The organism is Nocardiopsis mangrovi (assembly GCF_042653925.1).
GTDB classification, from domain to species: Bacteria; Actinomycetota; Actinomycetes; order Streptosporangiales; family Streptosporangiaceae; genus Nocardiopsis_B; species Nocardiopsis_B mangrovi.
Genome location: NZ_JBHSFQ010000007.1, coordinates 57,672 through 115,342 on the forward strand (window position 1 = coordinate 57,672; position 57,671 = coordinate 115,342).

The window sequence follows — 57,671 nt, forward strand, 5'->3', positions numbered from 1 at the left end:
AGCCGGGCCAGGTCTTCGGTGCGGGCGTCGACCAGAAGCAACCGGTCGGGGTGCTCGGCCTGTGCGGAGCGCAGCATCCCCCACAGCGGCGCGGCCTCCAGGTCGGCCGGGTCGTCATCGCGGGCCGTGACGCCGTCTCGCGTGAGGACCAGCAGCCGTGACCGGGCGAGCCGGGGTTCGGACAGCCATCGCTGTGCCAGCGCGAGCGCTTCGGCGAGCCCCGTGCGGACGGCGGCGGCGACGTCCGGCGCCGAGGTGGAGCGGTGCGGCCAGACGACGACGTCCGGCACGGTGCCGGTGCCGAGGGCGGCGAAGAGCGCATCGAGGTCCGTCACCGACTCCGCGTCCACACCGCTGTCACGCAGTGCGGTGCCGATCCGGTCCTCGGGTTCCAGGACGGCCCAGGAGAGCGACCGGTCCGGCCCGCCCGCATCGGCGTGCACCCAGTCCACGGTGAACAGCGAGTCCTGCCGGTCGTGTCCGGCGGCGGTGATCCGCGCGTCGGACAGAGGGCGCAGTGTGAGGGAGTCCACGGTCGCGACCGGCCCGCCCTCGGCATCGAACACCGAGACCGCGACGGTGTCCTCTCCCAGCAGGACGATGCGCGCCCGCACCGCGGTCGCGCCCGCTGCCAGGATCCGCACGCCCGACCAGGAGAACGGCAGCCCGACGGTGAACTCCTCTCCGCCGTCTCCCGCGGCCACCAGGGCGTGCAATGCGGCGTCGAGCAGCGCGGGGTGCAGTAGGAACGCGTCCGCCGCCCGGTGCTGGTCGGCGGAGAGGCCGACTTCGGCGTAGAGCTCCCGTCCTTTGCGCCAGGCCGAGCGCAGCCCCTGGAACACGGGGCCGTAGCGGAGTTCCCGCTCGGCCAGCCGGGCGTAGACGTCGGCGACGTCGATGGGGTGGGCGTCCGTGGGGGGCCAGTGGTCCAGGGCCGTGATCTCGGTGGGCGGGGCGGGGGCCACGACGCCGGCCGCGTGGAGCGTCCAGTCGGTGTGGTGAGCGGGTGTGGCGGGTTCGGGCCGTGAGTGGACCGTCACCTCGCGTTCGCCCTCGGCGGTGGGCGCGCCGAGGGCGACGCGGATGTGGATGGCCTGGTCGTCGGGCAGCACCATGGGCGCTTGGAGGACGAGTTCGCCGAGGTGGTCGCAGCCGTGGTGGTCGCCCGCGTGGATGGCCATTTCGGTGATGGCGGTGCCGGGGATGACGGTGGTTCCGGTGACGGTGTGGTCGGTGAGCCATGGGTGGGTGGTCGGGGAGAGGCGGGCGGTGAAGGTGGTGGTGTCGTCGGGTGCGTCGACCCTGGCGCCCAGGAGCGGGTGGCCGGTGGGGGTGATGCCGGCGCCTGTGACGTCGGCGGTGGCGCCGGGCGCGGGTTCGATCCAGAAGCGTTCGCGGTCGAAGGCGTAGGTGGGCAGCCGCACCGGACGCCCGGAACCGAGCACGGCCGCCCAGTCCACGTCGACACCGGCCACGTGCGCCCGCGCTACGGCTTGGACGAACCGTTCGGCGGCGGGTTCGTCGCGGCGCAGGGTGCCGGTGACGGCGGCGCGGCGGCCGCTGTCGGTGATGGTGTCGGTCATGGCGGGGAGCAGGACGGGGTGCGGGCTGACCTCGATGAAAACGCCGTGACCGCCGGCGAGGGCGGTTTCCTGGGCCTGCTGGAAGCGGACGGGTTCGCGCAGGTTGCGCGACCAGTACTCCGCTGTCAGCTCGGTCGTGTCCAGGAGGTCGCCGGTGAGGGTGGAGAAGAAGCGGATGTGAGAAGAACGGGGCCGGATCGGTCCCAGGTCGGCGAGGACCCGCTCACGTATCCGGTCGATGTGGGGGCTGTGGGAGGCGTAGTCGACCGGGACCATGCGTGAGCGCACGCCCGCCTCGGTCAGCTCCTCGTGCAGCTCGTTCAGCGGTCCGGCGTCGCCGGAGACGACCACGTGGCCCGGGCCGTTGACGGCCGCGATGCCCAGCCCGGGACGGGAATCGAGGTGGGCGGCGATCTCCCTCTCCGGGAGGGGGACCGACAGCATGCCGCCGAGGCCGGAGAGTTCGCGGAGCGCCCGGCTGCGGAGCGCGACGGTGCGTGCGGCGTCGTCGAGGGAGAGGGCTCCGGCGATGTGGGCGGCGGCGATCTCGCCTTGGGAGTGGCCGATGACCGCCGCGGGCTCGACGCCGACCGCGCCCCACAGCCGGGCCAGCGACACCATGACCGCGAACAGCGCGGGTTGCACGACGTCCACCCGGTTCAGGTCCACGTCCCGGTCGCAGACCAGGTCGTGGGGGTTCCAGTCGGTCCAGGACGAGATGGCGGCGGCACAGGCGTCGAACGCCTCGGTGAACGCCGGAGCGGAGGCGTAGAGCTCGCGGGCCATCGCGGGCCATTGGGCGCCTTGGCCGGGGAACACCATCACCACGCGGGGGGAGGGGACGACGGTGCCGGAGACGAGGTGCGCCGGGCGGTCGCCTTCGGCGAGCGCGGCGAGTCCGTCCCTCAACTCGGGCAGGGTGGAGCCGGTCACCACGGCGCGGTGGTCGAAACGGGTGCGGGTCTGCGCCAGCGACCACGCCGTGTCCGCGAGAGGGGCATCCGGCCGCAGTGCCACCGACGCGAGCAGCTTCTCCGCCTGGCCGCGCAACGCCTCTGGCGACTTCGCCGATAGCACCCACGGCACCGGAGCGCCGGGCACGGCGGGCTCCGGGACGGTGCCGTCCTCCTCGGCGGCTTGCGCGGCGGGCGCCTGCTCCAGGATCAGGTGGGCGTTGGTGCCGCTGATGCCGAAGGAGGAGACGCCGGCGCGGCGCGGGCGGTCGCCGTCCGGCCACTCCACCGGACCGGTCAGCAGGGATACCGCGCCTACGGACCAGTCGACGGCCGGTGAGGGCTCGTCGATGTGGAGGGATTTCGGTATCCGGCCGTGGCGCAGGGCCATGACCATTTTGATGACGCCGGCGATGCCGGCGGCGGCCTGGGCGTGGCCGATGTTGGATTTGATGGAGCCCAGGTGCAGTGGCCGGTCGGCGGAGCGGCCCTCGCCGTAGGTGGCGAGGAGGGCTTGGGCTTCAATGGGGTCGCCGAGGGTGGTGCCGGTGCCGTGTGCTTCGACGGCGTCGACGTCGCCGGGGGTCAGGCTTGCGTCGGCCAGCGCGCTGCGGATCACGCGTTGCTGGGAGGGGCCGTTGGGTGCGGTCAGGCCGTTGGAGGCGCCGTCCTGGTTGACCGCCGAGCCGCGTACCACCGCGAGTACGTCGTGGCCGTTGCGCCGGGCGTCGGAGAGCCGCTCGACCAGGACTAGGCCCACGCCCTCACTGAAGCCCGTGCCGTCGGCCGCACCCGCGAACGGCTTGCACCTGCCGTCGGCTGCCAGCCCTTGCTGACGTGAGAATTCGTCGAACACGCCGGGCGTGGACATGAAGGTGACGCCTCCGGCGAGCGCGTAGTCGCACTCGCCCCGCCGCAGCGCCTGCGCCGCGAGGTGGAGGGCGACCAGCGACGACGAGCACGCCGTGTCCACGGTCAGCGCCGGGCCCTCGAAGCCGAGTTCGTAGGAGACCCGGCCGGTGGCGACGCTGCCCGCACTGCCGTTGGCGAGGAAGCCCTTCAGCTCCTCGGGGACCTCCGCGAGCCAGGACCCGTAGTCGTGGTACATCACTCCGGCGAACACACCGGTCCGTGTGCCCTTCAGCGCGTCGGGTGCGATGCCCGCGGATTCGACCGCCTCCCACGCGGTCTCCAGCAGCAGCCGCTGCTGCGGGTCCATCGCCACCGCCTCACGCGGCGAGATGCCGAAGAAGCCGGGGTCGAACGCGAGGCCGTCGTGGAGGAAGCCCCCCTTCCGGGCGAACGCCGGACCGCCGTCCGGAGCCCGCACCGGCCACGCCCGATCGGTGGGGAACCCGCCGATGGCGTCACCGCCCTCGTCCACCAGCCGCCACAGGTCATCCGGCGACGCGACGCCGCCGGGAAACCGGCAGCCGATGCCCACGATGACAACCGGCTCGTCACCGTCGCCGGAGGCAACGGTTTCGACGCGGCGCGCGGTGTCGCCGGTGAGCTGTTCCAGTACCTGCGCGGCCAGCGCGTTCGGCGTCGGGTGGTCGAAGACGGCCGACGCGGGCAGCCGCAGGTCCGCGAGCGCGTTGATCCGGTTGCGCAGCTCGACGGCGGTCAGCGAGTCGAAGCCCAGCTCGCGGAAGGCGCGGTCCCCGGACAACGCGTTCGGGTCGCTATGGCCGAGCACGGCGGTGGCCTCGGCCAGCACCAGCTCCTCCACCGCGCTGCGCCGCTCCGACCCCGACAGCGCGGCCAGCCGGTGTGCCAGGCCCGTCTCGGCGACCCGGGCCGCGGAGCGGCGCGGCCTGTTCCCGGCCTGCGACCGCCACAGGGGCGCAAGCCCGGCCTCTTGGGAGCCGAGCGCGGCGAGGTCCATGCGCACCGGGACGAGCAGGGCGTCGTCACGGGCGAGAGCCGCGTCCAGCAGATCGAGTCCCTGTGCGTCCGGCAGGCCCCGCACCCCGATGCGGCCCACCCGCTCCAGGTCGGCCGAGTCCAGGTGCCCGGTCATGCCGCTGCCGCTTTCCCACAGTCCCCACGCGAGCGACACGGCGGGGAGCGTCCGGGCCCGCCGGTACGGCGCCAGCGCGTCGAGGAACGTGTTGGCCGCGGCGTAGCCCGACTGTCCCGCGACACCGGTGACCCCCGAGAAGGAGGAGAACAGCACGAACGCGTCCAGATCGCGGTCGCGGGTCAGCTCGTGCAGGTTCCACGCCGCGTCGACCTTCGGCCGCAGCACCGCGGCGACGCGCTCGGGAGTCAGCGACTCGACCACGCCGTCGTCGAGCACCCCGGCCGCGTGGACGACCGCCCGCAGGGGGAATTCCTCGGGCAGAGCGTCCAGCGCCGCGGCTACGGCGGTACGGTCCGCGGCGTCGCAGGCGACGACCGTCACGGGGGTCCCGCGCGCGACCAGGTCGGCACCCAACTCATCGGCAGGGCGTCGACTGAGCAGCAGCAGGTGCCCGACGCCCGCTTCGGCGGCGTGCCGGGCCACCAGCCCGCCGAGCCGGCCCGAGGCTCCCGTGACGAGCAGGGTCCCGGACGACCAGTCCCGCCACGGGGAGACCTCCGGCGTGCGCGCGGCCACGCGGGTCGCACGCGGGACGAGAATCCCTTCCTCGCGCACCGCGATCTGGGGCTCGTCGGCGGCGACGGCGGTGGCGTGGGCCGAGAGGACGGCATGGCCGATGCGGTCATCGCGGCGGTCGAGGTCGACCAGGACGAACCTGCCGGGGTGCTCCGACTGCGCGGAGCGCAGCATCCCCCAGAGCGACGCGGCCGCCAGGTCCGGGGTCTCGCCGTCTCGTGCGACCACCCCGCCCCGGGTGAGCACGACCAGCCTCGAACAGGCCGTCCTCGGCTCCGCGAGCCACCGCCGCACCAGTGTGAGCGCGGCCGCGGCGGTTGCGTGGACGGCTGGAACCACGTCCGCCGCAGGGGCCGGAGGGGTCCATACGACGACGTCCGGCGCTGACGCCTCCCCGAGTCCGTCGAGCAGGGCGTCGAGGTCGGCCGCCGAACCGGCGGAGACGCCGTGCTCGCGCAGCGCGGCGTCGATCGCGGGGTCGCCCAGAACGGCCCAGGTCGAGACCGGGACCGGAACGGCGGGCGCGGCCGGCACCCAGTCCACGGTGAACAGCGAGCCCTGCCCCGTGGCCGCCGCAGCGGCGATCGCCGAGGAGGACAGGGGACGCAGCGTCAGCGCGTCCACGCTTGCGACCGGCCCGCCCTCGGCGTCGAACACCGAGACCGCGACGGTGTCCTCGCCCAGCAGGACGATCCGTGCCCGCACCGCCGTCGCCCCCACCGCCGGTACCCGCACGCCGGACCAGAGGAACGGCAGCCCGATCTCGACCCCGTCGGCCGCGGCGAGAGCCTGTAGCGCGGCGTCGAGGAGCGCCGGGTGCAGGAGGAACGCGTCCGCGGCGGCATGGTGGTCGGCGGGGAGTTCGACCTCGGCGAAGATCTCCCGTCCGCGGTGCCACACGGACCGCAGCCCTCGGAACGCCGGTCCGTACACCATCTCCTCTGCGGCCAGGCGCGCATGGACCGTGTCCACGTCGACCGGAGCGGCGCCCAGGGGCGGCCACTGGCCTAGCGCCTCGACCTCGGCGGGCGGCTCGGAGGTCAGCTCGCCGGTGGCGTGGAGGGTCCATTCGGCGGGGCCGGTGTGTGCGGCGGGCTCGGGCCGTGAGTGGACGGTGACGTCGCGTTCGCCCCGGGGGCCGGATGCGCCGATAGCCACGCGGACGTGGATGGCGTGGTGTTCGGGCAGCACCATGGGGGTGTGGAGGACGAGTTCGCCGATGTGGTCGCACTGGAAGTGGTCGCCTGCGCGGCCGGCCATCTCCAGGATGGCGGTGCCCGGGATGACGGTGGTGCCTGAGACGGTGTGGTCCGCCAGCCATGGGTGAGTGCCCAGGGACAGGCGGGCGGTGAACGTGGCGGTGCCGTCGGGCGCCTCCACCATGGCGCCCAGCAGGGGGTGGCCGGTGGGGGTGATGCCCGCGCCCGCCACGTCGGCGGCGGCGCCTGGTGCGGGTTCGATCCAGAACCGTTCGCGGTCGAAGGCGTAGGTGGGGAGCGGTACCGGAGCGCCGGTGCCCAGGATGGTGGACCAGTCGACGTCCGCGCCGTGGGCGTGGGCCTGGCCGACCGCTCGGATGAACCCCGCCGCAGCGGGTTCGTCGCGGCGCAGGGTGCCGGTGACGGCGGAGCGGCCGCTGTCGGTGGTGGTGTCGGTCATGGCGGGGAGCAGGACGGGGTGCGGGCTGACCTCGATGAACAGGGTGTTGCCGGCTGTCAGGGCGGTTTCCTGGGCCTGCTGGAAGCGGACGGGTTCGCGCAGGTTGCGGTACCAGTACTCGGCCGTGAGTTCGGCCGTGTCCAGGGGGTTGCCGGTGAGGGTGGAGTAGAGGGGCACCTCTGACGAGCGCGGGGTGATCGCGGCGAGGTCGGCCAGGATGCGTTCGCGGACGTGTTCGACGTGGGGGCTGTGGGAGGCGTAGTCGACCGGGACCATGCGTGAGCGCACGCCCGCCTCGGTCAGCTCCTCGTGGAGTCGGGCGAGGGGTCCGGCGTCGCCGGAGACGACCACGTGGTTCGGGCCGTTGACGGCCGCGATGCCCAGCCCGGGGTGGCGGTGGAGATGCCGGGTGGCCTCGTGCTCGGGCAGGGGGACCGACAGCATGCCGCCGAGGCCGGAGAGTTCGCGGAGCGCCTGGCTGCGGAGTGCGACGGTGCGTGCGGCGTCGTCGAGGGAGAGGGCGCCGGCGATGTGGGCGGCGGCGATCTCGCCTTGGGAGTGGCCGATGACCGCCGCGGGCTCGACGCCGACCGCGCCCCACAGCCGGGCCAGCGACACCATGACCGCGAACAGCGCGGGTTGCACGACGTCCACCCGGTTCAGATCGAGATCCTCACCGGTCACCAGGTGGCGCGGATCCCATTCCACCCAGGGCGTGATCGCCGCGGCACAGGCGTCGAACGCCTCGGCGAAGGCCGGTGAGCAGGCGTGGAGTTCGCGGGCCATCGCGGGCCACTGGGCGCCTTGGCCGGGGAACACCATCACCACGCGGGGTGAGCCGGGAGCGTGCCCCGAGGTCAGCAGCGACGAGCTCTTCCCTTGGGCGAGGGCGGCGAGGCCGTTCAGCAGTTCGTCGCGGCCGGTGCCGGATATGACGGCGCGGTGGTCGAACCGGGTGCGGGTGTGCGCGAGTGACCAGGCGACGTCCGCGGGGGAGGCGTCCGGCCTCGTCGCTACTGCCGCGAGCAGCTTTTCCGCCTGGCCGTGCAGCGCCGCCGGCGACTTGGCCGAGAGGATCCACGGCACGGTGTCGCCTGAAACGACGGGCTCCAGGTCGGCACCGCCCATTCTGGTGTCCGGTGACGGTCGGCCGCCCGCAGTGGCCGGCACCGGCGCTTGTTCCAGGATCACGTGGGCGTTGGTGCCGCTGATGCCGAAGGAGGAGACGCCGGCGCGGCGCGGGCGGTCGCCGTCCGGCCACTCCACCGGCTCGGTGAGCAGTGACACCGATCCCGCCGACCAGTCGACCTCCGGTGTCGGCTCGTCGACGTGCAATGTGGCGGGCAGCGTGCGGTGGCGCAGGGCCATGACCATTTTGATGACGCCGGCGATGCCGGAGGCGGCCTGGGTGTGGCCGATGTTGGACTTCACCGACCCCAGCCTGAGTGGCCGGTCGCTCGATCGGCCCTTGCCGTAGGTGGCGAGGAGGGCATGGGCTTCGATGGGGTCGCCGAGGGTGGTGCCCGTGCCGTGCGCCTCCACGGCGTCGACGTCGCCTGCGTCGATTCCCGCGTCGGCCAGCGCGGTCCGGATCACCCGCTGCTGGGAGGGGCCGTTGGGCGCGGTCAGGCCGTTGGAGGCACCGTCCTGGTTCACCGCCGAACCCCGCACCACCGCCAGCACCTCGTGCCCGTTGCGCAGGGCATCCGAAAGACGTTCGACCAGGACCAGGCCCACACCTTCGCCCCAGCCCGTGCCGTCCGCCGCACCCGCGAACGGCTTGCATCGGCCATCGGCCGCCAGCCCGCCCTGACGCGAGAACTCGGTGAACACCCCGGGCGTGGACATGAAGGTGACCCCGCCGGCGAGCGCCAGGGAGCATTCGCCGCGCCGGAGCGCCTGGGTCGCGAGGTGCAGCGCCACCAGCGACGACGAGCACGCCGTATCCACGGTGATCGCCGGGCCCTCCAGGCCCAGTGCGTAGGCGATCCGGCCGGAGAGCACGCTGGCCACCGCGCCGGTGAGGCCGTAGCCCGCCGTGGCGGTGGGATTGGTCGTCGCGAGAGTGGCGTAGTCCTGGCTGGTGGTGCCGGCGAAGACGCCGGTCGCCGAGCCCTTCAGGGAGTCCGGGGCGATGCCCGCGGATTCGATCGCCTCCCACGCGGTCTCCAGCAGCAGCCGCTGCTGCGGGTCCATCGCCACCGCCTCACGCGGCGAGATACCGAAGAACGCTGCGTCGAAGTCGGTCCCATCTCTCAGGAATCCGCCTTCGCGGGCGTGGGTGGCCCCGAGGCGGTCCGGGTTCGTGTCGAACAGGGTCGCCATGTCCCAGCCGCGGTCGAGTGGGAACGCGCCGATGGCGTCGTCGCCTTCGAGGACCAGGCGCCAGAGGTCGTCGGCGGAGCCGACGCCTCCGGGGTAACGGCAGCCGAGGCCCACGATCGCGACCGGTTCGTCGATGAGGCCGTGCGACGGCGGCGCCGTTTCCGCCGCCGCGTCGGGCAGGTCCGCGAGCCGCGCCAGGACGTGCCCCGTGAGGGCGAGCACCGTGGGGTGGTCGAAGACGACCGACGACGGTAGTCGCAGACCCGTGGCCGCGTTCACCCGGTTGCGCAGTTCGACGGCGGTCAGCGAGTCGAACCCCTGCTCGCGGAAGGGCCGGTCGTCGGCCAGGGCCAGCGGGTCGGTGTGGCCGAGCACGGCCGCGCTCTCGCTCCGTACCAGTGTCCGCACCGCCTCCTCCCGCTGCGGTACGGGCAGTCGCGCCAGGTCCGAGCCGTGGCTCCCGTCCGGCGCCGCCGGAAGTTCGGGGATCCGGTCGAACAGCCTGCTCGGCCGCGCGACGGTGAACATCGGCGCGAACCGCTCCCAGTCCAGGTCCGCGACGTAGGAGGTGGGTCGGCCCGCGCCCAGGACCTGCCGCAGGGCGACCAACGCCGCGCGCGGGGCCATCGGACGCATACCCTGCGCGGCCAGCGACCGCATGGACTCCGAGCGCACGGCCATGCCCTCATCGGCCCACGCGCCCCATGCCACCGCCGTCGCCGGCAGCCCCAGGGCGCGACGGTACTCGGCGAACGCGTCCAGGAAGGCGTTCGCCGCACCGTAGGCGGCCAGGCCGCCCGCGCCGACGACACCGGCGCCCGAGGAGAACAGGACGAACGCGTCGAGGTCCAGGTGCCGGGTGAGCTCGTGCAGGTTCCACGCCGCCGCCACCTTGGGCCGGGACACCGTCACCCAGTCCGCACGGGACAGCGACGCGACCGGCCCGTCCGCCATGACCCCGGCGGCGTGCACCACCGCCGTCAGCGGGTACGCCTCTGGGACATGCTCCAGCGCGGCGGCCACCTCATCGCGTTCGGCGACGTCGCAGGCCACGAAGCTCAGCCGGTCACCGTGCTCCGTGCGCAGCGCGGCGGCTCCGGCCGAGTCCGGTCCACCCCGGCTCAGGACCAGGACGTGCTCGGCGCCCTGTTCCAGCAGCCACCGGGTCAGGTGGCCGCCCAGACCGCCGGTGCCGCCGGTGAGCAGAACGGTTCCCCGGAACCCGCGGCCCTGCCCGGCCGCCGGAACGTCGGCACGCACCAGGCGGCGCGCGAGCACGCGCGAGCCGCGGATCGCGACCTGGTCCTCGTCACCCGCCAGCACCGCGCAGAGCGCGTCGGCGACGCGCCCGTCGAACGAGGACGGGAGGTCGATCAGACCTCCCCACCGGTCGGGATGCTCCAAGGCGGCCACGCGTCCCGCGCCCCACACCGTCGCCTGCTCGGGAGCGGAGACCGGGGTGCCCGCGGAGACCGCGCCCCAGGTCGCGCACCACAGGGGTGCGTCGATCCCGGCGTCCCCGAGAGCCTGCGTCAGCGTCGGCGTGTGCGCCGGGTCGGAGGGAGCGAGCAGGGACAGCACGCGGTCGACCGGAGCGTCCGCGCACGCGGTTCCGATCGCTGCGGCCAGCGCTTCCCGGGGCGTCTCCGCGCTGTCGACCGCGCATTCGACGACCGTGATCCCGCGCTCTCCGAGCGCGGGCGGGAAGGCGCGCACGTTCGAGGGTGCGTCGGCGGGAACCAGCAGTAGCCACCGCCCGGCGGCGCCGCCCGAAACGGTCACCGGGCTCCAGGACACGTCGTAGTGCCACGAGCGGGCGTCGTTCTCTTCACGTCGGCGGCGCCGCCAGCCGGACAGCATCGGCACGAGGGCGGATACGTCGGATTCACCGACGTCCAGGAGCCGCGCGACATCGTCCGTGCGGTCCCCGTCGACCGCGTCCCAAAGACGCGCCTCGTTCTCGTCGACGCCGTTCGGTGTCGTGACGGGGTCGATCCAGTAGCGCTTGCGGTCGAAGGCGTAGGTGGGCAGGGGCACCGGGCGGCCGGAGCCCAGTACGGCGGTCCAGTCGACGTCGGCTCCGGAGACGTGTGCCCTGGCCAGGGCCTGCGTGAACCGCTCGGGTTCGGGTACCGGGTCCTCGCCGGATCGGGGGCGGCGCATGAGGGGGACGGTGGTCAGGTCGTCGTCGTGGGCGGTGAGGGCGGAGAGCGGGCTGTCGGGGCCGATCTCGATGAGGGTGCGGATGCCGTCTGCGGCGATGGTCTGCACGGCGTCGTGGTAGCGGACGGTGTCGCGGGCGTGGCGGACCCAGTAGTGGGGAGAGGTGATCTCTTCGGTGGTGAGTTTTCGCCCGGTCACGGTGGAGACCAGGGGGATGGCCGGGGGGTGGAGGTCCAGCTCCGCGACGGTGGCGGCGAAGTCGTCGAGTATGGGGTCCATCAGCGGGGAGTGGAAGCCCTGCCCCACACGCAGCCTGGTCGCCCTGATCCCGGCTTCATGGGCGCGGGCCTCCACCTCCTCGACGCCCGCAACGGCACCCGATACGACCACCGAGGCGGGTCCGTTGACCGCCCCGATCCCGATGTCCGCTATGCCGTCGAGCAGGCGCAGTCCGCCGGGCTCGTCGGTCTCCAGGGAGAGCATCGCCCCTGTGCTGGGCAGTCGTGCCATGAGCCGACCGCGGGCGGCGACGAGGGTACAGGCGTCCTGGAGGGAGAGCACACCGGCGATGTGGGCGGCGGTGATCTCCCCGATGGAGTGCCCGGCCAGGACATCGGGACGCACCCCGCACGCCTGAACCAGGGCGTGCAGGGCGACCCCGACGGCGAACAGGGCGGGCTGGGTGAAGTCCGTCCGGTCCAGCAGGGCCGCCTGAGGCGTGCCGTCTGCGGAGAGCACCACCTCTGCCAGCGGCTCGGGCAGAAGTCCGTCGAAGGCGGCGCACACCTCGTCGAACGCTTCGGCGAAGACGGGGGATGACTCGTACAACCCGCGGGCCATGCCCGGCCACTGGGCACCCTGACCCGAGAACACCAGCGCCACGCCGCTTGCGGCGGCCCGCCCCGCCACCACCCGGGCAGAGGTACGGCCCTCCGCCACCGCCGAGAGCGCCCCCAGTAGTTCGTCACGGTCGGCGCCGGACACCACGGCGCGGTGGTCGAACCGGGTCCGCGTGGTGGCCAACGACCACCCGACGTCCACCGGCGACACGTCCTCGCGCTCACGCACGACAGTGAGCAGATGCTCCGCCTGCCTCCGCAACGACGCGGCGGACTTCGCGGACAGGACCCACGGCACGGCGCCGGCGTCCAGCGCCGACCGGGTCGTCTCCACGATGGCGGGAGCCTTTTCGGGCGCCTGTTCGAGAACGAGGTGGGCATTGGTCCCGCTGATCCCGAACGACGACACCGCCGCACGACGCGGCCGACCGGTCTCCGGCCACCCCGCCGCATCCGTCAGCAGCGACAGCGTGCCGGCCGACCAGTCCATCCGCGACGACGGCGCATCGACGTGCAGGGTCTGCGGCAGTCGCCCGTGCCGGAGCGCCATCACCATCTTGATGACGCCCGCGACTCCCGCTGCGGCCTGTGTATGTCCGATGTTGGACTTCACCGAGCCCAGCAACAGAGGCCGGTCCGTCGGCCGGTCGTGTCCGTAGGTGGCGAGGAGGGCTTGCGCCTCGATCGGATCGCCGAGCCTCGTACCGGTGCCGTGTGCCTCGACCGCGTCGACATCGGTCGTGGTCAGGCCCGCGTCGGCCAGCGCGGTGCGGATCACTCGTTGTTGCGACGCGCCGTTGGGTGCGGTCAGGCCGTTGGAGGCGCCGTCCTGGTTGACCGCGGAACCGCGCACCACCGCCAGCACCTCGTGCCCGTTGCGCAAGGCGTCGGACAACCGCTCCACCAGGACCAGGCCCACACCTTCGCTCCAACCGGTGCCGTCGGCGCCTTCCGCGAAGGACTTGCACCGCCCGTCGGCCGCCAGCCCGCCCTGCCGGGAGAAGGAGGCGAAGATGCCGGGTGTGGACATGAAGGTGACGCCGCCCGCGAGCGCGAGCGTGCATTCGCCGCGCCGCAGCGCCTGCACCGCCAGGTGAATGGCCACCAGCGACGAGGAGCACGCCGTGTCCACCGTCATGGCCGGTCCCTGCAGGCCGAGGGCGTACGACACCCGGCCCGACATGACGCTCGCGACCGCACCGGTCAGGCCGAAGTCGGCGACCGCGTCGGGGTCGCCCGCCGCCACCGTGGTGTAGTCCTGGCCCGAGGTCCCGGCGAAGACGCCGGTCGCCGAGCCCTTCAGGGAGTCCGGAGCGATGCCGGCGGACTCGACGGCCTCCCACGCGGTCTCCAGCAGCAGCCGCTGCTGCGGGTCCATGGCCGCGGCCTCGCGCGGGGAGATGCCGAAGAACTCCGCGTCGAACCCGTGGCCGTCGTGCAGGAACCCGCCCACACGGGCGTAGGCCCCCTCGGTCGAGCCTCGGCCGGACCACCCTCGGTCCGCCGGGAACGCTCCGACGGCGTCCGCGCCGTCGGCGACCAGCCGCCACAGGTCCTCGGCCGATGCCACCCCGCCGGGGAACCGGCAGCCGATGCCGACGATCGCCACCGGTTCGTCGGAGGCTTCCGCCGAGGCGGCACCCTCCACACCGGCCTTTCCGGTGGCTTCGTCCAGCACATGCCCCGCCAAGGCGGAGACCGTGGGGTGGGCGAACACGGCCGAGGGCGGCAGCCGCAGCCCGGACGCCCGGTTCAGGCGGTCGATCAGCTCAACGGCGGTCAGCGAGTCGAAGCCCAGGTCGCGGAACGGCCGGTCGTCGGTCAGTGCGCGGGGATCACCGTGCCCGAGCACCGCGGCGGCCGCCTCCCGTACCAGGCCCCGCGCCAAGCGCGGACGTTCGGCCGCGGGCACCGTGCCCAGCCGGTGCGCCAGTCCGGTGACCGGCGGCTCCACGGCCGCGGCCGCGGCGGGTTCCGCTCCGTCGCGCACGTCGTCGGCGGAGGCACCCCCGATGGGGAACCGCTGGCGGTCGAAGGCGTAGGTGGGAAGGGGCAGGCGATGCCCGGAGCCGAGCAGGGCCGTCCAGTCGATGTCGGCACCGGCCGCGTGCGCCCGGCCCAGGGCGTGGACGAACCGGCCGGCGGCGGGTTCGTCGCGGCGCAGGGTGCCCAGGGCCACGGCGTCGGGTGTGCTCGCCGCGATGGTGTCCGCCATGGCGGGGAGCAGGACGGGGTGCGGGCTGACTTCGAGGAAGATCGTGTGTCCGCCGGCGAGGGCGGTTTCCTGGGCCTGCTGGAAGCGGACGGGTTCGCGCAGGTTGCGGTACCAGTACTCGGCCGTGAGTTCGGCCGTGTCCAGCGGTTCACCGGTGAGGGTGGAGTAGAAGGGCACCTCTGACGAGCGCGGGGTGATCGCGGCGAGGTCGGCCAGGATGCGTTCGCGGACCTGTTCGACGTGGGGGCTGTGGGAGGCGTAGTCGACCGGGACCATGCGTGAGCGCACGCCCGCCGCGGTCAGCTCCTCGTGCAGCTCGTTCAGCGGTCCGGCGTCGCCGGAGACCACCACGTGGCCCGGGCCGTTGACGGCCGCGATGCCCAGCCCGGGACGGGAATCGAGGTGGGCGGCGATCTCCCTCTCCGGGAGGGGGACCGACAGCATGCCGCCCAGGCCGGAGAGTTCCCGGAGCGCCCGGCTGCGTAGCGCGACGATGCGCGCGGCGTCGTCGAGGGAGAGGGCTCCGGCGATGTGGGCGGCGGCGATCTCGCCTTGGGAGTGGCCGATGACCGCCGCGGGCTCGACGCCGACCGCGCCCCACAGCCGGGCCAGCGACACCATGACCGCGAACAGCGCGGGTTGCACGACGTCCACCCGGTTCAGATCGAGATCCTCACCGGTCACCAGGTGGCGCGGATCCCATTCCACCCAGGGCGTGATCGCCGCGGCACAGGCGTCGAACGCCTCGGCGAAGGCCGGTGAGCAGGCGTGGAGTTCCCGGGCCATCGCGGGCCACTGGGCGCCTTGGCCGGGGAACACCATCACCACGCGGGGGGAGGGGATGACGGCGCCGGAGACGAGGTCGGCCGATCCGTGGCCTTCGGCGAGCGCGGCGAGTCCGTCCCTCAGCTCGGGCAGGGTCGAACCGCTGATCACCGCCCGGTGGTCGAACCGGGCGCGGGTCCGCGCCAACGACCACGCGACATCCGTCAGGGACGTATCGGGATCGCCGGCGACCGCCAGCAACCGTTCCGCCTGTCCGCGCAGCTCCCGCGCGGTCTTGGCCGACAGCACCCACGGCACCGGACCGGAGGACAGGAGCGGCGGGGAACCGGCGGCGGGACGCGGTGCCGGCTCGGGCGCCTCTTCGAGGATGAGGTGGGCGTTGGTGCCGCTGATACCGAAGGAGGACACCCCGGCGCGGCGCGGGCGGTCGCCGTCCGGCCACTCCACCGGCTCGGTCAGCAGCGACACCGACCCCGCCGACCAGTCCACGCGCGATGTCGGTTCCTCGGCGTGCAGTGTTTTCGGCAGTCTCCGGTGGCGGAGGGCCATGACCGTCTTGATGACGCCGGCGATGCCGGCGGCGGCCTGGGCGTGGCCGATATTGGACTTCACCGACCCCAGCCACAACGGACGGTCCGCCGGCCGGTCGCGCCCGTAGGCGGCCAGAAGCGCCTCGGCCTCGACGGGATCCCCGAGCGTGGTGCCGGTCCCGTGGGCTTCGACGGCGTCGACGTCACCCGGGGTCAGTCCGGCGTCGGCCAGCGCGGTGCGGATGACGCGCTGCTGGGCAGGGCCGCTGGGTGCGGTCAGGCCGTCGGAGGCGCCGTCCTGGTTGATGGCCGAACCCCGGACGACGGCGAGCACGTCGTGCCCGTTGCGCCGGGCATCGGAGAGCCGTTCGAGCAGGACCAGGCCCACGCCCTCGCCCAGCCCGAAGCCGTCGGCCCGCTCGGAGAAGGCCCGGGACCGGCCATCGGGCGACAGGGCGCGCTGGCGGGAGAACTCGACGAGGAGGTCCGGCCGGGTCATGACCGTGGCGCCGCCGGCCAGCGCGAGCGAGCATTCGCCCGCCCGCAGGGCGCGCACCGCGAGGTGCAGCGCCACCAGCGACGATGACTGCCCCGTGTCGACCGACAGCGTCGGCCCCTCCAGGCCGAAGGTGTAGGCGATGCGCCCGGCGGCCACGCCGGTGGCGCTGCCGGTCAGCCGGTAGCCCTCGCCGGTCGGGCCTCCGCCGTCCCGGTTGAGGGCGATCGCGCCGATGAACACACCCGTCTCGCTGCCGTGCAGCGTGCCGGGGAGGATGCCGCCGTGCTCGAAGGCCTCCCAGGCGGTCTCCAGCAGCAGCCGCTGCTGCGGGTCCATCACGGCGGCCTCGCGCGGCGAGATGCCGAAGAACTCCGCGGCGAACTCGCCGATCCGCTCGAGAAGGTTGGCCTCACGCTGGTAGAAGGACCCCGGACGCGCCGGGTCCGGGTCGTACCGGCCCTCGATGTCCCAGCCCCGGTCGGCGGGGAGAGCGGACACGGCGTCGCGCTCCTCCGCCAGCAGCCGCCACAGGTCGTCCGGTGACGACACCCCGCCGGGGAAACGGCAGCCGATGGCCACGATGGCGACCGGATCGCCGCCGCGAACCACCGAAGATTCCGCGTCCGGCCCCGCCTGTTCACGCGACAACCTCAGCCGCTCCTTCGTTCCAAGTGGGATGTGGTGCACCCTCAGAGACGCGTGGTGAGTTCGGAGACGAGCACACCGGGGCGCTCGCCGGCGCCCTCCAGCACCCGCACGGTCTCGTCGAGGAGCCCGGATACGGTGTCCGGGTCGAACAGGTCGCGGTCGATGATCGCGAACCCGGCCAGTTCGTCCGGCTTCTCGCCCCGCAGCAAGTGGACCTCCAGGTCGACGGGGGTGGAGAACTCCCAGTCGAACCCGAAGTCCGTGGTCTCCACACGCGGGAGCGCCAGCGCGGTGTGCGGCGTGTCCACCAGTTGGAAGAGCACCGGCAGGGCGGGCTCCGCGGCCAGGTCCCGGCCGGGGTCGAGTTCCTTCATCGCCACGAACAGGGGCAGGTCCTGGTGCGTGGAACCGTCCAGGACACCGTCGCGGACGAGCGCCACCGCCTCCTCGAAGGCGAGATCGCCGTGCAGTTCGGCGCGCACGGCGATCACCTTGGCGAACGATCCGATCAGGTGCTCCACCTCGACCCGGCCGCGGTTCGCGACCGGGGTGCCTACGCAGATGTCGTCGACGCCGGTCCGCTCGCGCAGCACGACGGCGAACGCCGTCAGCATGGTCATGTACAGCGACGCGCCGATCCGGCCGCCGAGCTCCTGCGCGGCCCGCACGACCTCGGCCGGGACGTGCCAGGTCAGCATTTGCCCGCGGCGTGCCGACCCGGCGGTACGCGGTCGGTCGGCGGGCAGTCGCAGGGGGCGCATCCGCTCGATCTGCGAGGCCCAATACGTCCGTTGCCGGTCCAGCGCACCCCCCGACATGGTCGACCGCTCCCAGGAGGCGTAGTCCCGGTACTGCACCGGAAGCGAGGGCACCGCGGGTTCGGCACCCGTCAGCAGCGCCGAGTAGATCGCTGCGACCTCGCGCACCAAGAGCGCCTGTGACCAGCCGTCGGAGGTGATGTGGTGCTGCACGACCGACAAGACGTGCTCGTCCTCGCGCAGGCGGAACAGCTTCACCCGCAGCAGCGGCCCGCGGGCGAGGTCGAAGGCCCGGGAGACCTCGGCCGAGACGAGCTCCCGGGCGCGAGCCTCGCGCTCGGCCTCGGGCAGGCCGACCAGATCGACCTGCTCGACGGCGAAGCCGTCGGCGCCGCGCACCCTCTGCACGACGCGGCCGTCCCGGACCTCGAACGTCGTCCGTACCGCCGAGTGCCGCTCGACCAGCAGCGCGAACGAGCGCCGCAGGACGTCGGCGTCCAGCTCGCCGCGCAACCGGAGCACGAGGGGCGGGACGGTGTAGGTGCTCTCCACGGCGGGGTCGCAGCCCGCGACGAGGAGGTTCTCCTGCGACAGCGACACCGGGACCGGGCCGTCGTGCCCGATCGGCGCGAGAACGGGGGCGGTCCGCCGCCGGGCGGCGGACTCGCGGGCCACCAGCTCGCCGATCGTCTTGGGGGTCCGGTTGTCGAAGACGGCGCGCAGCGGCAGCTCCAGCCCGAATTCGGCGTTGATCCGGGCGATGATCCGCGCCGCGATCAGCGAGTGCCCGCCGAGGGCGAAGAAGTCGTCCTCGGCGCCCACGTTCTCCGCCCCGAGCAGGTCGGTGAAGATCTCGCACATCCGCACCTCTTCAGGGCTGAGCGGTGCGACGTAGTCGATGTCCAGTGCCCCCCGCAGTTGCGGAGCGGGCAGCAGCGCGCGGTCCACCTTGCCGCCCGCGGTCAGCGGCAACGCGTCGAGCACGACGAACGCCGAGGGGACCATGTACTCGGGCAGGCCGGCGCCGACGTGCGCGCGCAGGTCCCCGACGAGGTCGTGGCCGTTCGCACGGGCGCCGGGGTGGACGGTGAGGTAGGACACCAGCCGCTTGACGCCCGCCGCGTCGTCGACGGCGACCACGACCGCCTGCCGGACCAGGTCGTGCCGTTCCAGCACCGCCTGGACCTCGCCGGGCTCGATCCGGAAGCCGCGGACCTTCACCTGGTCGTCGATGCGGCCCAGGAACTCCAGGTTCCCGTCCCAGCGCCACCGCACCAGGTCGCCGGTGCGGTACATCCGCGTTCCCGCGGCGAACGGGTTGGGCACGAACAGCTGGTCGGTGAGCTCCGGCCGGCCGAGGTAGCCGCGGGACAGGCCCGCGCCCGCCACGCACAGCTCTCCCGGTACGCCGGTCGGCACCGGTTCGAGGTTCTCGTCGACGACGTAGAGCAGCGTGTTCGCCACCGGGCGGCCGACCGGCGCGGAATGCGGCCAGTCCCCGGTCCGCCGGGGGAACGTGTAAGCCGTGATGACGTGCGCTTCGCTGGGTCCGTAGTGGTTGTGGACGCGCAGCGCCGGGTGCCGGTCCACCAGGCGGCGCAACGGGGCGTCGAGCGATATCCGCTCTCCGGCCTGGGACAGGTGGCGCAGCTCCGGCAGCGCCGCGCCGGTCCGGTCGACCTCCTCCGACAGCGCCTGGACCATGACATTGGGCAGGAAGACCTGATGGACGCCGTGATCGGCGATCCAGCGCGCGAACGCGGCGGCGTCGCGGCGGATGTCGTCCTGCGGCAGATACACGGACTCGCCGTGGAGCAGCGCGGAGAACACCTCTTGCAGGCTGATGTCGAAACCGAGCGCGGCGAACTGGGCGGTACGGGTGGCGGGGGTCGCCGCCATCACCGTCTTCTGCCAGGCGACCAGGTTCACGATCGGCAGGTGCGGCATGAGGATGCCCTTGGGCACCCCGGTCGACCCGGAGGTGTAGATGACGTAGGCCAGGCTCGACGCGTCGGCACCGGTCACGGGCGGGTCGGCGCTCTGGGGGGCGAAGTCGCCGGGGCGGTCGACGAACACCAGGCCGCCGCCGAACCCGGCCAGCGCGGAGGCGGAGCCCTCGTCGGTCACGATGTGGGTGAGTCCGGTGTCGGCGAGGATGAACTCGATCCGCGCCGCCGGCAGCACGGGGTCGATGGGCACGTAGGCCGCGCCGGACTTCAGGACGCCCAGCATGCCCTCGACGATGCCGAAACCGCGTTGCACGCACAGACCGACCAGGCTCTCCGGCCCGGCACCCAGCCCGCGCAGGTGGTGCGCCAGCCGGTTGGTGCGCTCCTCCAGTTCGCGGTAGGTGAGGCGGTCGTCGCCCGACACGATCGCCACCGAGTCCGGAGTGCGCCGCGCCTGCGCGGAGAACAGCTCGTGCAGCGGCTCCCGCGGCAGGTCGAGCCGCGCGCCGTGCCAGCCGGCGAGCAGCTTCTCCCGCTCGGCGCCGTCGAGCAGGGACATCGACGAGATCGGCCGGTCCGGCTCGTCGAGCGCCTGCTCCACGCCCACGACGAAGTGGTGCACGAGCAGTTCGACGGTCTCGGTGTCGAACAGCTCATTGCTGAAGACGACGTGTCCGGTCAGTCCGTCGTCCTCGGTGTTCTCCGCGAGGTGGATCTCCAGGTCCATCCTGGTGAACGTGAGCCCGTAGGAGAATTCGGCCGACTCCGCGCCGGAGAAGGCGAACCGCCCCGGAGCGGCGCTGGTGAGCTGGAACAGCAGTTGCACCAAGGGGTTGTGCGACAGGTCGCGCTCGACCTTCAGCGACTCGACGATGTGCTCGAAGGGCAGTTCGGAGTGGGCGAGGGCGCCGGTGGCGACCGTGCGGACCCGGCCGAGGAGGTCCCGGAACGCGGGGTCGCCGGACAGGTCGGTGCGGAAGACCAGGGTATTGGCGAAGAAGCCGATCAGCGGCTCCAGTTCGGAGCGCGGACGGTTGAGGATCGGCGCCCCGACCGCGATGTCCTCGCTGCGCGCGTGCTTGGCGAGCACGACGTTCAGCACCGCCAGAAGGGTCATGTAGAGCGTGGCGCCCTCGGCCGCGCCGAGTTCGCGCGCCCGCCGCGTCAGCTCGGGCGGGATCCGGAAGTGCAGCAGGTCGGCTTCGTGGCTGGGCAGGCTCGGCCGCGGCCGGTCGGTGCTCAGCCCCAGGGTGGACGGCATACCCCGCAGCCGTTCGGTCCAGTAGTCGATCTGCTTGGCGTGCCGGCGGCCGCGCAGCCGCCCCGCCTCCCACGCCGCGAAATCCGCGTACTGAACGGCGAGGGGCGCGAGCGCGGGAGCGCGGCCCTCGCGCAGTGCGGAGTACGCGGCGGACAATTCGGAGACCAGGACGTTCAGCGACCAGCCGTCGACGCAGGCGTGGTGCGCCACCAGGCAGACCACATGGTCGTCGGCCGCCAAGCGGACCACCACGGCACGCAGCAGCGGCCCGGCGCCGAGATCGAACGGTGCGCGCAGCTCCTCCCGGGCGATCCGCCGGGCGGATTCGAGCCGGGACTCCGCGTCGCCGCCGGCCTCGACGATCCGGCAGACGATGTCCGACCCGTCGCCCACCACCTGGAGGGGCACGCCGTCGTCGTCGGTGATGACGGTGCGCAGCGACTCGTGCCGCTCCACCACGGCGGCGAGCGCCTCGGCGAACACCTCCGGGGAGAAAACGCCGCGCACCCGTTCGACGACCGGGCAGTTATAGGACGGGTTGCCGGGCATGAGCCGGTCCAGGAACCACATGCGCCGCTGCGCGAAGGAGGCCGTCAGCGGCCCGTCGCGGTCGACCCGGGCGAGCCCGGAGCCGCGCCCGCGCGCGGAGCGGCCTGCGGGGCCGGGCTCACGCCGGCGCGGCGCCCGGGCGGCACGGTCGTTCATCTGTGGTCACCTCTCACCGGTGGCTCGGGCTCGGCGGTGCCGACGCGGATCGGGGGTGCGGCCACCGCCCGCAGCCGCGCGGATTCGGCGGGCTGGAACGCGGATGGGGCGAAGGCCGGGGCCCTACGCCTCGTCGGGGTAGGGGTTGAGCGCGTCCCTGGGGTGGTACTCGATGTCGATGGGCGTGCCGAGTCCCATCCGGTCGGCGAAGCCGAGCAGCACGTCGAGGGCGATGTGGTCCTCCAGTGCGAAGCCGGTAGAGTCGAACACCGTCGGCGTGTCCCGCGCCGCCTCCGCCGCCCCGGGTCCGGCGACCAGGGTGGCCAGGTCCGGGCCGATCTCCTCGTCGGAGAGACGCTGGCATTCGCCTTCCGCGCGGGCCTGCTCCAGGTGGTCCGGGCAGACCAGGGCACGGCGGAGCAACGCGACGGGCAGTTCGGTCTTGCCCGGGAGGTCGGCCCCGACGGCGTTGACGTGGACGTGCTGGAGCGTGTCCACGTCGCCGAAGACCGGTCCGGCGCCCACCTCGGTGGTGGTCGCCGTGCAGATGATGTCGGCCTCCGCGGCGATCGCCTCCGGCGGGGCGATGCTCACATCGAGGCCGAGGAACTTGGACCGGATGAGGAAGCTGTCGGCGTTGTCCTGGTCGACGTCGTGCACGATGACGCGCTCGATGCCGAACGACCTGCTCAGCGCGTGCAGCTGGCTGACCGCCTGCGCGCCGGTCCCGATGAGGCCCACCACGCGGCTGTCGCCGCGCGCGAGCAGCCTGCTGGCCACGGCCGAGGCGGCGCCGGTACGCAGGGCGGTGAGCACCACGGCGTCGGCGAGGGCGGTGAGCCGCCCGGTCGCGTCGTCGTAGCGGGAGATGGTTCCGATGATGGTGGGCAGCGCACTGGCGGCGGCGTTGGCCGGGGTGTAGCCGACCACCTTGACGGTGGCGCTGCTGCCGGGGTCGTGGTGGGGCATCCACTCGAGCACGCCGGTGCCGTTGGACTCGCGGACGAAGCCGCTGCGCGGCGGGGACGGGGGGAGGCGGCCTTCGCCAAGGGCGCGAAAGCCTTCCGTCAGGCGCTCGACCATTTCATCCATAATCGCGTCACGGCCGACCGCGCGAATTATCTGTGCAATTTCCACGGCACTCAGGATGACGGTATGCAATTACCTCTCCATTGCCTACACAGGACTGCTTCTTGCGCATGAGTGCTCGCTCGCTACGGTCGGCTCTCCGTCTGCAACCCCAGGGCGCGCCCCAGCAGCGAACTTTAATCCCGCGGATCGAGCCGGCGACAGCCGCGCGATGAAAGACTAAGGATTCCACTAGAGATTCCCCGCCGTGCGGCCGCGGGCGTCGGCCGAATCAACCGTCGCGCCTGGTGGCGGGGTGGAAAGATAAACGAGGCGCGGAATGCCGCCGCTATTGACCCGTGCCTGGTGCGCACGGTTAGCATGCCGGGCGGGTGGGCCGATCGCTGCCCGGCCGATTTCCGATTTCCCTGCCAGGGGGCAGACATGTCGAGCACCGTTCCGACCGCGGACGGGTTCCCGGTATCCAGGGGCGGTTGCCCGTTCGATCCGCCTCCCGCGCTCACCGCGCTGAGCGCGCGGTCGCCCATCAGCAGGATGACCTACCCCGACGGCCACGAGGGCTGGCTGGTCACCGGGTACGCGGCCTCCCGGGCGCTGCTGACCGACGACAGGTTCAGCGCGCGGGCCGAACTCCGCCGCTCGCCGCTGACCACCGATCCGCCGCAGCCCGCCCTGCCGGGAGTGCTGTCCGGATACGACCCGCCCGAGCACACCCGCTACCGCAGGCTGCTGATCGGGCAGTTCACCGTCCGCCGGATGAACCGGCTCACGGACCGGATCGAGGAGATCGCCGAGGGACGGCTCGACCTGATGGAGGAGATCGGGCCGCCGGCCGACCTCAAGCAGCTCTACGCGCTGGCGATACCGTCGCTGGTCATCTGCGAGCTGCTCGGCGTGCCCTACGAGGAGAGGTCGCTGTTCCAGCGGCAGACCGAGGTCATGTTCGACCTGAGTTCCAGTGTCGAGGTGATGATGGGCGCGGTGGGCGCCGTCACCGCGCTCGTGGCGGATACGGCGGCGCGCAAGCGCGCCGAGCCCGGCGATGACCTGCTCAGCGGACTGGTCGCCGGCGGCGAGCTCACCGAGGAGGAGCTGGCCAACATCGGCATGGCGCTGCTCGTGGCCGGCCATGAGACGACGGCGAGCATGATCACGCTCGGTACCTTCGCGCTGCTGAGCCACCCCGGCCAGTCGGCCGCGCTGCGCGCGGACCCCGCGCGCGTGGAGCGGGCGGTGGAGGAGCTGATGCGCTACCTCACCGTCTCCCACATCGGCCCGTTCCGCACCGCGTTGGAGGACGTCGAGTTCGAAGGGCAGACGATCAAGGCCGGGGACTCGGTCACCGTCTCCCTGCCCGCGGCCAACCGCGATCCCGGGCACTTCGCCGACCCCGACCGCCTCGACATCGAGAGGGACAACGTTCGACACCTGGGCTTCGGCTACGGCGTGCACCAGTGCCTCGGGCAGCAGCTGGCCAGGATCGAAATGCGCGTCGCACTGTCCGCCTTGCTGCGCCGGTTCCCGGACCTGCGCCTGGCGGTCCCGCCCGACCGGATCGAGCCCCTGCCCGGCATGGCGGTCTACGGAGTGCGGGACCTGCCCGTGGCCTGGTGAAAGCCCCGCGATCACGGATCAGTCGATGACGCCGCCAACGTGCGCCGGTCCCGGACGCCGCGCCGGAACCGAGATGGCGTCCACACGAGTCGAGGATGCGGTGTCCGGGATCACCGCCCGCACCGGGGCGTAGGTCGCGACCGCCCCTTGACCCCGACGCAACGTCCGGGTCTTTCCTGGTCGCATGTCTCCCAAACGGTACTTGGTCGTCGCCGCCTATCTCGCGTCGCATCTGCTGAGCCTGCTCGGCAACGGCATCGCGGCGGTGGCGCTGCCGCTGATCGTGCTGCAGACGACCGGCAGCCCGCTGGGCACGGCGGCGCTGGCGACCGCGACGGCGGTCCCGACCGTGCTGGTCGGACTGCTCAGCGGAGTGGTGATCGACCGGATCAACCGGCGGACGGCCTCGGTGGTCTCCGACGTCATCTCCGCCGTCTCGGTCGCCGCGCTGCCCCTGGTCGATCTGCTGTGGGGCCTGGACCTGGCGTGGTTCATCGTGCTGGGCATCCTGGGCTCCTTCGGGGACGTGCCCGGGATGACGGCCCGTGAGGTGCTGGCCCCGATGGTGGCTCGCCACGCTCTGCTCGACCTGACGCGTGTGGTCGGCCTGCGCCAGACCGTGACCTCTGCCGCCCTGGTGATCGGCCCGGCGGCGGCCGGTGTTCTGCTCGCCGCCTTCGACGCCGCGTCCGTATTGTGGATCACCGCGGCGACCTCGGCGGTCGCGGCGCTGCTGACGCGGACGCTGCCGCGCCGGCTCGGTGAGGTCGGGGCCGGCGGGTCGCCTCGCCGGTCGATCCTGCGTGAACTGGGAGAGGGCATGGCGGTGGTGATGCGCAGCCGGTTCCTGCTCGGCACGTCGGGCCTGGTCATCGGCCTGGCCGTGGCACTCGGCGGGTTGCAGGGCCTGGTGATGCCGCTGTACTTCGACCTCATCGCCCGCCCCGACCTGCTCGGCCTCGTCCTCACCGCGCTGGCCGCCGGGATGCTGGGCGGTGCCACGCTCTACAGCGGCATCGGTCGACGACTCTCCTCGCGAGCATGGCTGGCGGCCGGGTTCGTCGTGACCACGGCGGGGTTCCTGCTGATGGCCTCCCTGCTCACCCCGTCCGTCGTGTTCGCCGGCGCCGCGGCGCTCGGGCTGGGCAACGCCGTGGTCGGAGCGGTCATCGGGGTGGTGCAGATCGAGCGGACCACCGGCGCGGTGCGCGGGCGGGTGCTCAGCGTGAAGACCGCCCTGCTGATGATCGCCGCACCGGTGGGGATCGGTCTGGCGGGGGTGACGGCGGAGTACGGGTCCCCGGTCCTGGCCGGGTTCAGCGTCGCCGGGGTGTGGATCCTCGTACTGCTGGCCGTGATCGCCTCGCGAGCCCTGCACGGCCTGGAGTCGAAGGAGGTGGCCGATGCTCAGCGGTGAGCTCGCCGAGCTGGCCGGCGTCACCGTCCGCACGCTGCGCCATTACCACCAGATCGGGCTGCTGCCCGAGCCGCAGCGCTCGGCAGGGGGCTACCGGCACTACGACGTGGGCCACCTCGTCCGGCTCCTGCGCATCACCAGGATGACCGCACTCGGCGTACCGCTGTCCGCACTGCCCGCGGTACTGGACGATCCGGCGGCCGCGGAGGAGCTGCTCGATGAGCTCGACCGCCGGGCCGCCGCCGACATCGAACGGCTCACCGCCCGCCGGGCCATCATCGCCGACCTGCGCCGCAGCGGCGCCCCGCCCGACCTGCCACCGGAACTCTCCCTCTTGCGTTCCGCCCCCGCGGCGGACATGCCGGCGGACATGGCCCGCTATGAGCACGAACAGCTGATCCTGCTCGGACACCTGCTCGGCAAGGACGGCCCGGCGGGGTTCGCCGCGCTGTTGGGCGGGGCGGACGGCATGACCGCATCCGCACCGCTGACGGCGCGCCTCTACGCCCTCGACCCCGATACCCCGGAGGACGAGGTCGCATCGCTGATCGACGAGCTGGTCGCCCACATCAAGCCGATGATGGCGCGACTGGCCGGCCTGTTCCCGCTCGACGCGCAGGCCTCGGCGCTGCTGGACGAACTGAACAGACAGGCTCTCCGGCCCGTGCAGCACCGCGTCCTGCGCCGGGTCCAGCAGCGGCTGGCCCGGCCCGACGGGTCCTGATCGGACTCCGCGGCGCTTCGCCGACGAACCCTTGTGACCCAGATCATCGCGTGCGGCCTTGCGTACGACGCGACGTCGGGGAGTGGACTCAGGGGCATCCGCAGCCATCGACCATGAGGATCCGCCATGACCGCCCCGTCGAAGCCGATCGCCGTCGAAGAGTTCTTCGCCCCGCCCACCCGCAGCCGGGCCCTGATCTCCCCGGACGGCACGAAGGTCGCCTACCTCGCCCCGTGGCACGGGCGGCTCAACGTGTTCATCCGCGATCTGGACTCGGACTGGGCCACCCCCGACGACGTACACGACGCCGACGCCCCGGGCGCGCGGCGCGTCACCGCCGACACCCGGCGCAGCATCGACACCTTCTTCTGGACCACCGACGGCCGCTACCTGCTGTTCCAGCAGGACACCGACGGCGACGAGAACTGGCACCTGCATCGCGTCGACCCGGCCCGGCCCGACGAGCCCGCGGCCGACCTGACCCCCTTCGAGGGCGTGCGGCTGATCGGTACGCAACTCCCATCGGACCGGCCGGGCACGGCCTTCGTGCAGCTCAACATGCGCCGTCCCGACCTGATCGACCTGTTCGAACTGGACCTGGCGACCGGCCGCCTGACCACGGCCGCGGAGAACCCCGGAGACGTCTTCGCCTGGCTGCGCACCCCCGACCGGCTGCTGGTCTTCACCATGGAGGAGGGGGGCGACCATGTGCTGTCGGAGTGGGCTCCGGCTGAGCGCCGCCCGATCGCGCGGTTCCCCGGCACCGATGTCCTCCTCGGCGTCTCCCCGGCCGCGCCCACCCCGGACGGGAACGGGCTGTGGATCGGTTCGTGGCGCGGCTCGGACCGCACCCGCCTGGTCCGGGTCGACCTGGCGACCGGCGAGCAGATCGGGGTGGACAGCCACCCCGTGTTCGACCTGGACACCCCGCGCCCCGAGGCCGACCCGCGCTTCCCGTCCTCGCTGATCCTGCATCCGAGCACCGGGGAACTACTCGGCGCCCGCTACCTCGGCGCCCGCCAGGAGATCCACGCGCTCGACCCGCACTTCGCCACGGTGCTGCCGCGGCTGGCCGAGCTGTCCGACGGCGACCTGGCCCACGTGTCCTGCGACGCCACGGCGCAGCGCTGGGTGGTGGACTTCACCCACGACCGCGATCCCGGCGTCACCTGGTTCTACGACCACGCCACGGGACGGGCGCGCCGCCTGTTCCGGCCGTTCCCGCACCTCGACCCGGGCCGGCTGGCCCCGGTCACCCCGACCACCGTCACCGCCCGCGACGGCCTGGCCCTGCCCTGCCACCTCACCCTGCCGGCCGGGGTCGAGCCGCGCGGACTGCCGACCGTGCTGCTGGTGCACGGCGGACCGTGGTACCGCGACAGCTGGGGCTACGACCCGGAAGTCCAGCTCCTGGCCAACCGCGGCTACGCGGTGCTCCAGGTCGACTTCCGCGGCTCCACCGGTTACGGCAAGGCCCACACCCAGGCCGCGATCGGCCAGTTCGCCGGGCGCATGCACGACGACCTGATCGACGCCCTCGACTGGGCGGTCGAGCAGGGCTACACCGACCCGGACCGGGTCGCGATCTACGGCTGCTCCTACGGCGGATACGCCGCACTCGTCGGGGCCGCGTTCACCCCCGACCGGTTCGCGGCGGCGGTCAGCTACACCGGGATGTCCGACCTCGTCGACCTCGTCCGGTCGGTCGTCCCGGTCGCCCGGCGCCTCGTCGAGAACAGCTACCTGCGCTACATCGGCGACCCGGACGACCCCCGCCAGGAGGCCGACATGCTCGCCCGCTCGCCCATCAGCCGGGTCGACGACATCACCGCACCGGTGTTGCTGATCCACGGCGCCAACGACGTCCGCGTCGCCCGCCGCCACTCCGACCGCATTGTCGACGCGCTTCGCTCCCGCGGCGCTGAGGTCGAGTATCTGCTGAACGAGACCGAGGGCCACTGGTTCCTCAACCCGGACAGCAACATCGAGTTGTACCGCACGCTCGAACGCTTCCTGTCCCGGCACCTGGGCGGAGGGTCGTCGACCACGTCCTGATCCACGGCGGGCGAGGCGGCGTGCTGTCGTCGCCTCGCCCAGGACGATCCGCGGATGGCGGAGCCGCGTCCCATCGCCGACACGGCCGACGAGATGGCGGCCGTTGCCAAGGCGGGGGGCGATTTCGGCGGCTGCGGGGGAGTCGCGGAGCGCGTCGCCGGCAAGGCCCGGCGGGGTCCGCGCTCTCCTCGGCTCCCCGGCCGGGGGCTCAGCCGTGGTCGTGCCGGGGATCGGGTGCCGGAAGGGATCCGTTTCGGCGTTCCAGCCGCTCCAGCTCGCCCGCGGCGTAGCCGAGTCCGGCTTCGAGCCGTGCGCGGCGGTGGTTCTCGGCGGCCTCCAGCGCGCGGTCGGCCTGGGTCTCCATGCGTGCCACCACCGGCTCGATCTCGGATACCGCGGTCATGCCCTCGCGCAGGGCGCAGGCGACCTGCCATTCGACGTTGTGCATCACCATCACCTCGTCGGCGTGGTCGCGCAGAACGTGGTCCGCGTCGCGTACCGCGTCAGTGGCCCGCTGGGCGCGGGCCAAGAGCCGCTTGCGGTCCTGGTCCAGGTCATCGGCGCCCACCGCGTGGTGCCTGCGGTTCTGGAGCAGGGCGCGGAATTCGACGCGGGGGGACCCGCGGTACTCGCGCCAGGCGATGCCGGTGCCCAGCCCCGTGAGGACCACGGCGGAGGCCAGGACCGCCGCCGTCGGCCCAGTGTCGGCCCCTCCAACGTTCAAGACCAAGGCCAGGCACATCAGCAAAGGACCGAGTACCACCAGGATCCGCGCCAACGGTCCCAGAGTGGCCGGGGGGAGTGCGCTGGACCTCAGGAGCGCGCGCTCCTGCTCGGGCAGCTCGGGGTCCACGCTCAGGCGGTGCGGATGCGCGGGACGGTGCTGCTCGTGCCCGTTCACAGGGGGGTCCTTCCGTCGGCGAAGGGGCTGACGCGACGAAAGCCCGGCGGGTGCCGGGTCGTCATCCTTCCCCATCCGCGGGGCACAGGAGGACCTGCTGCGCGGTTTCCGCTCATGCACCGTGGCCCACATCCCCCCATGCGCGTGGGGCGCGATCAGCGTACCCGCGGGCGGATCGGCCGCTCAATACCGGCGTCGGCCTCCGCTGCGATCCGCTCGCCGGCCTTCGCGGTGGTCGACGGACGCGTCACCGGCCGCACCGTCGGAGACCTGATCGACATCGAACTCGCCGACTCCCGCGCCGCCCTTGCCGCGATCGACGCCGGCGCCGCAGGGCTCGCGAACGGGGACCCCCGGGCCGCCGGGACGTACGCGGCGGCCCTGAGCGCCGCCGAAGCGCTCGACGCGTGGGACGCCGACCGGCGCGTCGACCTCGCACTGGAGAACCTGGGCGCCGTCACCGACCGGTCGCGAAAGCTGGCGGAGCTGTCGGTCGGGCAGCGCTACCGCGTCCGCCTGGCCTGCATGCTTGGCGCGTCGCACGACTTCCTGCTGCTGGACGAGCCGACGAACCACCTCGACGCCGTGGGGCTCGACTTCCTGACCGAGCGGCTGCGCGGGCACGGCAACGGCGTGGTGCTCGTCAGCCATGACCGCGCCCTGCTGTCGGACGTGGCCACGACCATGCTCGACCTCGACCCGAGCCGCGACGGCAGGCCCCGCGTCTACGGCGGGGGGTTCGCCGGCTACCACGAGGGGCGGCGTGCCGAGCGGGAACGCTGGGCGGCCGAGTACGAGCAGCAGCAGGCCGAACACGCCCGCCTCACCCAGGACCTGTCGGAGGCGCAGAACCGGCTCGTCAGCGGATGGCGCCCGGACAAGGGCACCGGCAAACACCAGCGGGCGACCCGCGCGCCGGGGCTCGTCCGCTCCGTCCACCGCCGGCGTGACGACCTGGAGGCGCACGCGGTCACGATGCCACCGCCCCCACTGCGGTTCCGGATGCCGCAGATGTCGGCGCGGCCCGGCGTGGCCCTGCTGAGAGCCGACGAGGTCACCGTCGCCGGACGTCTGGACCAGCCGACCACGGTCGCCCTCGACTCCGGTGCGCGGCTGGTGGTCATCGGCGTCAACGGGGCAGGAAAGTCGACGCTCCTCTCGGTGCTCGCCGGCCGGATCGAGCCGACCGGCGGCAGTGTGCGCAGGGCGCGCACCGCCCGGGTGCAGTTGCTGGGGCAGGAGTCACCGCAGGCGGGGTCGCGCCGCGCGCGGGACGTGTTCGCCGCCCACGTGGGCCGGCTCGTCAGCGAGGGCGTGGTCAGGGAGGGCGAAACGGTCTCCCTGAGCTCTCTCGGGCTGCTCACGTCGAAGGATGCCGACAAGCCGTTGCGTGAGCTGTCCATGGGGCAGCAGCGCAGGCTCGACCTGGCGTCGGCGCTGGCCTCGCGCCCGCATGTGCTGCTGCTCGACGAGCCGACGAACCACCTGTCGATCGCACTCGTCGACGAGCTCACCGAGGGGCTCGGCGCAACCGAGGCCGCGGTGGTGCTCGCCACCCACGACCGGCGGCTCCAGCGCGACACCGGTACCTGGGACCGGATCAGCCTCGCCCCTGCTTCCCGGCCGGCCGGAGCATCGGCTTCCCAAGGGCTCGGGGCGTGACCGGCACCGAACCCGGTCCGGGCGCCGGGACCGGGTGAGATCTCGGTGCCGCGGCCGTCCGGAACGGTGAGCCCCGGCAACCGTCACATCCGCTGACGCTCCGCCTTCAGGCCCGACGGCCGCCCTCGCCCCTTGGCCGCTGGGTGTTGTCCGCCGCATAGGCATGCCGGCCTGCCAGGATCACGTGCGTGAGCATGATCGATCATCGATCCCGGGTCCCCGACGACGAGTTCGACTTCCACCCGTGATCCGAACACGGTGCTGGGGCCGCGCGTGCACGCGCGGCCCCAGCACCGTGTTCGGATCACGGGAGAGGTCAGTAATCGTCCTCTTCGTCGCCCTCCACCTCGCTGAGGAGGAGCAGTGGCATGGCGGTCTCGATGCCGTCCTCGTGCAGGACATGGCGGGCCTCCGCCGAAGAGGCGAAGTAGCCTTCCGGGGCCTGGTGCGTGACCAGTTGGACGCCGGCCATGGAGAACTTGGCCGCCGTGTGCCGGCCGGGCATACGGATGGACAACTCTTCCCGGGCCGCGAAGTCCTGGACGTCGACCTTCTCCTCCAGCGCCGCGAGCGCGTCGGAGCCGGCGCTGATCGAGAGCTTGGCCAACCAGTGAGGGCCCTCCAGAGAGAGAAACCCTCTCTTCTGCTCGGGGGTCTCCAAGGCCATGGTGAACCAGGGGGTGCCCGCGACGGCGGCGCCGTGCTCCTCGGCCAGGGCGCGCAGTTCCTGCGCCGCTACTGCGGCCGCGTCGGCCACCTCGCCCCAGTCGTACCGGTCCGGCTGGCCCCGCCGCTTCTCCACAGCGACCGGAGGAACGAGCGTCGACAGCACCGTCATCTGCGGCACCTTCTTGAGTTCGACCTCGGGCCAGGAGGTGAGCAGCTCGCGAGCGGTGTCGAGCGCCTCGTCCTCGACCGCACGCCTGTGGCGCAGCATCGCGGTGTGTTCCTGGAGCAGCTCGATGGCGGTGTCCGGGGCGTCCAGAGCCCGGCGCACGTCCTTGACGCTCATTCCGGCACCGCGCAGCGCCGTGACCAGCAGGGCCCTTTCGATCTGTTCCAAGTCGTAGCCGCGGTAGCCGGTCTCCTCGTCGACCGTCGCGGGGACCAGAAGGCCCTCGGAGTGGTAGAAGCGCAACGTCTGCGGCGAGAGGTCGCTGATCTCGCTGAAGTCCTTGATGAACAGGTTCATACCGCCAGTGTCGGGCTTGCGGTAACCACAAGGTCAAGCCCACGCCCCACGCGTGCCCGACGCGCGCCCGGGACCTCGTACGCAGTAACGCACACGTCGTCCGGGCGCGGGAGGGCACCGAACCCGAACGCCAGTCCCGCGTTGAACCCCTGCCGGAGTTCGAGGGCCGGCGCGTACGCGGACTCCGTGAGAATGACGTTCTCGGTGGTGATCCCGCGTGCGGTGGGAGGCTGCGCTTCTATGGCTGTGTGGCCGTCCATGGTGCCTTCCCGGGGGTCGGCCGGCCCGGCGGAGTGTCCGCGAACGTGTGTCCGTCGACCTCTATGCCCGGAGGACTTCCTTCGGTGCGCAGTAGGGGATCTTGCCGCTGACCTTGGGGGTCGAGACTGGTAGGCGCCGTTGGTCCAGTGATCTGTGTATTCTTCGGGGCTTCCACCAACCCGGTCACTGTGTGTGGTCGCTGGGGACGGCACTGATCCTGCCGACCTGTGCACACGAGGAAGCCCCCGCAACCGATGCGCGGGTTCTAGCGGTCCCCGCAACACCCTGGAGTTCAGGGAGTTGCGGGGTCTTCCTCGGCATCAGAGGAATGCGCCGCCGGAAACCTCGAGACGCTGAGCAGTGACCCAGCGCAGGTCCTCGGAGGCCAGCGTGGCGATGGCGTCGCCGATCTCTTCGGGTTCGCCGACGCGGCCGAGCGCGGTCTGCTGGGCAAGGCTCTGGCGCATCTCGGCATCGTCCCGCATGGCTCCGCCGTTGAAGTCGGTGGCGGTCGGCCCCGGAGCGATGGAGTTGACCCGGATACCGCGGAGGCCGAGCTCTGCGGCCAACGTGCGGCTCAGGGCCTCGACGGCGGCCTTGGAGGCGGAGTAGACCGAGGTCGCGGGGCTGGTGTGGCGGCTCAGTGACGACGAGACGTTGATGATGCTGGCGCCCTGCGCCAATATCGGCAGAAGCGACTGGATGAGGAAGAACGTGCCCCGGACATTCGTGTCGAACACTGTGTCGAAGTCGTCGAGCGTGACAGCTTCCAGCGGGCCGAAAACGCCCACTCCTGCGTTGTTGACCACGATGTCGAGCCGCGAAACGTCACCCCGGCGTTCCAGCAGTCCGCTCAGCTCGGCGACGAAGGCTGTGAAAGAGGAGACATCACCGATGTCGAGTCGCAGCACAGCGGCAGCCCCGCCCGCGGACTGCACCTGCCGTGCCGTCTCCTCGGCGCCGTCCGCATCACCGCGATGGGTGACAACGACATGCACCCCGCGCGCCGCGAGGGCGAGAGCGGTACTCCGTCCCAGGCCACGGTTCGCGCCGGTCACCAAAGCGATCCTGTTGTCTGCCATCGAATGCTCCTACATCACATGGCGCCCGAAAGACAGGAAGCGCCACAGATCAGATGCGAGTCGAACGACTCGCCTTTCTTCTGCACCGTACGCCGACCAAGAAAGGCGAGTCAAGTGACTCGTCTCGGATGTGGGGCATACTGCGTACATGGCAGCAGAGCTCTCCGCGCATCACCGCCGACTCGCCCAGCACAAGCGCGAGTCGATCATCTCCGCGGCCACGGAGTTGTTCCTGGACCGCGGCTACGACGGCACCTCGCTCGCCCGCATCGCCGAAGCGGCGGCGGTCTCAAAGTCCACCCTTTTCAAGCAGTTCCCCACCAAGGCGGCTCTCTTCGAGGCCATCGTCACCGAGTCCTGGCAACGTGACGCCGGCGACGCTGTCGCGCGACCTCAGACCGGGGACCTGCGCGCCGGGCTGCGGTCCATCGGTCACCGCTATGCCGATCTGATCGGCCGGCCCGGCATGACAGCCCTGTTCCGCATCGTCATCGCCGAACTGCCCCGCTTCCCCGAACTGGGAAGGATGCAGTTTCAGCTCGGCAAACTGCCCTACTTCGCCTCCGTCCAGCACTACCTGGAATCCGAGCACGAGGCCGGCAACGCCGATGTCCCCGACGCCGAGAGCGCCGCCAACCAGTTCCTCGGCATGATCGCCAACTACGTCCTGTGGCCTCGCATGCTGCTGACCGACTGGAACCCCGCATCCCCTGACACCCGCTACGCCGTCGAGCAAGCCGTGCAGACCATGCTTGCCCGCTACGCCTCTGACCCGTCGGCCTGATCCGCCCGTCGCACGCGGCGGCGTCTGGGCCGGAGCCTCCGAGTGCGCACATAGCTGGGCACGTGAAGCGGTGCAGTCCCCGCCATCGCTCTAGACCGACTCCATAAAGCCCCCGCAACCGAGGGTTGCGGAAGCTTTCTCGTGCTCGCCCGGCGATACGGGGGCTTTTCGGGGGTTGGGAGGATTGCTACAGGATTTGGCGGTAGAGCGCGACCCAGTGACAGGGGGCGTCTGTCCTCTGCCGTGCTTCACTGCTGGGGTTCGATTCCGCTCTCGGTTGCCTCGACGCGGTTATCTGGCGGAGGCCAGTCCGTCCAGGAGCAGCCTCACCACCCGGTCTGTCTGGGCGTTGGCCTCGGGGGTGCCGGGCAGGTCCCACACTCCGCACAGCGCCAGCAGCACGTCCCCGGCCTCGATGTCCGAACGGGCGTGCCCGGTGGCGGCCGCACCGGCGATGAGCCCGTCCAGGGCGTCGACCGTCGCCTTGTAGGTCTGCTCCAGCAGTTCCTCGCCGGCCAGGGCGGCGGCGCGGAAGGCATCGCCCAGGCCGGGGCGGGTGCTGCCGTAGCGGCCGAGGTGGTACAGCCACCGCTGGAGGGCGACCTCGGCTGGGAGGGTGGTCGCCAGTTCGTCGGCCCAGGTGGCGAGTTCGGTCATCTCCTGGTGGTGGACGGCCAGGACCAGGGTCTCGCGGGTGGGGAAGTGCCGGTACAGGGTGGCGATGCTCACCCGGGCCCGGCGTGCGACCGCTTCCAGGGGCAGGTGCGGGCCCTCCTGGGGCAGCAGTTCCACGGCGGCCTCCAGGAGCCGGTCGCGGTTGCGCTGGGCGTCGGCCCGCAGTGGCCTGGGCGCGGCCCTGGTCGTGGCGGGTTCCATGCGCGTCCTCCCCCTGGGCGGGTGGGCGTGCCCCGTGCACGCCCACCGTCAAACGTAGGGCTCTTTGTTTAAAGTACCGCCCGGAAGACGAAAGGCCCCTGCTCGTGCGGTCCTGCCGCACCCACCGCCCATCGGGCGCTGACCGGCGCGGCCCCGGGTGCAAGCGCGCGGGTGCCCCTTGGCGCCCTTCGGGGTGGCCGCAGTCGGCTCCTTCCCCGCCCTGTGCGACGTTGCGGCCCCGTCGCGGCCGCGACGCCAACGCTCAGGCTCGGTGTGGCTCTCACCTGGTCTCATGTGCCGAAGCGCACAAGCGTAGGACCCTACGCTTGATGTACGGTGATGAAGCGTAGGATCCTACGCTTCATGCGCGTATGCGCCTTTCGAGAGGACACCCCCATGCCCACCATCGCTGTCACCGGCGCCACCGGTAACCTCGGCGGCCTCGTCATGGACCACCTGCTCACCTCGGGCGTCGCGGCCGGCGACGTCATCCCCCTGGTGCGCTCGGACGCCAAGGGCAGGCGCTTCGCCGCCCGAGGCATGGCCCCGCGCGTGGCCACCTACGACGACCCCGAGGGTTTCGCCCGCGCGATCGAGGGGGTGGACAAGCTCGTCCTCATCTCCCCGCCCTCCCCGGACAACGCAGTTCGTCTGCAGCAGCTCCACGGGGCGGTCATGGCCGTCCACGCCTCGAACCTGACCCAGCTGGCCTACGTGGGACTGGCCGACCCCGAGGAGCGGCCCTTCTGCCTCGAAGACGTCGACCTGGCCATCGAGCACTCGATCCTGGCCGCGGGCATCCCGTTCACGTTCCTGCGCAACTCGGTCTACCTCGACGAGCTCGGCCCCGAGCTGGCCGCGGCGGCCGCCTCCGGCGAGCTGCTCTCGGCCACCGGCAACCACCCGATGAACTGGGCGCCGCGCGCCGACATGGCCGCGGCCATCGCGGGAGCCGTCACCCAGGAGGGCCACCTCGGCGCGACCTACAACCTCGTCAGCCCCGAGCCCTACACCTACGACGACATCGCCGCCCTGCTCAGCCAGGCCACCGGCCGCCCAGTGACCCACCGCGCCGCCCCCGGCCCCGACGTCGTCCAGTCGCTCACGACCTGGGGCATGGACCCCGACCACGCCCAGGCCATGGTCGAGGACTTCCAGGCCGCGATCGCCACGGGCAAGTGCCACACCACCGGCGGCGACATCGAACGCCTGTCCGGACGCTCGGGCCGCCCCACCGCGGACTACCTCGTCTCCCTGGCCCAGAGCGCCCAGAGCTCGCGCTGAGCCCGGCCCCACCCCAGGACCCACGCACAGAAGGCAACAGACCATGCACATCACCGACCAGGTCGCCCTCGTGACGGGCGCCAACCGCGGCATCGGCCGCCAGTTCGTGCTCGAACTCCTGGAGCGCGACGTCAGCAAGGTCTACGCGGCGGTCCGCCGCCCCGAGACCGTCGACTTCGACGACCCGCGGGTGGTACCGCTGCGCCTGGACCTGCTCGACCACCAGTCGATCGCCGCGGCCGCCACGACCGCCGACGACGTCACCCTGATCGTCAACAACGCGGGCATCTCCACCGGCGCCTCCCTGGTCACGGGCGACCTCGACCAGGTGCGCCATGAGATGGACACCCACTTCTGGGGCACTCTCGACGTGATCCGCGCGTTCGCGCCCGTCCTGAAGGCCAACGGCGGAGGCGGCATCGTCAACGTGCTGTCCGCGCTGGCGTGGTTCTCCACCCTCGGTGCCGGCGCCTACGCCGCGGCCAAGTCCGCCGCGTGGAACATGACCAACGGCGTGCGCCTGGAGCTCGCAGCCCAGGGCACGCACGTGCAGGCCGTCCTGTTCGGCGTGGCCAGGACCGACCTGGCCAAGGAGGGCTACGACGGGCCCATGATCGAGCCGCGCGAGGTGCCGCGCCGCTCCTTCGATGGACTGGCCTCAGGGGAGATCGAGGTCGTGGTGGACGACACCACCGCGGTGGTCAAGGACTACCTCTCCGGGGACCGCGCCGAGTTCTACTCACAGATCACCGAGAAGCTCGGCGTCAGCTGAGCTCAGCGGAAGGGGCGAGCCGGCGATGAGGCCGTCAAAGACGGTACTCATGCGCCGTGTAGGACCTGCGAACAGGACGAATCGGCCCCGCCGCGGTACCGTCGTCCAGGTCACGGTTCTACCGCTCAAACCTGTGGCGATCCCGGCCTGGGGGGCGGGCCCGCGTAGGGCCACCCCGACGCCCGCCTGAGGAGGTCAGTTCGCCAAATGGGCTTCGAGCGCGTCGGCCGCCGCCACAGCCCCTCCGGCCGCGCGCAGCTTCTTGCTCATTTCCGTGACATTGCCGCGGATGTGCTGGTCGGCGTGGACCTGGTCGACGCTGCCGCGCAGCAGGCCGGCGGTGATGCCGGCGTTGTCGAGCCGGAGCGCGTACCCCAGGTCCTCGGCCCGGCGCGCGTTCGCCTCCTGCTCGGCCATCTGGGGCACCGCGACCATCGGGACGCCGAAGTACAGGGACTCCATCGTGGAGTTCATACCGGCGTGTGTGAGGAACACGTCGGCGTCGCGGAGTACCGCGGGCTGCGGGAATGACGGGCGGACGTCGAAGTTCCCGGGCACCGGGCCGAGCAGGGAAACGTCGACATGGTCACCGACCGCCATCGCCACGCGCCACATGCCGTCGCCGAACGCCTTCAGGCAGTCCCGGAAGAAGTCGGGCTGGTTGTTGAAGGCGGTGCCCAGCGAGATGAACAGCAGTGGTCTGCCCGGTTCCGGGGCCTGCCAGCTGTCGTCGGTGTCCCGGATGCCGATGGAGGGGCCGACGAAGTGGAAGCGCTCGTCGAAGGTGTCCCCGGCGAACTGGAACTCGCGGGGGATGAACACGATGTTCAGCGGTGCCGGTGCGCCCTCCATGGGGCTGACCCGCTTGACGCCCAGATCGGCGGCGAGTTGCTCGCTCATCCGCTGCATCAGCGGGACGATCTCCTGCATGTCGGCGGGAAACCCTGCGGAGCCCCCGGGGACCGCGTCCGGGGCGCCGGGCAACATGTCCAGGAGCGACATGTTCTCGTGGCCGGCGTGGGTGGAGTGGAGCGCGATGCCGGGCAGGCCGAGCCGTTCGGCGGTGAAGCGTTCCTCCAGGGCGGTCACGCCATCGCGGGTCGAGGTGAGGAAAAAGTCCAGCACGCGGCTCATGTCGGCGGGGTTGACGCCGGACTGGCCACTGGCCGCGTTGCCGAACTCCGCGAACGGTATCTCGCCGGGCAGGGCGAGCGCTGTGGCGCCGGCGGATTCGACGGTGGGGTGGAAAGCCTCGTTCACGGCGTAGCCGACGCGGTGGCCGCGGCGCACGAGTTCGCGCACCAGCGGCAGTGTCGGGTTGATGTGTCCATGGGCGGGCAGGGTGGCGAAGGCGATGTGCATGGGTGCCTCTCTTTCGGACTGGTAAGGGGCCGTCTCAGAGCGGGCGGCGGAAGCCCCTGACGGCGGTGGCGATTCCGATCAGGCAGAGCAGGGCGCTGGTGGCCACGGCCAGGATCACGCCGTTGCCCACGGGCAGGTCCAGGGAGAGGTTGCGGGAGGCGTCCACGGCGTAGGTGAGCGGGTTGATCTGCGCGATCACCCGCAGCCAGGCCGGCAGCGAGTCGAGCGGGACGAAGGCGCTGGAGGCGAACATCAGCGGGAACATGGCCAGGAAGCCGACGCTCTGCATCACCTCTTCCTTGCGCAGCCAGGTGGCGATGGCCAGGAACACCCAGGTCAGCGCCCAGGCCACGAGCAGCGCCAGCAGTGTGGCCGCGAGCACACCGCCCACGCCGCCCGCGGGATCGAACCCGAACACCGCGGTCGCCACGAGCAGCAGGATGAGCAGCTGCGCCGCGGTCCGGACCAGGTCGGACAGGCTGCGGGCGATCAGCACCGAGCTCAGCCCGATGGGCAGCGACCGGAAGCGGGCGATCACCCCGTTCTTCATGTCGGTGATCAGCCCGACACCGGATTGCAGCGCGGCGCCGATGCCCGTGGTGACCAGGATCGCGGGCATCAGGTAGTCGATGTAGCTGTCGCCCTGCTCGGCGACGCTGCCGAGCATCGCCTGGCCGAAGACCTGGCTGAACAGCACCAGCATGATCAGCGGTTGCAACAGGCTGAAGACGATGATCTGCGGATCCTTGACCATGGCGCGCAGGGACCGGCCGGTGAGCACGCGGATCTGGGTGGCGAAACCGGCGCCGTGCCAGTCGCGGCGCGCCGGCGCCGGTTGCCGGTCGGTTGCGGGGACGGTGCTCGTGGTGGTGGTCATCGGGTTTCCCATCGGGTTCAGGCCGCGGCCGGGTCGGCCTGGTGGGCGAGGGTGAGGTAGACGTCGTCCAGGGTCGGTTCGCCCAGGCCGAGGTCGGCGATCTCGATGCCGGACTCGTCCAGGGGGCGGATGATGGCGGCCAACTCCCGGGATGCCGATACCGGCACGGTGATCGCGTTGCGCTGTTCGTCGTGGGTGGGCGTGAAACCGGCGGCGGTGAGTGCTCGCAGCGCGTCGGGCAGGTCGCCCGGCTCGGCGAGCGTCGCGGTCACCGTCCGCTGGCCGACCTGTGCCTTCAGTTCCGCGGCCGTTCCCGCGGCGACGACCCTGCCCGCGGAGAGCACGGTGATCGAGTCCGCCAGCCGGTCGGCTTCGTCCAGGTACTGGGTGGTCAGCAGCACGGTCGTGCCGTCGGCGACCAGTGATTCCACGGTCTGCCACAGGTTCAGCCGGCTCACCGGGTCCAGCCCGGTGGTCGGCTCGTCCAAGAAGACCACGTCCGGATGTCCGACCAGGCTCGCGGCCAGGTCCAGCCGCCGCCGCATCCCGCCGGAATAGCCGCCCACGGGACGCTTCGCCGCATCCGTCAGGTCGAAGGTCGCCAGGAGTTCGTCGGCTCGTTGGCGCGCTTCGCGTCGGCTCGCGCCGAGCAGCCGGGCGATCAGCACCAGGTTCTCGTGCGCGGAGAGCTGTTCGTCCACGGAGGCGAATTGGCCGGTCAGGCCGATGCGCGCGCAGACGTCGCGGCGTTGTGCGACCACGTCGAAACCGGCGACGTGCGCGGTGCCGCTGCTGGGCGGCAGCAGTGTACTGAGGATGTTGATCAGTGTGGTCTTGCCCGCACCGTTGTGGCCGAGGAGGCCGAGCACGCTGCCCTGCGGCACCTGGAGGCTGACGTCGTCGAGCGCGGTGACGGTGCCGAACCGCTTGCTGATGTGGCTGACGTCGATGATGGGGTCGCTCAACGGGACGCTCCCGGGGTGTCGTTGTTCTCCCTGTGTGCCAGGGCTCCGTACAGCAGCACGTCGATGCGGGTGCGGACCGCGGCCCGGATGTCCTCGTGCTTCGAATCGAATTTCGTTCCCACCACCACGGAGATCGTCATCCGGGCCAGGTCGTCGACCGGGACGCGGAAACGCTCGCCGTGCCGTGCCAGCACGGAGGCGATCGCGGCGGAGAGGTCGTCGATGAACTCCGCGGGAGGCCGGGGGCCGGGGCCGCCGCCGCGGTGGAGGGCCGGTCCGTGCCTGTGGACGTCGTGGCCGGTGGTGACGAGGTTCTGGATCAGGTCTCCGAGGCGCGTGAAGTCGTCGAGGACGAGCAGCGCGGCCTCGGTGAGCCGGGCGGCGACGTCTCCTTCGCGGGGAAGTCCCCGGATCGCGGCGCACACCCGGTCGCTTCGGAAGGCCGCCGTCACGCAGGCGTGCAGGAGCTCGTCCTTGTCCTTGAACGCGCGGAAGACCGTTCCCTCCGCGATCCCGGCGGCCTGGGCGATCTGGCGGGTGGTGATGTCGGCGCCGTGCTCGGCCAGCAGCGGGAGGACCGCCTGCACGATCGCCTCGCGCCGCTCGTCCGGGGCCATCGCGGAGGCCCGGCGCCGGGGTTGTTGCTGTTCACTCATACTCGAGAGCTTATGAGTGAGAACTCACTCATTCAACGTGAGGGCGATCACCTCGACACAAGGACAACGTGTCCGCTGGATCGGCGTGGAAAAGAACACGCTGGGAGCGACCCAGGAGTCCTTGGCGTCGGTGAGGGTCTTGTGGACGACGCCGACCGAGACCTTGCCCCCGGCGGCGATGGCGCGGATGGATTCCCCGCGCCGGCGGCGGGCCAGGATCGCGGCGTGCTTGTCGTCGTCGACCACGGGGCGCCGGCCGCCGACGCGGCCGCGTCGGCGGGCCGCCTCCAGGCCGTCCTTGGTCTTGCGTACGATGTCGCGGCGCCGGTCCTCGGTCAGGGCGAGGGCCGGGTCGAGGATCAGGGAGCGTTCGGTGTGCTCGCAGGCCGCGATGCCCTCCCGCACCTTGACAGCGATGCCTTGCTGGAACGGGTCGTTGAGGACGATCAGCCCCTCCAGGAGGTTGCGGCCGAGGCGGTCGACCTCCTGGACGGTCAGCATGTCGCCGTCGCGGATGTGGGACAGCGCCTCCAGCAGCGCGGGCCTCTTGTCGGTGGCGAGCTTGCCGCTGACCTTCTCCGCGAACGCCTTCAGGCAGATCGGGTCGAGGGCGTCGCGCTGCCGCTGGGTGTCCTGCTTGTCGGTGCCGACCCGGACCAGGCCGACGAGCGCCATGGCGGCCGCCTTTCGGTCGTCAAACGAACCGATTGCCGAACGCTGGCCCCCGGTGTGGGCCGGGGGTGTTCTCCCAGGGGTCGGGGGGCTGCCGTGGAACATGGCCTTGTTCACAGGATCCGCCGGACAGGCCCTGACCACGCCCTGGGCAAGGATTGGACCCGCGAATAGCGACTTCGCTGAGCGGCGGTGGGTGTGGCCGCCGACCGCTGGCGGAGTGCGGTGAAGTCGGCGTGTGCCGCGTCGACGGCCTCGGGCTTGGCGTGTTCGGTGAGGGGCCCGGTAGATGCTGGCCACCGGGTGGTTGCGGCCCTTGCGGCTGCCGGTGGGGATGATCAGGTCGGGCTGGATCTGTTCGACGGACTCCCCGAGCGCGCGGCGGCGGAGCACGGTGTGGAGCATGTCGTCGGTGATGACCGGGTTCCGGCCGCCTCGCTCGCCCTTGCGGACGACAGCGTCGAGCTCTTCGAGGGTGGACTCGTGGCTGCTCGCGCGTTCGGTCTCGGCCATCGCGGCGACGAACGCGAACAGTAGCCCGCAGGTCGCGCCCGGCAGGGGAGCCGGGGTCGCGGGTCAGGGCGGTCACCTCCCAGCCTCCGCGCAGCAGCGCCCGGACAGCCGCTCCTCCCTGCATCCCCGTGGCTCCGGCGATCAGAGCCCGTCCTTTGCCGCTCAGGGACATGGCGAAGGCGCCTTGCCGTCGATGATGGGGCCCGGGGCGCACGCCCAGGCGAGGCCGCGCGCCGGGGACCGGACCGACGGGGACCCCTCTCGGAGGGCGGCAACCTCTACCTGGCGACCGCCGGTGGCTCCTCGCAGCGCCCTGAGTATCGTTTCGTTGGATAAAAACGTTAACAAATAACGTAATTGCATATCGCGATCAATCAAGAGTCCCCGGAGGGCTGGATTCCTGACTACCGATAAGTGAACGTTATCGGCAGTCAAACCAAGGTTGAGGTTTTCGGGCGGGGCTGGGCCGCCGTATTACGTTTGCGGGCGCATCAGCGGCCCGCGTCACCTGCGCAGAACGAGGCGGATACAGCGTCGGCTGTACGGATGTCGTGTCCGAAGATCACCCTGAACCACTGCCTATGAGGCGAATCAGGCGCCCAGCGCGCAGGCCGAGCGTCCTGTCTCACTCCACCCGTACACCGGGACGGGCACCCCCCACCTCCATCCACGGGAGCGCCCCGAGTTCGGCGGGCTGCTCACCAGCGCGCACCCGGTCGGCATCGCGCACGTCCACCGCCTGCCACTGGTACGAAGGTGTCCATGCTCGTCCCGATCGGAGGTGGTGACCGCTCATGGTGGTCCTTGTCGTCGGTGGCAGCGGGTTTCTCGGCAGCGAGGTCGTTCGGCAGTCGTTGGCCGCGGGCCGCCGGGTGGCCGCGACGTACGGGACGCGACGGCCCGACGTGGCCGGGGCCGCCTGGTCCGCCCTGGATGTCCGGGACCGCCGGCAGGTCGCCGATCTGGTGACCGCGGTAAAGCCCGACCTGGTCATCAACACCTCCTACCGGCAGGACGACTGGGAGAGCACCGCGGACGGTGCCGCGCACGTGGGCATCACGGCCGCCGCAGTCGGCGCGCGGCTGGTGCATGTCTCCAGCGACGCCGTGTTCTCCGGGACCGCGGTCCGCTACGACGAAACGGCGGCCCCGGATCCGGTCACCCCCTACGGTGCCGCCAAGGCCGCGGCGGAGACGGCGATCAAGGCCGTCAGCCCGGCGGCGGTGATCGCCCGCACCTCGCTGATCATCGGTGATGGCGGCTCTTCCCACGAACGGCGGGTGCACGCCCTTGCCGCAGGTGAGGCCGCTGGGGCGCTGTTCACCGACGACGTGCGCTGCCCGGTCCATGTCCGCGACCTGGCAGCCGCACTTGTGGAACTCGCCTCATCCGACCACGCCGGCGTCCACCACGTCGCTGGAGCCGACGCGGTCAGCCGCTACGACCTGGGAATCCTGATCGCGCGCCGGGACGGTCTCGACCCTGCCGTGCTTCCCTTCGCCCGGAAATCCGACACCGGCCTGCCCGGGCCGCTCGACGTACGTCTGGACTGCACCGCCACGCGGGCGCGTCTCCGTACCACCCTGCGGGGCGCCCGCGAGTTCCTGAACTGACGGGAGCCGGCCCTCGTCGCGATCCGAGTGAGACAGGACGAGCGCTCCGGACTGCCGCCGGTGAGGCGAACCGGGCGCCCGCGTTCACGGGTGGGTGGCCGATGGCGCGGCACCGGCGGCCCGATGGCGTACGCCGCTCAGTCCCGCAGCACGCAATCGACGGCGGTGAACAGGGTCGCGGTCTCGGATACGAGGGCCGATTCCGATCCCGGCAGCGCCCTTTCCAGGGTGAGGCCGTTGATGACCGTGAGCAGGAACCTCGCGCGCTGAGCGTTGTCGCCGTCGGGGAGTGCTCCTTCGTCGGCGAGGACGGACAGCCAGTGCTCCACGCGGTGCTGCATCTGCCGCTCTATGGCGAAGTACGCCTGCCGCGTGTCCTCGGACGGCTCGGTGGCGATGAGCGTCTGATAGGTCGTGCCCAGGGCGTCTCTCGCCTGCTGTCCGGTCCCGATGGGCGCGATGATCTGCCGCAGGCAGCCGACCAGCCGGTCGCGTGCGGGCGTGTCCGTGTCGTGGATGGGGTCGCCCGGGAAGACCACGTCATAGATGCCGGCGAGCACCGTGTCCTGGAGAGCGCGCTGCGTCGGGAAGTGGTGCCGCAGCGAGCCCGTACTCACGCCCGCCCTGGCGGCGACCGCCCGCACGCTCAATCGTGCGGCGGGATTTTCGCTCACCATCGTCGCGGCCGCCACGAGGATCCTGTCGCGAGAACTCGGCTTCGAGCCGGCTGATTCAGTCATGGGTACCTCCACCTCCTCCCCAACTCTACTAGCACGCCGTACTAGCACGCTGTGTTAGTCTCTTCTCGCGCTAGCACAGTGTGTTGGAAACCGGTCGGCTCAGGATGGGGGGCGGGACATGTTCGAGCAATGGCGCCGTCGGCGGGCGGCAGCGCGTGTGAAGGACGGGGACGGACGCGAACTGAAGCGCTTCCGTTGGTGGCATCTCCTCGGCCGCTCTCTGTTCTATCTCCGCCTCCCCGGAGACGACGGCCGCGAGATGGAGTACGCGGTCGACGTCGTGCATTGGGGTGAGCAGGAGGACGGTGAGGTCAGGGCGCACCTGTACCTCGACGGCGGACACCGCGCCCAGTCCAAGATGCCCGCCGCTTTCCCCGTCCCAGGCGGCCGTATCGAGGTCGCGATGAGCGCCTTCGGGATCAGACGCTGCCACTACGTCGCCAACAGCGGCGCAGAGCAGCAGCTCACCCCCGACCCGAGGTCCCCCGAGGGGCGGCGCGCCCGCCTGCACCGCGAGCACCCGATTCTGAGCCGCTGTATCGGGCTCGTCTCGGTGGTCCTGCTCGTCGCCGGGGTCGGCTTGAACCTGCTGCAGGCCCTCGGACCGATCTCGGAGATCCCCCCGGTCAACGAGGTGACCGGGACCTTCACATCGCCCGTCCTGCTGCCGTTCTGGCTCAACATCACGCTCGTCGCCGCCGCCGCGTTGGCCAGCACGGAGCGCGCCCTCCGGCTGCGCCACTCCTGGCTGCTCGACGGCGCGGGCACCTGACCCCCATCGAAAGGACGCCATGACCACCCGCGACACCCATCGCGCGCCGGCCCCGTCGGGCGGCGGCCCGGTGCACTCGACTCCGCTGGCAGAGCGATCCCTGGCGCCCGACCTGGCGCGGGGGATGATGCTGCTGCTGATCGCCCTGGCCCACGTGCCGTGGTTCATCTACGACGCCCCTGCCGGCCTCGCCCTGCTGCACCCCGCCGACGGCGACATCGCCGACAAGATCGCCCAGGCATTGACCGTGGTCACCGTCGATGCCCGCGCCTATACGATGTTCGGCTTCCTCTTCGCCTACGGGGTCGGGCAGCTCTACGCCCGGCAGATGTCCCGGGGTACCAGCCCTGCCCACGCCCGCCGCCTGCTGCGCCGGCGGCACCTGTGGATGCTGCTGTTCGGCGCGGTCCACGCCCTCCTGCTGTGGCAGGGCGACATCATCGGCACCTATGGCCTGATCGGCCTGATCATGGTCCCGCTCTTCCTCAACCGCACCGACCGCACCCTCAAGGTCTGGATCGCCGTCCTGCTGGCCGCCGGCGCACTGTACAGCGTCGCGACGGCCGTGGCCGGCCTGGTGCTCCCGGCGGCCGACGCCGCGGTCTCCGCCGCCGACATCCAGCGCACGAGCATCACCGAGACCGGCTACCTCCTCTCCGCCGCCATCCGCCTGCCGACCTGGGGGGTGGCCCTGGTCTCCGGCCTGATCACCTTCGCGCTGCCCACGGCGTTCCTGATCGGGCTCCTGGCCGCCCGCCACCGCCTGCTCGACGAGCCCGCGCGCCACCTGCCGCTGCTGCGCCTCCTCGCCGTGGCGGGCATCTCCGTCGGCTGGCTGGCCGGACTGCCGCTGGCCCTCCAGCACGTCGGCGCCATCGGGCCGGCCTATCTGCCGGTGGTCACCGAGCTGCACTTGTTCACCGGGACCTTCGCCGGGGTGGGCTATGCCGCGCTGTTCGGCCTCGTCGCGCACTGGATCGCCACCCGCGGCCGGCAGCGGTCGCTGCCGGTGCGGGCGCTGGTGTCGCTGGGCCGGCGGTCGATGAGCGGCTACCTGGCGCAGTCGCTGGTCTGGGGGCCGGTGCTGGCCGCCTGGGGGCTGGGCCTGGGGGTGTACCTGTCGAGCTGGTCGGCGATGCTGGTGGCCGTGGCCACCTGGCTGGCGACCGTCGCCGTGGCGTACGCGCTCGACCGCACCGGCAGGCGGGGCCCGGCGGAGGTGCTGCTGCGCAGGCTGACCTACCGGGCGGTGCGGTCCGGCAACGACTGAGAGGACCGAAGAGGGCGGTGCGGCCGCCCGGCACTTCCAGGTGCCGGGCGGCCGCGCCGTTGTGTGGGGCAGCAGGCGCGCCAGGCCTGGGGGAGGGCGGGAACCGGGGATCCCCGGTTCCCGCTCGCGGTTCGCGGACCCGCGCGCCCGAAACCGGTCCGGCACTCCCGCGTCGCCGCGCTGAGCGCGGACATGAAGCGCGGTGCGGCCGGGACGGCCGCTCAGGCGTGCGGTGCCGTGGCCCGGAGGCCGGCGAGCACCACGCCGACGATGCGCTCCGCGTCCACGCGGGTGAACGGGCGCATACCGCGGTTGACGATGAGGTGCGCCGGTCCGGAGATCATCTCGCCGAGGAAGGCGCTGTCGACAGGGGGAAGCTCGCCCCTGTCGACAGCGGCGTCCACCCGCCGCCGCGTGGCGGCCACGCGCTGGTCGAGGATCCTGGCCACCGCCTGGCGGACGGCGGGGCTTTCGTCGGTGTGGTAGATGGCCTGTTCGAGCGTCCGGCCGAACGGCGTTTCCAGGCCGCCGGCGAGGGCCAGCAGGAACTCCACCAGGTCCCGGTGGATGTCGCCGGTGTCGGCGACCGAGGCGAGGTCCTCGGCGTAGCGCAGGAGGGCTTCGACCACCAGCTCCTCGCGGTCGGGCCAGTTGCGGTAGACGCTGGTCTTGTGCACGCCGGCGGACTCGGCGACCTCCTCGTAGCGGAAGCCGGCGATGCCGTCGCGCGCCACGAGCTCGGCGGTCGCGGCGAGGATCCGCGCCCTCACCCGCGCGCTGCGGCCGCCGGGGCGCCGTGCGGGCGGCCGGTCGGTCCCGTTGGCCATCGCCGCGCTCACCTCCCGTTCTCTGCTCGGGTGCCGATTGTCGCGGGGTGCGGCGTTGCGGTGCAAGCCGGTCGTAAGTAAGCTTCCTTAAACGCAACAGATTGTAGCTTTAGTAATTGATCGACGCGGCGGCCTCGGCGTGCCCGCGGGCCGCACCGCCGCGCGGGTTCGCCCGCCCGACCGGCGAACGGCGGCCGATCCGACCGCACACCCACCTCAGCGAAACCTGGAGCGCACACGTGAACATCCTCGTCTCCGGAGCCGGCATCGCCGGGCTCGCCTGCGCGCGTGAGCTCGGCACCCGCGGCCACGACGTCACCGTCGTCGAGTACGCCCGCCGCCTCCGGATCGCCGGCACACCCATCGACATCCGCGGTGATGCCATCGAGACCGTGGACAGGATGGGACTGCTCGCGAAGATCCGGCGGCGACGGGTCCGGATGTCCGAGCTCACCCGGTTCGTCGACAGCGAGGGCGAGCCGGTGGCCCGGATACCGATGGCGGAGGTCAGCGACTCCGACGACGACATCGAGCTCCTCCGAGAGGACCTCGTGCGCGTCCTCGCCGCTGAGCTCCCGGACACCGCGGCGATCCGCTTCGGCGACTCGATCGCGGCACTGACCGACGATGCCGAGGGCGGCGGCGTCGACGTGCGTTTCGCATCGGGCCGCACCGGGCGCTACGACCTGGTGCTCGGCGCCGACGGCCAGCACTCCGCGGTGCGCCGGCTGGTGTTCGGGCCCGACGAGGACTACCTCCGGCACCTCGGTGTCTACTTCGCCCTCGCCGACCACCCCGGCGAGGCGCGATCCGAGGGGGCCAACTCCATATACAACCTTCCCGGCCGGATGGCGGGGATCTTCCATTACAACGGCACGGCCGTCGCGGTCTTCCAGTTCCGCTCGGAACCGATCGACTACGACCACCACGACCTGGACGCCCAGAAGAGGATCCTCATCGACGCCTTCGCGGGCCACGGCTCGTGGCGGATCCCGGAGCTGCTCGACGCCGCCCGCGCCGATCCCGGTTTCTACTTCACCTCCGCGAGCCAGATCCACCTGCCCTCCTGGCACCGCGGCCGCGTCGCCCTCGTCGGGGACGCCGGGTACTGCCCCGCCTTCCTGTCCGGCCGGGGCACCTCGCTCGCGCTCACCGGCGCCCGCTTCCTCGCCGAAGGACTCGAGCGGTCCGGCGGTGACCACACCGCGGCGTTCGCACGGTACGAGGCCCGGCAGCGCCCCTACGTCACCTTCGCCCAGGGCCGCGCCGACAGCGGCCGCGACCGCATGCTGCCGGCCAACTGGGCCGCCATCGCCGCCCGCAACGAGGCGCTGCGGGCCGCCGGAGCCGGCGCGCCCTGAACCCGGCGCGATGCGGCCGGCCGCCGGTTCCCCGGCGTCATCCTGACAACGGCCCACGGCCTCGGCCGACCACCCGGCGACACCGCCGTGCGCGGTACCGCCACCGGCCCCGTGCCGATCGGGCGCGACCGCCACGCAACGGGCGTCCGCACCCGCCCACCCCCGGAAGCCGGCGCGGCCGGCGACCCGCGCCGAGCGCGCCGCCCACGGGACGCGCCGTTCGCCGGGACCCCACCCTCCGATGCGCTGGAGGACATACACAGTGAACGACACGCTGGAAGAGCGCGCCCCCGGCGCCCAAGAGCACCGCTGGAGCAAGCGGCTCATCCTCTGGGCTGCCGTTCTCACCCTCGCCAACGTCCTGGCCGACGTGGCCATCGGCTCGCCCATGATGGTCCTGCCCCAGTTGCTGGAGCATTTCGACACCGACCAGGCCGCGTGGCTGAATGCCAGCGCGATGCTGGCCGGGGCCATCTGGTCGCCGCTGCTCGCGAAGAGCTCCGACATCTTCGGCAAGCGCCGGATACTCATCGGCACGCTGCTGCTCGCCTGCGCGGGAGCGCTGGTGTGCCTCGTCGCCCCCAACGTCTGGATCTTCCTGGCGGGGCGCTTCCTCCAAGGCGCAGCCTTCGCCGCGATCTTCATCACGGTGGCCCTCACACGCCAGATCTGCACCCCGGGGGTGGCGATGGCCGTGGTCGGGCTCGTGACGTCCGGCTCGTCGGTCGTCGGAATCATCGAGCCGTTCCTGATGAAGCCGTTCATCGACGCGTTCGGCTACCGGAGCGTGTTCGTCGCTGCGGCGCTGCTCGCCGCGGCGGCCGCCGTCTGCGTGCGGTCCTTCATCCCGGAGTCGCCGATCCGCGGCACCGGCCGGATCGACGTGGGCGGGGCGCTCCTGCTCGGCGGCGGCCTGGGCGCGGTGCTCGCCTACATCAGCCTCGGCAGTGACCTCGGATGGCTGTCCGGGGGCATGGTCGCGCTGCTGGCGGCCGGTGGCGCCGCGTTCGCGAGCTGGTCGTTCCTGGCGCTGCGGGTCGACGAGCCCATCATCGACATCCGGGCCCTCAGCCGCCCGATCCTGCTGACGCTGCTGGCCCTGGTCCTGGCGGCAGGCTCCTTCCGGAGCATGCTGCAACTGACGGGCATCATCGCCCAGGTCCCCCCTGACCTGGGGCTCGGTTACGGGCTGGGCGACGGAGAGGCGGTCGCCGTGCTGCTCGCCACGCCCAACTTCGGCATCGTCATCGGCGGCACGTGCGCCGGATGGCTCGCGGGGCGGTTCGGCCCCGCACTGCCCCTCCTGGGCGGCATCGCCGTCGGGATCGTGGCGACGTTCGCGATGCTGGCGGGCGTATCGGTGCTCCCGCTGGCGATCGCCTGCGGCGCCATGGTCGGCATCGCCGCCGGCGCGATCGGCGCCTCCGGCTACAACCTGGCGACCGGCATCGAGGCGCCCGAGCGGCAGGGCACGATCGCCGGCCTGGTGTCGGTCGTGCTCGCCCTGGGCTCCGTCGTCTTCAACTTCGCCGGGGGCGAGGTGCTCAAGGCGACCCGGATTCCCGGGGCCTTGGCCGGCGGCGCCCCGGTGAGCACGGCGACCGGCGTGTACCTCTACGTCGCGATGGCGGGGGTGCTCTTCGTCCTCGCCGCGGTACCCGCGATCATGCTGACCCGCAGCCGGACCGCCGCGCCCGGGGCACCGCGGAGTCCGGGCTCACCCGCGGTCGGCCGGGGCCGACAATTCAGTGGTTGACGGGCGGATCGCATGAGACGTTCGCGCCGACCGAGCGGATCGGTCGAGACAGGACGACCGCGGAACGGACCCGTCCGCGGCGGGTGAACACGGGCGGGCTCCATGATCCGCACGGGAAAGGGATCGGCGGCATGGCGACTCGGCTTGCGCAGGTTCGTATGAGTGCCCTGGACGAGGCCGCGCTCGGCCGGTTCTGGGCGGAGGCGCTCGGCTGGGGCCTTCCAGCGAGGGGCCCGGCGTGGCCAACCTGGAACCCGAGGGCTTCGCCTATCCGGACCCCGTCGCCGTCTGCCTCGACATCGTCGCCGTCCCGGAACCCAAGACGGTGAAGAACCGTGCGCACATCGACCTCGCCACCACGTCCGCGACCCATCAGGCGGAGCTGGTCGCACGCCTTGAGCATCTCGGCGCGACGCCCGCCGACGTCGGGCAGGGCGACGTGCCGTGGACGGTCCTGGCCGACCCCGAGGGCGACGAGTTCTGCGTCCTCACCCCGCTCTGACGAGGGGCGGGCCGCCCCGGTCGGCCCCTCTGCCGGCGGTGCCGCTGCGGCCGGTGCGGTGTTCGCCGGTCAGGGTTCGAGGTTGATCTGCCAGGCGTGACCGTCGGGGTCGGCGCACAGGGCCGTGTAGCCCCAGGGCCGGTGCCCGGGTTCGGCCAGTACCTCCCCTCCGCTGCCGCGGATCCGCTCGACGAGGTCGGCGGCCTCCTGCTCGGTGGCCGCCGCGACGCCCATGAGGCACTCGCTGGTTCCGGCGGGGGCGGGTGCACGGCTGTCGCCGAGGACCCAGCCGAGGCCGTCGGCGGGGATGAGCGCCAACAGCGTGCGCTGGTCGATGCGGAACATCAGGGGTTCGGGTACGCCGTCCTCCTCGGTGGGTTCGCCCACGAGCTCGAACCCGAAGGCGTCGCGGTAGAACAGCATCGACCGCATCCGGTCGGCGATCGGCAGGCTGATGTAAAGTCCGCGGGCCTTGGTGGACACGACCACTCCGTCCGTTCGATGACATGACACGGTCATCCCTACCAGCCGCCGGCGACATCGGATCGGTGTCCGTCCCGTTCACCTCCTGCGGCAGGGTCGCGCCGGCGGCCGCGCGCACGGACACGGGAAGACGCGGCCGTTCGCCCTCGTCGATCGCTACCTTGTGGATAGGGTCGAACGCGAAACGTGATCACCGATGGAAGTGGCGGGGGCACGATCGCACCTACCGCTTCGTCAACAACAGCGACGTCGTCGCCCAGGTCCCGCCCGGACCCGTCTACGCCCACGTCGCCGAGATGAAGTACTTCGACGCCGACGGCCGCCTGCGCGACCAGGCCCCCTCGGTCGCAGACGGCTTCGCCGACCGGCTCAAGGGCCACACCGCCGACCCGTTCGCCCCCGGCGCAGACGGCATCCGGGACCATCTCATGACCGCCTACCTCTCCCGCCTGGACGCCGCGGCGGCCTGACCGCGGCGACGCCCTCCCGGATCCGCCGGCCGGCCGCGGATGCGCGACGTCATTCCCGTGCCGCCGGCAGGGTCCGGGCCAGGAAGTCCCGGATGCGGCCGGCCGTGCTGTCCAGGTGGCTTTCCAGGAGGAAGTGGCCTCCTCCGGGCACCAGGTGGATCTCGGCGTCCGGCAGGTCCCGCGCGAACGCGCGGGCGCCGTCGGGGCCGAAGATGAGGTCCTCGGCGCCCCATACGGCCAGGAGCGGGACGCGGCTCTCCCGGAAGTACGCGTGTACCCGCGGGTAGAGGGGCGGGTTGGCGGCGTAGTCGCGGAAGAGGGCGAGCTGTACGAGGTCGTTGCCGGGGCGGCTGATGTCGCGGTGGTCGGCCGTCCAGGTGTCGGGATCGACCAGTTCGGGGCGGTCCACGCCGTGGAGGTACTGCCAGCGGACGGCGTCCAGGCCGAGGGCGGCTCGGACCGCCGGCTCCGTCTCGGGTCCCGGGTCCTTCGCGTAGGCCCACACCGGTGCCCAGAACTCGGGGACGAAGCCGTCCTCGTAGGCGTTGCCGCTCTGGGTGATCACCGCGGTGACGGCCTGTGGGTCGCGCAGTGCGAGCCGCCACCCGATCGGCGCGCCGTAGTCCTGCACGTATATGGCGTAGTCGGTGACGCCGAGCCCGGCCAGGAGCGCCGCGGTGATGTCGGTGAGCGCGTCGAAGGTGTACGGGAACGCGTCGGCGGGCGGGGTGTCGGAGTGGCCGAAGCCGAGATGATCGGGGGCGATGACGCGGTACCGGTCGGCGAGCTCGGGGATCAGCCGGCGGAACATGCGCGAGCCGGTGGGGAATCCGTGCAGGAGCACGAGGGCCGGCGCGTCACGGGACCCGGCCTCCCGGTAGAAGACGCGGTGTCCGCGCACGGTGGCGTACTGATGGCGGATGCCGACCATGACTAACCCTCCAAAGAACTTATGATGGTTATCGGGCGCCTTCATTGGAACGGATGCGCGGTAACCTGTCAAGTCGGCGAATGCGGTTAGAAACGGGGAGGCGGGCGGACATGATCGACGAACGAGCGCTGCTCGAAGCGCTGAACAGCACCCCCGTGGTGGACGGCCGCCCGCAGGACCTGTGGGCCGATGACGCCGCGCTGCGGCGGTGGGCACGGGAGCACGGCGGCACCGGTGACGCACCGGCGATCGACCGGCTTCGGACGGCGAGGGACGTGCTCCAGGCCGCCACACGCGGCCCCGTCCCCGAGGCGGAGCTGCAAGGGATGCTCGCCGGCGTCCGCCGGCTCCCCGAGGTCGGCGAGTCGGGCCTGCGGTGGCGCCTCCACGTGCCGCCCGAGCGGATGCTCGCGGTGGAGCTGGTACTCGCCTGGTTCGACGTCGAAGAACGCAGGCCCGGTCGGCTGCGCCCCTGCGGCAACGACGAGTGCCACCTCTTCCTCCTCGACCGCAGCCGCGCCAACACCGCCCGCTGGTGCTCGATGAAGACCTGCGGTAACCGCCTCAAGGCCCGCCGCCACCAGGAGCGCGCCCGTCAGGGGCCGACGTCCTGACGGGCCCGCATGATCGGCTCCCGGCGGGCACCGCCCGCGCAGGGGCCAGGTGTCCGAACCCCATCGGGCACCGTGAACCGGACGCAGCCGTAAGGAGCCTCACCATGGGATTCGAGGGCCACCGCGTGGTCATCACCGCCGCCGGCCGCGGCTTCGGGCGCACGCTGGCGATCCGGTTCGCCGACCTCGGCGCCGAGGTCTTCCTGTCCGCGCGCAGCCGCGCCGCCGCCGAGCGCGTCCGCGACGAGATCCGCGGGCGGGGCCACAGCCGCGTCCACGCCTACGCCTGCGACCTGGCCGACCCCGCGTCGATCCGCGACTTCGCGTCCGCGGTGGCCCAGAGCACCGACCGCGTCGACCTCCTGGTCAACAACGGCGCCCGCTACCTCGACGGGCCCGACCTGCTGGGGGCCTCCGACGCCGACATCGTCGAGACCGTCGCGTCCGGCGCCACGGGCACCCTCCTGGCCGTGAAGCACTTCCTGCCGCTGCTGCTCGAATCCGACGGGCCCGACGTGGTGACGCTGGTCTCCGCGTGCGCAGCGGCCGGCCACCACCGGTCGGACGCGCACGACGCCTTCTACGCGGCCAAGAGCGCGCAGTCCCTCGTGGAGTGCGTCCTCTTCGCCGTCGGCCAGCCCCGCGACTGCTTCATCAAGGCGTTCCACTTCGAACAGGTCTGAACGCCCGCCCGCACCGGGCCGGCCCCGGCCCGACGGATCGTCCGGCCGCGTGCACTAGCTCCGCGGGACGTCCTTGACGAACACGATCCCGTCGATGCCGCCCACGTGGGCCGGGTCCAAAGGGGCGTAGCCGAAGTAGGCGGGCACGCGCGGGGCGGGGCGCGTATCGCCGAGGGCCGCGGCCAGCCGGGGGGCGTCGACGAGGCGGCGGTCCCCCGGAAGCGCGTACAGGAGCCCTTCGACGGTGTCCGGGGGCGGGGTGTCCACCTGCTGGTGGCGGATGGTGCCGAGCGCCGTGGCCAGGAAGGCGTACCCCTCGCCCAGGCGGGTGCTCACGAGAGCGCCGGCGCTCCACCACTCCACCGGCCCCTGCCACGTCCGCATCGAGCTCTTGTCCCGCTGGAGATGGGCGTTGTGGGCGTGGACCAGCACCGGGCTCTGCTCGGCGGCGGCCAGGAGGTTGTCGGCCATCATCGCGTCCCGCAGGCCGACCAGCCGCGCCATGCGGCCCGGAGACGTGTCGGCCATCCAGTAGTGGTAGCGCAGCAGGCCGACGGCGGTCCGCCCGTACAGCCCCGCCCGGTCCCACTCGTCGCGCGAGGACGCCGCGGCCAGGTGCGGCGCCTGCGCGTCGAGCAGCGCCGCCAGGTCGTCGGCGAGCAGGCGCAGCTCCCCGGCTTCGGCCGATCGCCCTACGGACCGGGCCGGGTCCATCATCGCCGCGGGCTCGGCCCACCGGTCGTCGGCGCCGAACAGGCGATCGAGCGTGTCCGCGGTGCAGGGCAGCAGGTCCGCGTCGACCCGGGCGGCGAGGTAGCCGTGGAGTGCGGTGAGGGCCTGCCGGGGGCTCGCGGCGCCGGTGATCTCCAGCGGGCCGTCGAAACCGGCGAAGCGGAGCCGATCGGACGCGGGCCGGCCGTCGTTGTGGGCGCGCATCCAGCGCACGAGGTCGCGGTTGGCGGCGGACGCGCCGAACCCGTGGCTGAAGCCGTGCTCCATGACGTCGTCGAGGCTGCCGGTGCCATAGGTGACGTAGTCGTCCACGGCCAGGCCCATCAGGCAGTCGCTCTCGATGGCGATCACCCGGTAGCCCTCCTGCTCGACGAGCTGCCGGAAGAGCTCGTTGCGCAGGTCGAGCAGCATGTCCTCGCCATGGGTGGGCTCGCCCAGGGCGAGCAGCCGCGGTCGGGCCGCCAGCAGCCCCATGACCGCGCCGGCCTCGACGTTGTGGGCGGTGTCTTCGATTCCCGTGTCCATGCATTCAACGGTATCGTTGAACTTTCGGTGTAAACCTGTGCGCGGTATCGTGCGGATCGTGGCACGAAACCTTCAAAGCGGGATGCGGTTGCGGCCGATCGACCTGGCGCGCCGGCACGGCCTGTCCACCCAGGCCGTCCGCAACTACGAGGAGGCCGGCATCCTTCCGGCCGCCGGCCGCACCGCCCACGGCTACCGCACCTACACCCCGCTGCACGCGCGCGCCCTGACCGCGTTCCTTGCCCTGGTGCCCGGCCACGGCCACCAGCCCGCGGCGTCGATCATGCGGGCGGTGAACCGCAACGAGGTCGACGAGGCGTTCGACCTCATCGACGAGGGCCACGCCCGGCTGCTCGACGACCGGCGCACGCTCCAGGCCGTGGAGGGCGCACTCGGGAACCTCGCCCCCACCACCGCGTCCGAGCCTGCCGCTCCGGCGGCGGGGACCGGCGGCACGTTCATCGGGACGCTGGCGGGCGAGCTCGGGATCCGGCCCGCGACGCTGCGCAAGTGGGAGCGCGTCGGGCTGGTGCGCCCGCGCCGCGACCCGCTGACCGGGTACCGCGTCTACGACGCGGCCGATGTCCGCGACGCCCGGCTGGCCCACCAGCTCAGGCGGGGCGGCTACCTGCTGGAGCAGATCGCCCCGCTGATCGCCCAGGTGCGGTCGGCCGGCGGGCTGGAGCCGCTGGAGGGCGCGCTGCGCGACTGGCACGGCCGGCTGTCCGCCCGCGGGCGGGCGATGCTGACCGGGGCCGGTGAACTGGACGCCTACCTGCGCGAGCGCGGCTGAATCGGGGCGTGAGCAGCAATCGAACGGCCAGTGGCTCCAGCGGGCCGCACCGGGCGGCTCTACCGCCACCCAGCGTTCCGATGCGGTACGCGGGGCCGCCGCGCCGACTGGGTGAGCCGGCCGCGCTGGAGACTGCTCCGTGAATGCTCGACAGTTGCCGTGCGCCGTCGATCGAGTGAGCCCTGGATTGATCGACGGCGCACGGCAACTGTCGGGAACCACCCCCTCCGCGCTCGTTAGCGTCGCTGGTGAACGAAGGGGGAAGCGATGCTGGACCGGTTGAACAAGGCCCTGGAGCACGTCGAGACGGACCCTGGCAGCCCGGTGGACGTGGCGGCGATGGCGCGCACCGCGCTGACCTCCGAGCACCACCTGCGCCGGATGTTCGCCGCGCTGGCCGGGATGCCGCTGTCGGAGTACGTGCGACGGCGCCGACTCACCCTGGCCGGCGCCGAGGTGATGGAGGGACGCCGGACGCTGCTCGACATCGCCGTCGGCCACGGATACTCCTCGGCCGAGGCGTTCACCCGGGCCTTTCGCGCCTTCCACGGCATCACCCCCGGCCAGGCCCGGCGTACCGGGGCCGTGCTGGTCTCCCAGTCCCGCCTGGCCTTCCACCTCACCATCGAAGGGAGCACCACGATGCGCTACCGCGTCCTCGACAAAGACGCCTTCGCCCTGGTCGGGCTGAGAAAGCGGATTCCCAACGTCCCCGAGGGCCCCAACCCGGACATGGTCGCCTTCACCGAAGCGGTCGATGACGCCACCTGGGAACTGCTCGACGCGCTCAGCGACCAGGAGCCCCCCGGCGCGCTGTCGGCGACGGTGGCCCTGGACGCAGGCGAGGACTTCGGCGCCGAGATCGACTACTACGTGGCCGCGGCCACCACCGCCCCCACCCCTGAGGGGATGGAGCGCCTGGAGGTCCCCGCGGGCACCTGGGCGGTGTTCCCCTTCGAGCGGGTGGAATTCCCCCGCGGCCTGCAATCGCTGTGGCGCGCGGTCTACACCGAGTGGTTCCCGGCCCACCCCGGCTACCGCACCGCCCCGGGCCCGGCGCTGGTGGCCGTCGAGCACGAGGAGGAGCCCGACCTCGGCTCGGGCCACTTGTGGCTGCCCGTGGAAAAGCAGGCCCCGATACCGGGATGAGCCGGCCCTACGGCGTGCCGGCGTCCGCGTCCGACGCCGGCACGCCACGGCCGGATCTCCCGCCGCCGCCGAACTTCGCATGACGCAGCGGGCGTCGTCGTGCATCGGGGCATTGGCGCTTCGGCGCCATCGTGATCGGCCTCGACACGGCCGTCCAATAAAGGAATCCGTGAGATCGGCGCCAGACGACGGCCGCCGCGAACGCCTGGATCGGAAC

Annotated in this window: 35 protein-coding genes and 3 pseudogenes (1 of these 38 only partly in view); 20 read left to right on the top strand and 18 right to left on the bottom strand. The window is 72.1% G+C overall.

The window, feature by feature from the left end:
* From ACFO4E_RS09875 to ACFO4E_RS09885, 3 genes are all read right to left on the bottom strand, one after another.
* On the bottom strand, positions 1 to 16,802 hold the 5' portion of the coding sequence (locus ACFO4E_RS09875) for a type I polyketide synthase (RefSeq protein WP_378573135.1). Its footprint begins 2,389 nt before the window's first position; only the first 16,802 of its 19,191 coding nucleotides appear in the window; it begins with the start codon at positions 16,800 to 16,802; its stop codon lies off the left edge, out of view.
* Between the two features lie 41 nt (positions 16,803 to 16,843).
* Entirely contained in the window at positions 16,844 to 21,475 is a 4,632-nt protein-coding gene (locus ACFO4E_RS09880) for an amino acid adenylation domain-containing protein (protein ID WP_378573137.1), read from the bottom strand.
* 123 nt (positions 21,476 to 21,598) lie between these two features.
* Complete coding sequence (locus ACFO4E_RS09885) at positions 21,599 to 22,612, bottom strand: ornithine cyclodeaminase family protein (RefSeq protein ID WP_378573139.1); 1,014 nt, start codon at positions 22,610 to 22,612, stop codon at positions 21,599 to 21,601.
* 486 nt (positions 22,613 to 23,098) lie between these two features.
* On the opposite strand from ACFO4E_RS09885, the gene ACFO4E_RS09890 reads away from it, so the two are divergent.
* From ACFO4E_RS09890 to ACFO4E_RS09905, 4 genes are all read left to right on the top strand, one after another.
* Positions 23,099 to 24,178, top strand: coding sequence for a cytochrome P450 (locus ACFO4E_RS09890; RefSeq protein ID WP_378573141.1), 1,080 nt, complete (start codon positions 23,099 to 23,101; stop codon positions 24,176 to 24,178).
* 184 nt (positions 24,179 to 24,362) lie between these two features.
* Entirely contained in the window at positions 24,363 to 25,595 is a 1,233-nt protein-coding gene (locus ACFO4E_RS09895) for an MFS transporter (protein WP_378573143.1), read from the top strand.
* On the top strand, positions 25,582 to 26,319 hold the full coding sequence (locus tag ACFO4E_RS09900) for a MerR family transcriptional regulator (RefSeq protein WP_378573145.1): 738 nt from the start codon (positions 25,582 to 25,584) through the stop codon (positions 26,317 to 26,319). Before ACFO4E_RS09895 ends, ACFO4E_RS09900 begins: the two co-directional genes overlap by 14 nt.
* Before the next feature lie 126 nt (positions 26,320 to 26,445).
* Complete coding sequence (locus ACFO4E_RS09905; protein WP_378573147.1) at positions 26,446 to 28,374, top strand: S9 family peptidase; 1,929 nt, start codon at positions 26,446 to 26,448, stop codon at positions 28,372 to 28,374.
* Positions 28,375 to 28,582: 208 nt separating this feature from the next.
* Here the strand turns inward: ACFO4E_RS09905 and ACFO4E_RS09910 are convergent, their stop codons facing one another.
* Positions 28,583 to 29,275, bottom strand: coding sequence for a hypothetical protein (locus tag ACFO4E_RS09910; RefSeq protein ID WP_378573149.1), 693 nt, complete (start codon positions 29,273 to 29,275; stop codon positions 28,583 to 28,585).
* A gap of 252 nt (positions 29,276 to 29,527) precedes the next feature.
* Here ACFO4E_RS09910 and ACFO4E_RS09915 point away from each other — a divergent pair.
* Positions 29,528 to 30,937, top strand: a pseudogene (locus tag ACFO4E_RS09915) (ATP-binding cassette domain-containing protein); the annotation flags it as partial.
* A 316-nt stretch (positions 30,938 to 31,253) separates the two neighbouring features.
* On the opposite strand, the gene ACFO4E_RS09920 reads toward ACFO4E_RS09915, so the two are convergent.
* Together ACFO4E_RS09920 and ACFO4E_RS09925 are read right to left on the bottom strand one after the other, a co-directional pair.
* Positions 31,254 to 32,129, bottom strand: coding sequence for a MerR family transcriptional regulator (locus ACFO4E_RS09920; RefSeq protein WP_378573152.1), 876 nt, complete (start codon positions 32,127 to 32,129; stop codon positions 31,254 to 31,256).
* A 581-nt stretch (positions 32,130 to 32,710) separates the two neighbouring features.
* Positions 32,711 to 33,472, bottom strand: coding sequence for an SDR family NAD(P)-dependent oxidoreductase (locus ACFO4E_RS09925; RefSeq protein WP_378573154.1), 762 nt, complete (start codon positions 33,470 to 33,472; stop codon positions 32,711 to 32,713).
* Positions 33,473 to 33,620: 148 nt separating this feature from the next.
* Between ACFO4E_RS09925 and ACFO4E_RS09930 the strand changes: the two genes are divergently transcribed.
* Positions 33,621 to 34,256 (top strand): TetR/AcrR family transcriptional regulator, encoded by a 636-nt coding sequence (locus tag ACFO4E_RS09930; protein WP_378573156.1) that lies wholly within the window; start codon positions 33,621 to 33,623, stop codon positions 34,254 to 34,256.
* A gap of 291 nt (positions 34,257 to 34,547) precedes the next feature.
* Here the strand turns inward: ACFO4E_RS09930 and ACFO4E_RS09935 are convergent, their stop codons facing one another.
* Positions 34,548 to 35,132: a TetR/AcrR family transcriptional regulator gene (locus ACFO4E_RS09935; protein ID WP_378573158.1), complete on the bottom strand. Its 585-nt coding sequence runs from the start codon at positions 35,130 to 35,132 to the stop codon at positions 34,548 to 34,550.
* A 396-nt stretch (positions 35,133 to 35,528) separates the two neighbouring features.
* Between ACFO4E_RS09935 and ACFO4E_RS09940 the strand changes: the two genes are divergently transcribed.
* Positions 35,529 to 36,416 carry an NmrA family NAD(P)-binding protein gene (locus ACFO4E_RS09940; RefSeq protein ID WP_378573160.1) on the top strand — a complete coding sequence of 296 codons (888 nt, stop codon included), beginning with the start codon at positions 35,529 to 35,531 and terminating at the stop codon, positions 36,414 to 36,416.
* A 43-nt stretch (positions 36,417 to 36,459) separates the two neighbouring features.
* Positions 36,460 to 37,188, top strand: coding sequence for an SDR family oxidoreductase (locus ACFO4E_RS09945; RefSeq protein WP_378573161.1), 729 nt, complete (start codon positions 36,460 to 36,462; stop codon positions 37,186 to 37,188).
* A 195-nt stretch (positions 37,189 to 37,383) separates the two neighbouring features.
* Here the strand turns inward: ACFO4E_RS09945 and ACFO4E_RS09950 are convergent, their stop codons facing one another.
* The 5 genes from ACFO4E_RS09950 to ACFO4E_RS09970 are packed head-to-tail and all read right to left on the bottom strand — an operon-like array spanning position 37,384 to position 41,723.
* Positions 37,384 to 38,550: a macrolide family glycosyltransferase gene (locus tag ACFO4E_RS09950; protein WP_378573163.1), complete on the bottom strand. Its 1,167-nt coding sequence runs from the start codon at positions 38,548 to 38,550 to the stop codon at positions 37,384 to 37,386.
* Positions 38,551 to 38,584: 34 nt separating this feature from the next.
* Entirely contained in the window at positions 38,585 to 39,427 is an 843-nt protein-coding gene (locus tag ACFO4E_RS09955) for an ABC transporter permease (protein WP_378573165.1), read from the bottom strand.
* A gap of 17 nt (positions 39,428 to 39,444) precedes the next feature.
* Entirely contained in the window at positions 39,445 to 40,392 is a 948-nt protein-coding gene (locus ACFO4E_RS09960) for an ATP-binding cassette domain-containing protein (protein ID WP_378573167.1), read from the bottom strand.
* Positions 40,389 to 41,048 carry a TetR/AcrR family transcriptional regulator gene (locus tag ACFO4E_RS09965; protein ID WP_378573169.1) on the bottom strand — a complete coding sequence of 220 codons (660 nt, stop codon included), beginning with the start codon at positions 41,046 to 41,048 and terminating at the stop codon, positions 40,389 to 40,391. The genes ACFO4E_RS09960 and ACFO4E_RS09965 overlap by 4 nt, the downstream gene beginning before the upstream one ends.
* A gap of 24 nt (positions 41,049 to 41,072) precedes the next feature.
* Positions 41,073 to 41,723, bottom strand: a complete 651-nt coding sequence (locus tag ACFO4E_RS09970; RefSeq protein ID WP_378573171.1) for a recombinase family protein — start codon at positions 41,721 to 41,723, stop codon at positions 41,073 to 41,075.
* 195 nt (positions 41,724 to 41,918) lie between these two features.
* Here ACFO4E_RS09970 and ACFO4E_RS09975 point away from each other — a divergent pair, with 195 nt between their 5' ends.
* Positions 41,919 to 42,257, top strand: coding sequence for a hypothetical protein (locus ACFO4E_RS09975; RefSeq protein WP_378573461.1), 339 nt, complete (start codon positions 41,919 to 41,921; stop codon positions 42,255 to 42,257).
* A gap of 25 nt (positions 42,258 to 42,282) precedes the next feature.
* Here ACFO4E_RS09975 and ACFO4E_RS09980 read toward each other — a convergent pair.
* Positions 42,283 to 42,405 (bottom strand): annotated as a pseudogene (locus ACFO4E_RS09980) (NmrA family NAD(P)-binding protein); the annotation flags it as partial.
* 622 nt (positions 42,406 to 43,027) lie between these two features.
* Between ACFO4E_RS09980 and ACFO4E_RS09985 the strand changes: the two are divergent.
* Positions 43,028 to 43,846: an SDR family oxidoreductase gene (locus ACFO4E_RS09985; protein ID WP_378573173.1), complete on the top strand. Its 819-nt coding sequence runs from the start codon at positions 43,028 to 43,030 to the stop codon at positions 43,844 to 43,846.
* A 137-nt stretch (positions 43,847 to 43,983) separates the two neighbouring features.
* Here ACFO4E_RS09985 and ACFO4E_RS09990 read toward each other — a convergent pair whose 3' ends face one another.
* On the bottom strand, positions 43,984 to 44,586 hold the full coding sequence (locus tag ACFO4E_RS09990; protein WP_378573175.1) for a TetR/AcrR family transcriptional regulator: 603 nt from the start codon (positions 44,584 to 44,586) through the stop codon (positions 43,984 to 43,986).
* A 118-nt stretch (positions 44,587 to 44,704) separates the two neighbouring features.
* Between ACFO4E_RS09990 and ACFO4E_RS09995 the strand changes: the two genes are divergently transcribed.
* Together ACFO4E_RS09995 and ACFO4E_RS10000 are read left to right on the top strand one after the other, a co-directional pair.
* The gene (locus ACFO4E_RS09995; protein WP_378573177.1) at positions 44,705 to 45,358 is read left to right on the top strand and encodes a hypothetical protein; all 654 of its coding nucleotides are present in this window, start codon (positions 44,705 to 44,707) and stop codon (positions 45,356 to 45,358) included.
* Between the two features lie 19 nt (positions 45,359 to 45,377).
* Positions 45,378 to 46,628: a DUF418 domain-containing protein gene (locus tag ACFO4E_RS10000; RefSeq protein ID WP_378573179.1), complete on the top strand. Its 1,251-nt coding sequence runs from the start codon at positions 45,378 to 45,380 to the stop codon at positions 46,626 to 46,628.
* Between the two features lie 221 nt (positions 46,629 to 46,849).
* Here ACFO4E_RS10000 and ACFO4E_RS10005 read toward each other — a convergent pair whose 3' ends face one another.
* Positions 46,850 to 47,455 (bottom strand): TetR/AcrR family transcriptional regulator, encoded by a 606-nt coding sequence (locus tag ACFO4E_RS10005; protein WP_378573181.1) that lies wholly within the window; start codon positions 47,453 to 47,455, stop codon positions 46,850 to 46,852.
* Between the two features lie 239 nt (positions 47,456 to 47,694).
* Here ACFO4E_RS10005 and ACFO4E_RS10010 point away from each other — a divergent pair, with 239 nt between their 5' ends.
* The 3 genes and pseudogenes from ACFO4E_RS10010 to ACFO4E_RS10020 form a co-directional block, all read left to right on the top strand.
* A complete protein-coding gene (locus tag ACFO4E_RS10010) occupies positions 47,695 to 48,816 on the top strand; it encodes an FAD-dependent monooxygenase (RefSeq protein ID WP_378573183.1) in 1,122 nt (373 codons plus the stop codon).
* A 262-nt stretch (positions 48,817 to 49,078) separates the two neighbouring features.
* Positions 49,079 to 50,572: an MFS transporter gene (locus ACFO4E_RS10015; protein ID WP_378573185.1), complete on the top strand. Its 1,494-nt coding sequence runs from the start codon at positions 49,079 to 49,081 to the stop codon at positions 50,570 to 50,572.
* A gap of 131 nt (positions 50,573 to 50,703) precedes the next feature.
* Positions 50,704 to 51,068: pseudogene (locus ACFO4E_RS10020) on the top strand (VOC family protein); the annotation flags it as partial.
* 75 nt (positions 51,069 to 51,143) lie between these two features.
* Here ACFO4E_RS10020 and ACFO4E_RS10025 read toward each other — a convergent pair.
* Entirely contained in the window at positions 51,144 to 51,557 is a 414-nt protein-coding gene (locus ACFO4E_RS10025; RefSeq protein WP_378573188.1) for a VOC family protein, read from the bottom strand.
* 161 nt (positions 51,558 to 51,718) lie between these two features.
* Between ACFO4E_RS10025 and ACFO4E_RS10030 the strand changes: the two genes are divergently transcribed.
* The gene (locus tag ACFO4E_RS10030; RefSeq protein WP_378573189.1) at positions 51,719 to 52,027 is read left to right on the top strand and encodes a hypothetical protein; all 309 of its coding nucleotides are present in this window, start codon (positions 51,719 to 51,721) and stop codon (positions 52,025 to 52,027) included.
* Positions 52,028 to 52,076: 49 nt separating this feature from the next.
* Here the strand turns inward: ACFO4E_RS10030 and ACFO4E_RS10035 are convergent, their stop codons facing one another.
* On the bottom strand, positions 52,077 to 52,958 hold the full coding sequence (locus ACFO4E_RS10035; RefSeq protein WP_378573191.1) for an alpha/beta fold hydrolase: 882 nt from the start codon (positions 52,956 to 52,958) through the stop codon (positions 52,077 to 52,079).
* Between the two features lie 110 nt (positions 52,959 to 53,068).
* Between ACFO4E_RS10035 and ACFO4E_RS10040 the strand changes: the two genes are divergently transcribed.
* Positions 53,069 to 53,572 (top strand): CGNR zinc finger domain-containing protein, encoded by a 504-nt coding sequence (locus tag ACFO4E_RS10040; protein ID WP_378573193.1) that lies wholly within the window; start codon positions 53,069 to 53,071, stop codon positions 53,570 to 53,572.
* 104 nt (positions 53,573 to 53,676) lie between these two features.
* Positions 53,677 to 54,255 (top strand): SDR family oxidoreductase, encoded by a 579-nt coding sequence (locus ACFO4E_RS10045; protein WP_378573195.1) that lies wholly within the window; start codon positions 53,677 to 53,679, stop codon positions 54,253 to 54,255.
* Between the two features lie 54 nt (positions 54,256 to 54,309).
* On the opposite strand, the gene ACFO4E_RS10050 is transcribed toward ACFO4E_RS10045, so the two are convergent.
* Positions 54,310 to 55,512 carry an erythromycin esterase family protein gene (locus ACFO4E_RS10050; protein ID WP_378573197.1) on the bottom strand — a complete coding sequence of 401 codons (1,203 nt, stop codon included), beginning with the start codon at positions 55,510 to 55,512 and terminating at the stop codon, positions 54,310 to 54,312.
* A gap of 58 nt (positions 55,513 to 55,570) precedes the next feature.
* Here ACFO4E_RS10050 and ACFO4E_RS10055 point away from each other — a divergent pair, with 58 nt between their 5' ends.
* Both ACFO4E_RS10055 and ACFO4E_RS10060 read left to right on the top strand, forming a co-directional pair.
* Positions 55,571 to 56,305, top strand: a complete 735-nt coding sequence (locus tag ACFO4E_RS10055) for a TioE family transcriptional regulator (protein ID WP_378573199.1) — start codon at positions 55,571 to 55,573, stop codon at positions 56,303 to 56,305.
* A 267-nt stretch (positions 56,306 to 56,572) separates the two neighbouring features.
* Entirely contained in the window at positions 56,573 to 57,454 is an 882-nt protein-coding gene (locus ACFO4E_RS10060) for an AraC family transcriptional regulator (RefSeq protein ID WP_378573201.1), read from the top strand.
* The last annotated feature ends 217 nt before the right edge of the window (positions 57,455 to 57,671 follow it).

Excerpts from the sequence above, each read along its gene's own strand:
- ACFO4E_RS10005 (WP_378573181.1), bottom strand. The coding sequence starts at position 47,455 with ATGGCCAACGGGACCGACCGGCCGCCCGCACGGCGCCCCGGCGGCCGC.
- ACFO4E_RS09920 (WP_378573152.1), bottom strand. The coding sequence starts at position 32,129 with ATGAACCTGTTCATCAAGGACTTCAGCGAGATCAGCGACCTCTCGCCG.
- ACFO4E_RS09950 (WP_378573163.1), bottom strand. The coding sequence starts at position 38,550 with ATGCACATCGCCTTCGCCACCCTGCCCGCCCATGGACACATCAACCCG.
- ACFO4E_RS09945 (WP_378573161.1), top strand. The coding sequence starts at position 36,460 with ATGCACATCACCGACCAGGTCGCCCTCGTGACGGGCGCCAACCGCGGC.
- ACFO4E_RS09940 (WP_378573160.1), top strand. The coding sequence starts at position 35,529 with ATGCCCACCATCGCTGTCACCGGCGCCACCGGTAACCTCGGCGGCCTC.
- ACFO4E_RS09895 (WP_378573143.1), top strand. The coding sequence starts at position 24,363 with ATGTCTCCCAAACGGTACTTGGTCGTCGCCGCCTATCTCGCGTCGCAT.
- ACFO4E_RS09965 (WP_378573169.1), bottom strand. The coding sequence starts at position 41,048 with ATGAGTGAACAGCAACAACCCCGGCGCCGGGCCTCCGCGATGGCCCCG.
- ACFO4E_RS09955 (WP_378573165.1), bottom strand. The coding sequence starts at position 39,427 with ATGACCACCACCACGAGCACCGTCCCCGCAACCGACCGGCAACCGGCG.
- ACFO4E_RS10040 (WP_378573193.1), top strand. The coding sequence starts at position 53,069 with ATGATCGACGAACGAGCGCTGCTCGAAGCGCTGAACAGCACCCCCGTG.
- ACFO4E_RS09880 (WP_378573137.1), bottom strand. The coding sequence starts at position 21,475 with ATGAACGACCGTGCCGCCCGGGCGCCGCGCCGGCGTGAGCCCGGCCCC.
- ACFO4E_RS09925 (WP_378573154.1), bottom strand. The coding sequence starts at position 33,472 with ATGGCAGACAACAGGATCGCTTTGGTGACCGGCGCGAACCGTGGCCTG.
- ACFO4E_RS09990 (WP_378573175.1), bottom strand. The coding sequence starts at position 44,586 with ATGACTGAATCAGCCGGCTCGAAGCCGAGTTCTCGCGACAGGATCCTC.
- ACFO4E_RS09890 (WP_378573141.1), top strand. The coding sequence starts at position 23,099 with ATGACCTACCCCGACGGCCACGAGGGCTGGCTGGTCACCGGGTACGCG.
- ACFO4E_RS10035 (WP_378573191.1), bottom strand. The coding sequence starts at position 52,958 with ATGGTCGGCATCCGCCATCAGTACGCCACCGTGCGCGGACACCGCGTC.
- ACFO4E_RS09970 (WP_378573171.1), bottom strand. The coding sequence starts at position 41,723 with ATGGCGCTCGTCGGCCTGGTCCGGGTCGGCACCGACAAGCAGGACACC.
- ACFO4E_RS09995 (WP_378573177.1), top strand. The coding sequence starts at position 44,705 with ATGTTCGAGCAATGGCGCCGTCGGCGGGCGGCAGCGCGTGTGAAGGAC.
- ACFO4E_RS10050 (WP_378573197.1), bottom strand. The coding sequence starts at position 55,512 with ATGGACACGGGAATCGAAGACACCGCCCACAACGTCGAGGCCGGCGCG.
- ACFO4E_RS09905 (WP_378573147.1), top strand. The coding sequence starts at position 26,446 with ATGACCGCCCCGTCGAAGCCGATCGCCGTCGAAGAGTTCTTCGCCCCG.
- ACFO4E_RS09985 (WP_378573173.1), top strand. The coding sequence starts at position 43,028 with ATGGTGGTCCTTGTCGTCGGTGGCAGCGGGTTTCTCGGCAGCGAGGTC.
- ACFO4E_RS10045 (WP_378573195.1), top strand. The coding sequence starts at position 53,677 with ATGGGATTCGAGGGCCACCGCGTGGTCATCACCGCCGCCGGCCGCGGC.
- ACFO4E_RS10000 (WP_378573179.1), top strand. The coding sequence starts at position 45,378 with ATGACCACCCGCGACACCCATCGCGCGCCGGCCCCGTCGGGCGGCGGC.
- ACFO4E_RS09900 (WP_378573145.1), top strand. The coding sequence starts at position 25,582 with ATGCTCAGCGGTGAGCTCGCCGAGCTGGCCGGCGTCACCGTCCGCACG.
- ACFO4E_RS09935 (WP_378573158.1), bottom strand. The coding sequence starts at position 35,132 with ATGGAACCCGCCACGACCAGGGCCGCGCCCAGGCCACTGCGGGCCGAC.
- ACFO4E_RS10060 (WP_378573201.1), top strand. The coding sequence starts at position 56,573 with ATGCTGGACCGGTTGAACAAGGCCCTGGAGCACGTCGAGACGGACCCT.
- ACFO4E_RS09930 (WP_378573156.1), top strand. The coding sequence starts at position 33,621 with ATGGCAGCAGAGCTCTCCGCGCATCACCGCCGACTCGCCCAGCACAAG.